48 protein-coding genes (2 of these 48 only partly in view) are annotated in these 57,671 nt (G+C 42.7%); 22 read left to right on the forward strand and 26 right to left on the reverse strand.

All coding sequences use genetic code 11. The annotated features are described in order from the left end of the window. On the reverse strand, positions 1-1,564 hold the 5' portion of the coding sequence (locus tag FM038_RS18220; protein ID WP_142874721.1) for a M61 family metallopeptidase. Its footprint begins 242 nt before the window's first position; 1,564 of the gene's 1,806 nt are visible here — the first part of the coding sequence; the start codon lies at positions 1,562-1,564; its stop codon lies off the left edge, out of view. Positions 1,565-1,760: 196 nt separating this feature from the next. Between FM038_RS18220 and FM038_RS18225 the strand changes: the two genes are divergently transcribed. From FM038_RS18225 to FM038_RS18245, 5 genes are all read left to right on the forward strand, one after another. Next, positions 1,761-3,914: a tetratricopeptide repeat protein gene (locus FM038_RS18225; RefSeq protein WP_142874722.1), complete on the forward strand. Its 2,154-nt coding sequence runs from the start codon at positions 1,761-1,763 to the stop codon at positions 3,912-3,914. Between the two features lie 144 nt (positions 3,915-4,058). Then, on the forward strand, positions 4,059-5,615 hold the full coding sequence (locus FM038_RS18230; RefSeq protein WP_142874723.1) for a sensor domain-containing diguanylate cyclase: 1,557 nt from the start codon (positions 4,059-4,061) through the stop codon (positions 5,613-5,615). Positions 5,616-5,716: 101 nt separating this feature from the next. After that, positions 5,717-7,069: a nucleotide 5'-monophosphate nucleosidase PpnN gene (ppnN, locus tag FM038_RS18235; protein ID WP_142874724.1), complete on the forward strand. Its 1,353-nt coding sequence runs from the start codon at positions 5,717-5,719 to the stop codon at positions 7,067-7,069. A gap of 108 nt (positions 7,070-7,177) precedes the next feature. Next, positions 7,178-7,936 (forward strand): flap endonuclease Xni, encoded by a 759-nt coding sequence (gene xni / locus FM038_RS18240; protein WP_142874725.1) that lies wholly within the window; start codon positions 7,178-7,180, stop codon positions 7,934-7,936. Between the two features lie 179 nt (positions 7,937-8,115). After that, a complete protein-coding gene (locus FM038_RS18245) occupies positions 8,116-8,502 on the forward strand; it encodes a DUF3192 domain-containing protein (protein WP_142874726.1) in 387 nt (128 codons plus the stop codon). A gap of 36 nt (positions 8,503-8,538) precedes the next feature. On the opposite strand, the gene rimJ is transcribed toward FM038_RS18245, so the two are convergent. From rimJ to FM038_RS18270, 5 genes are all read right to left on the reverse strand, one after another. Then, the gene (gene rimJ / locus FM038_RS18250; protein WP_223292897.1) at positions 8,539-9,135 is read right to left on the reverse strand and encodes a ribosomal protein S5-alanine N-acetyltransferase; all 597 of its coding nucleotides are present in this window, start codon (positions 9,133-9,135) and stop codon (positions 8,539-8,541) included. Next, complete coding sequence (locus tag FM038_RS18255; protein WP_142874727.1) at positions 9,135-9,881, reverse strand: SDR family oxidoreductase; 747 nt, start codon at positions 9,879-9,881, stop codon at positions 9,135-9,137. Before FM038_RS18255 ends, rimJ begins: the two co-directional genes overlap by 1 nt. Positions 9,882-9,967: 86 nt before the next feature. Further along, positions 9,968-10,432: a methyltransferase family protein gene (locus FM038_RS18260; RefSeq protein ID WP_142874728.1), complete on the reverse strand. Its 465-nt coding sequence runs from the start codon at positions 10,430-10,432 to the stop codon at positions 9,968-9,970. Between the two features lie 34 nt (positions 10,433-10,466). Then, entirely contained in the window at positions 10,467-11,129 is a 663-nt protein-coding gene (locus FM038_RS18265; RefSeq protein ID WP_142874729.1) for a MarC family protein, read from the reverse strand. Positions 11,130-11,346: 217 nt separating this feature from the next. Next, on the reverse strand, positions 11,347-14,148 hold the full coding sequence (locus tag FM038_RS18270) for a prolyl oligopeptidase family serine peptidase (protein ID WP_185965862.1): 2,802 nt from the start codon (positions 14,146-14,148) through the stop codon (positions 11,347-11,349). Positions 14,149-14,461: 313 nt separating this feature from the next. Here FM038_RS18270 and FM038_RS18275 point away from each other — a divergent pair, with 313 nt between their 5' ends. Further along, complete coding sequence (locus FM038_RS18275; protein ID WP_142874731.1) at positions 14,462-15,469, forward strand: isocitrate dehydrogenase; 1,008 nt, start codon at positions 14,462-14,464, stop codon at positions 15,467-15,469. A 60-nt stretch (positions 15,470-15,529) separates the two neighbouring features. Here the strand turns inward: FM038_RS18275 and rlmM are convergent, their stop codons facing one another. The 4 genes from rlmM to FM038_RS18295 form a co-directional block, all read right to left on the reverse strand. Then, positions 15,530-16,612: a 23S rRNA (cytidine(2498)-2'-O)-methyltransferase RlmM gene (gene rlmM, locus FM038_RS18280; protein ID WP_142874732.1), complete on the reverse strand. Its 1,083-nt coding sequence runs from the start codon at positions 16,610-16,612 to the stop codon at positions 15,530-15,532. A gap of 166 nt (positions 16,613-16,778) precedes the next feature. After that, positions 16,779-17,168, reverse strand: a complete 390-nt coding sequence (locus FM038_RS18285; RefSeq protein ID WP_142874733.1) for a DUF423 domain-containing protein — start codon at positions 17,166-17,168, stop codon at positions 16,779-16,781. Next, complete coding sequence (locus FM038_RS18290) at positions 17,161-17,898, reverse strand: alpha/beta family hydrolase (RefSeq protein ID WP_142874734.1); 738 nt, start codon at positions 17,896-17,898, stop codon at positions 17,161-17,163. The genes FM038_RS18285 and FM038_RS18290 overlap by 8 nt, the downstream gene beginning before the upstream one ends. Then, positions 17,879-18,790 (reverse strand): transcriptional regulator GcvA, encoded by a 912-nt coding sequence (locus tag FM038_RS18295; protein WP_142874735.1) that lies wholly within the window; start codon positions 18,788-18,790, stop codon positions 17,879-17,881. Before FM038_RS18295 ends, FM038_RS18290 begins: the two co-directional genes overlap by 20 nt. 181 nt (positions 18,791-18,971) lie before the next feature. Here FM038_RS18295 and FM038_RS18300 point away from each other — a divergent pair, with 181 nt between their 5' ends. Next, a complete protein-coding gene (locus FM038_RS18300) occupies positions 18,972-19,199 on the forward strand; it encodes a hypothetical protein (protein ID WP_142874736.1) in 228 nt (75 codons plus the stop codon). A gap of 375 nt (positions 19,200-19,574) precedes the next feature. Here the strand turns inward: FM038_RS18300 and thiI are convergent, their stop codons facing one another. From thiI to pomA, 3 genes are all read right to left on the reverse strand, one after another. Next, positions 19,575-21,029, reverse strand: coding sequence for a tRNA uracil 4-sulfurtransferase ThiI (gene thiI / locus FM038_RS18305; protein WP_142874737.1), 1,455 nt, complete (start codon positions 21,027-21,029; stop codon positions 19,575-19,577). A gap of 242 nt (positions 21,030-21,271) precedes the next feature. Further along, a complete protein-coding gene (locus FM038_RS18310) occupies positions 21,272-22,249 on the reverse strand; it encodes a flagellar motor protein MotB (protein ID WP_142874738.1) in 978 nt (325 codons plus the stop codon). Positions 22,250-22,253: 4 nt separating this feature from the next. Continuing rightward, positions 22,254-23,021, reverse strand: a complete 768-nt coding sequence (pomA, locus tag FM038_RS18315) for a flagellar motor protein PomA (RefSeq protein ID WP_142874739.1) — start codon at positions 23,019-23,021, stop codon at positions 22,254-22,256. A 436-nt stretch (positions 23,022-23,457) separates the two neighbouring features. On the opposite strand from pomA, the gene xseB reads away from it, so the two are divergent. The 3 genes from xseB to dxs are packed head-to-tail and all read left to right on the forward strand — an operon-like array spanning position 23,458 to position 26,467. Then, positions 23,458-23,697 (forward strand): exodeoxyribonuclease VII small subunit, encoded by a 240-nt coding sequence (gene xseB / locus FM038_RS18320; RefSeq protein ID WP_142874740.1) that lies wholly within the window; start codon positions 23,458-23,460, stop codon positions 23,695-23,697. Next, positions 23,698-24,579: a (2E,6E)-farnesyl diphosphate synthase gene (ispA, locus tag FM038_RS18325; protein WP_142874741.1), complete on the forward strand. Its 882-nt coding sequence runs from the start codon at positions 23,698-23,700 to the stop codon at positions 24,577-24,579. It abuts the gene before it with no gap. Between the two features lie 22 nt (positions 24,580-24,601). After that, positions 24,602-26,467 (forward strand): 1-deoxy-D-xylulose-5-phosphate synthase, encoded by a 1,866-nt coding sequence (gene dxs / locus FM038_RS18330; protein WP_142874742.1) that lies wholly within the window; start codon positions 24,602-24,604, stop codon positions 26,465-26,467. Positions 26,468-26,655: 188 nt separating this feature from the next. Here the strand turns inward: dxs and grpE are convergent, their stop codons facing one another. Further along, the gene (gene grpE, locus FM038_RS18335) at positions 26,656-27,285 is read right to left on the reverse strand and encodes a nucleotide exchange factor GrpE (RefSeq protein WP_142874743.1); all 630 of its coding nucleotides are present in this window, start codon (positions 27,283-27,285) and stop codon (positions 26,656-26,658) included. 142 nt (positions 27,286-27,427) lie between these two features. Between grpE and nadK the strand changes: the two genes are divergently transcribed. Beyond that, entirely contained in the window at positions 27,428-28,306 is an 879-nt protein-coding gene (nadK, locus tag FM038_RS18340) for an NAD(+) kinase (protein ID WP_142874744.1), read from the forward strand. 50 nt (positions 28,307-28,356) lie between these two features. On the opposite strand, the gene FM038_RS18345 is transcribed toward nadK, so the two are convergent. Together FM038_RS18345 and FM038_RS18350 are read right to left on the reverse strand one after the other, a co-directional pair. Next, complete coding sequence (locus FM038_RS18345) at positions 28,357-29,547, reverse strand: energy transducer TonB (RefSeq protein ID WP_223292898.1); 1,191 nt, start codon at positions 29,545-29,547, stop codon at positions 28,357-28,359. A gap of 157 nt (positions 29,548-29,704) precedes the next feature. Further along, complete coding sequence (locus FM038_RS18350; protein WP_142874745.1) at positions 29,705-30,814, reverse strand: CobW family GTP-binding protein; 1,110 nt, start codon at positions 30,812-30,814, stop codon at positions 29,705-29,707. A gap of 303 nt (positions 30,815-31,117) precedes the next feature. On the opposite strand from FM038_RS18350, the gene FM038_RS18355 reads away from it, so the two are divergent. Beyond that, positions 31,118-32,509: an endonuclease/exonuclease/phosphatase family protein gene (locus tag FM038_RS18355; protein ID WP_142874746.1), complete on the forward strand. Its 1,392-nt coding sequence runs from the start codon at positions 31,118-31,120 to the stop codon at positions 32,507-32,509. 83 nt (positions 32,510-32,592) lie between these two features. Here FM038_RS18355 and FM038_RS18360 read toward each other — a convergent pair whose 3' ends face one another. Both FM038_RS18360 and FM038_RS18365 read right to left on the reverse strand, forming a co-directional pair. Then, on the reverse strand, positions 32,593-33,885 hold the full coding sequence (locus tag FM038_RS18360; protein WP_142874747.1) for a DEAD/DEAH box helicase: 1,293 nt from the start codon (positions 33,883-33,885) through the stop codon (positions 32,593-32,595). 59 nt (positions 33,886-33,944) lie between these two features. Further along, a complete protein-coding gene (locus FM038_RS18365) occupies positions 33,945-37,001 on the reverse strand; it encodes an EAL domain-containing protein (RefSeq protein ID WP_142874748.1) in 3,057 nt (1,018 codons plus the stop codon). A gap of 354 nt (positions 37,002-37,355) precedes the next feature. Between FM038_RS18365 and FM038_RS18370 the strand changes: the two genes are divergently transcribed. Together FM038_RS18370 and FM038_RS18375 are read left to right on the forward strand one after the other, a co-directional pair. Further along, positions 37,356-38,054, forward strand: a complete 699-nt coding sequence (locus tag FM038_RS18370) for a substrate-binding periplasmic protein (protein WP_223292899.1) — start codon at positions 37,356-37,358, stop codon at positions 38,052-38,054. A gap of 61 nt (positions 38,055-38,115) precedes the next feature. Next, positions 38,116-38,574, forward strand: a complete 459-nt coding sequence (locus FM038_RS18375) for a thioesterase family protein (RefSeq protein ID WP_142874750.1) — start codon at positions 38,116-38,118, stop codon at positions 38,572-38,574. Between the two features lie 66 nt (positions 38,575-38,640). Here FM038_RS18375 and FM038_RS18380 read toward each other — a convergent pair whose 3' ends face one another. Continuing rightward, positions 38,641-40,191, reverse strand: a complete 1,551-nt coding sequence (locus FM038_RS18380; RefSeq protein ID WP_142874751.1) for a putative bifunctional diguanylate cyclase/phosphodiesterase — start codon at positions 40,189-40,191, stop codon at positions 38,641-38,643. 67 nt (positions 40,192-40,258) lie between these two features. Next, positions 40,259-41,101, reverse strand: a complete 843-nt coding sequence (locus FM038_RS18385) for an HDOD domain-containing protein (RefSeq protein ID WP_142874752.1) — start codon at positions 41,099-41,101, stop codon at positions 40,259-40,261. 311 nt (positions 41,102-41,412) lie between these two features. Between FM038_RS18385 and trhP the strand changes: the two genes are divergently transcribed. After that, positions 41,413-42,792 carry a prephenate-dependent tRNA uridine(34) hydroxylase TrhP gene (gene trhP, locus FM038_RS18390; RefSeq protein ID WP_142874753.1) on the forward strand — a complete coding sequence of 460 codons (1,380 nt, stop codon included), beginning with the start codon at positions 41,413-41,415 and terminating at the stop codon, positions 42,790-42,792. Positions 42,793-42,927: 135 nt separating this feature from the next. After that, positions 42,928-43,185: a YfhL family 4Fe-4S dicluster ferredoxin gene (locus FM038_RS18395; protein ID WP_142874754.1), complete on the forward strand. Its 258-nt coding sequence runs from the start codon at positions 42,928-42,930 to the stop codon at positions 43,183-43,185. 75 nt (positions 43,186-43,260) lie between these two features. On the opposite strand, the gene FM038_RS18400 is transcribed toward FM038_RS18395, so the two are convergent. Both FM038_RS18400 and ubiT read right to left on the reverse strand, forming a co-directional pair. Beyond that, positions 43,261-45,063 carry an acyl-CoA dehydrogenase family protein gene (locus FM038_RS18400; RefSeq protein WP_223292900.1) on the reverse strand — a complete coding sequence of 601 codons (1,803 nt, stop codon included), beginning with the start codon at positions 45,061-45,063 and terminating at the stop codon, positions 43,261-43,263. A gap of 269 nt (positions 45,064-45,332) precedes the next feature. Next, positions 45,333-45,845: a ubiquinone anaerobic biosynthesis accessory factor UbiT gene (gene ubiT / locus FM038_RS18405; RefSeq protein WP_142874755.1), complete on the reverse strand. Its 513-nt coding sequence runs from the start codon at positions 45,843-45,845 to the stop codon at positions 45,333-45,335. A gap of 177 nt (positions 45,846-46,022) precedes the next feature. Between ubiT and ubiU the strand changes: the two genes are divergently transcribed. Beyond that, positions 46,023-47,024 carry a ubiquinone anaerobic biosynthesis protein UbiU gene (ubiU, locus tag FM038_RS18410; protein WP_142874756.1) on the forward strand — a complete coding sequence of 334 codons (1,002 nt, stop codon included), beginning with the start codon at positions 46,023-46,025 and terminating at the stop codon, positions 47,022-47,024. A gap of 83 nt (positions 47,025-47,107) precedes the next feature. Next, positions 47,108-47,962: a U32 family peptidase gene (locus FM038_RS18415; protein ID WP_142874757.1), complete on the forward strand. Its 855-nt coding sequence runs from the start codon at positions 47,108-47,110 to the stop codon at positions 47,960-47,962. Positions 47,963-48,050: 88 nt separating this feature from the next. Here the strand turns inward: FM038_RS18415 and FM038_RS18420 are convergent, their stop codons facing one another. Next, complete coding sequence (locus FM038_RS18420; RefSeq protein WP_142874758.1) at positions 48,051-48,725, reverse strand: DUF998 domain-containing protein; 675 nt, start codon at positions 48,723-48,725, stop codon at positions 48,051-48,053. A gap of 357 nt (positions 48,726-49,082) precedes the next feature. Here FM038_RS18420 and FM038_RS18425 point away from each other — a divergent pair, with 357 nt between their 5' ends. Then, a complete protein-coding gene (locus tag FM038_RS18425) occupies positions 49,083-49,430 on the forward strand; it encodes a PAS domain-containing protein (RefSeq protein WP_142874759.1) in 348 nt (115 codons plus the stop codon). 97 nt (positions 49,431-49,527) lie between these two features. Here the strand turns inward: FM038_RS18425 and FM038_RS18430 are convergent, their stop codons facing one another. Further along, on the reverse strand, positions 49,528-50,346 hold the full coding sequence (locus FM038_RS18430; RefSeq protein WP_142874760.1) for a substrate-binding periplasmic protein: 819 nt from the start codon (positions 50,344-50,346) through the stop codon (positions 49,528-49,530). 195 nt (positions 50,347-50,541) lie between these two features. After that, positions 50,542-51,210, reverse strand: coding sequence for a Dph6-related ATP pyrophosphatase (locus tag FM038_RS18435; RefSeq protein ID WP_142874761.1), 669 nt, complete (start codon positions 51,208-51,210; stop codon positions 50,542-50,544). Between the two features lie 519 nt (positions 51,211-51,729). Here FM038_RS18435 and FM038_RS18440 point away from each other — a divergent pair. The 3 genes from FM038_RS18440 (at position 51,730) to FM038_RS18450 (ending at position 57,444) form a co-directional block, all read left to right on the forward strand. Further along, entirely contained in the window at positions 51,730-53,085 is a 1,356-nt protein-coding gene (locus tag FM038_RS18440) for a YjiH family protein (protein WP_142874762.1), read from the forward strand. 238 nt (positions 53,086-53,323) lie between these two features. After that, positions 53,324-56,923 carry a sensor histidine kinase gene (locus tag FM038_RS18445; RefSeq protein WP_223292901.1) on the forward strand — a complete coding sequence of 1,200 codons (3,600 nt, stop codon included), beginning with the start codon at positions 53,324-53,326 and terminating at the stop codon, positions 56,921-56,923. A gap of 101 nt (positions 56,924-57,024) precedes the next feature. Beyond that, positions 57,025-57,444: a CBS domain-containing protein gene (locus FM038_RS18450; protein ID WP_142874764.1), complete on the forward strand. Its 420-nt coding sequence runs from the start codon at positions 57,025-57,027 to the stop codon at positions 57,442-57,444. A gap of 41 nt (positions 57,445-57,485) precedes the next feature. On the opposite strand, the gene FM038_RS18455 is transcribed toward FM038_RS18450, so the two are convergent. Further along, positions 57,486-57,671, reverse strand: partial view of an NCS2 family permease gene (locus FM038_RS18455; protein ID WP_142874765.1) — the end only. The gene runs 1,185 nt beyond the window's last position; only the last 186 of its 1,371 coding nucleotides appear in the window; its start codon lies beyond the right edge, outside the window; it ends in the stop codon at positions 57,486-57,488.

Below are 57,671 nucleotides of genomic sequence, written 5' to 3' on the forward strand. Positions count from 1 at the left end.
CCTTCAGTCCATTAATGGCGACGATTTCATCACCCAGCACGATACCGGCATTCCAGGCGGGTCCATTTCGTAATACTTCGCCTAGCTTTAACGAACGACCACTTAAGGTAACACCAGAATATGCCTGCGCTTTGGAATCATCTCCATAGCTAAGCCTTAATCCAGCATTATCTAATAAATCAGAGAAATCCAAACTCATTGGTGTATCTACATGCGCTTGCCACCATGGCTGATAATCTTCGCCTGACAGATCCTTTAAAATCTGTTTTACATCCGAAACTGAATAACCAGCAGGAATTTGATACTGAGCATAAAGCGCCTGATGAACGTCTCGATAGGAGTGTTCTAAATCTGTATCGTTAAGCAGAGAAAAATCTAATGCCAGCGACGTTAGGTAGCCTTCGGAGTAGATATTTGCACTATGATTGATAGCATAATCTCCCCCCGTACTTGACCATTTACTACTACTCGCTTCTCTCACCGACTGCACTTCACGTCCTGGCGTATTTTTACTCTGTACAATCCGTTTAGCTAAGTCCTCAAAAAATTCTTTTGCCGTGATCACCCCGGCTCTAAGTAATAGCTGGCTCTGAAAATAGCTGGTCGATCCTTCAGCAATCCAAAGTAGATCAGAGATATTCTCTTTTTGATAATCATAAGGCACTAAGCCTGCTGGACGATAAGCTTTCACGTTCCAGGTATGGATAAACTCATGTGAAGCAGTCTTAATAAAGCCCAAATAATCTTTTCGCTCGCGATAACTAAAACGAGGACGCTGAATAACAGTAGAGTTAAGATGCTCAGTCGCCCCGCTTGCTCCACTGGTTGCATGAACCATATACACATATCGCTCGAACGGGTAACCGTCCCAAATCGTGCTTGCCTGCCCACTGAGTTTGGTAAGATCGGTGACCATCTGCTCTATGTCATAATTCCCCTCACCCCAAACAACAAGCTCATAATCACGTCTATCGGCAGAAAAGCTTCTGTGGTGGCTGATCCCCGTCTCTATAGGAGAGTCCACCAGTACATCATAATTGTTTGCCGTAAATGAATTTGGCAGCTCTCCAGCATCCATGCCTGAGTAACTCTTCCAGCTATCAGGTACTGCTAATGCGACGCTTATCGGCTGCTGTTTAAACTCAGGGCTATAGACAAAAGTACCACTTGCATCTAAAAAAGCATGAGTCGCATCAATATGCCCCACCCTTTGACCTAATTGATTGGCATATAACTGATAAGTCACACTGACTGATGTTGGCTTCTCAAGTTCAATGGTCCACTCGCCACTGGCTGTGTGCTTAAAAGGTAAGGCGTTACCCGTTTCATCTTCAGCACTGAAATAACGAATACCATCGGCAAGGGGCAATACTTGATATTTGCCAGTGCGCCAGACAGGAAGATTAATTTTAAGATGTTGATTTGCAGATTGAGGAAAATCAACCACAACTTTGGCTAAGTGATGCTGGGAGTCGGTAAGGTCAATGCGGTAACTCACCTCGGCAAAGCTTACCGACGAAAATAATGCGCTAAAAGTTAAAATCAATGGGACTACTGGTTTCACTCTTACTTCCTTCTGTTATGATTGTTATTTATTTTTAGAATAATATCGAGAGTATATCTCTATTGGGATATCACAACATCAAATAAACCTTAGTAAGTCCTAATCTTGACTAACACTGACTATCTCAATGAAATATTTAAAATAATTATAATTATTTGACCGAACGTCCCTTTAAGAGGGCAGGTACCGACTTCTTATGCGCATTTTTTCTATATCGATTGTATTTTTGCTCCTTATCGCAACGCCTTCAACTTATGCTCAAGATTACACATCCCTTGAAATTAAGATTAAAGAAGCTCCCCTACAACTTCTTCAAGAGCTGAAGAATTCCATTACTCTGCCTATTTCAGCCCAGAATATTACAGACTTTGATAACATTGCTAAAGAGCAAGGTTATCTCGCTGATGAGCTAAAACATAAACTCCAAACGCTCACCCGACTGTACCTTAATCCAAGCGTCAAGGAAGCTGAGAAATACCGCAAAACAGAAGCGCTACTTGCACTTTTAGGCGTGATTGGTACAACGACTTATGATGAGAGCTATCTGCAAATGTTAACAGGTCGGTTTATTGCGAGAAGTCAACACGATTACAAGCAAGCCTTGCCGTACTATAATCAGTCACTCAGCCTGATTGAAAATGAACAAGATTTACCGTCACAGCTACTGAAGCAACTGAGTCATTTTCATCTCGGCAGTTTACATCGCATCCTGCGCCAGGATAAGCCAGCTCTACTGCATCTAAAAATGTATCGCGACACAGCCTATCAGATCAGAGATGATTACCTCATCGCTCATGCAGAATCCGCATTAGGCAGCTTTTATAATAAACGAGGCCAGTTATCTTTAGCCTTGCAGCACTACAGCGAAGCCCTTCGACTCTCAAACCGTCAAGCCCAACCTTACTTAAAGGCTGATTTGCAGTTGCAACTGGCTCGGCTATATCGTGATTTAGAGTCTTGGACTGAAGCCTTACAATATGCCCATAATGCTGAGAAAGGCTTTAAAGCACTCAAAATGGACAGACTAAGATCACACTGTATGACGGTCATGGCGATGGTGCATGCTAACCAAGGGTTATGGAATCAAGCCATTGATTATTATCTAAATGCGCAGCAACTCGATTACAAAGATCAAAATTTAATGGCACAAGCCTTAAATTACCATAACTTAGGAGAGGCTTATTTAAATAATGGCAATATTCCAACCGCATTAGAATTTTTGTTTAAATCAAACGCTATCTTTGTCGCGAGAAAAAGTGACCATTACCTAGTCTATAATCATTTATTAATTGCAGAAGTCTCGCTTGCAGATAAAGATTGGCAGCAGGCTGAAAATCATAGTCAATTAGCACTAGAGCTTGCAGAGAAACTCAGTCTTACGGATGAAAAAATTGAGGCGCTGCAATATAAATCTCATGCCTTAAGAGGCATGAGAAAATATGATGAAGCATTTGAAACCTTAGATAAACTCATTGTATTAAGCCAATCTGCTGCAAAGGTAGAACGTGATGTGCCTAACTACTCCTCGTCAATATTGGCGGAGCAGAAACTCAAACTTGAAGTCAATAAACTTCAAAATGAGCAAAGCACACTCAGCAGTCAGCTAGACCGCTCTAGGGTATTGCTAATCACATCGATCATTTTTATCTTGTTGGTTTCATTGATAGCAGTAAACCAATGGCGAAGAAAAAAATCACTTATACTCAATCTTCTGCATGAGAAAGAGCATTCTATTCTAGAGCCAGTAAGTGGGTTACCAGGATATCAGGGGTTTATCCAAGAACTACAAACTAAACCAAGAGATCTGCCCCACTCTATTGCACTACTCTCACTCACTGGCCAACTAAACGCCGACTTAAGCCAAGGCTTTCAATGTAATAACAGCATGAACAAGCTTCAACTTGAGGCATTAGCCCAACGCTTTAGTGGTCAAGTTTACCTAATTAGACCTGGGCTATTTATGCTTACCATTAGAGAAAGCCTAACACCCAATGAAATTATGCTGCGGTGCCGAGAAGCCATAGATGAAGATTATGGAGACACCTGCTTACATCTAGGTTTGCTGCCACTACCATTATTGATGGACCCAGATATCAAACTATCAACTGAAATCCATTACGGGGCTGCACAAATGAGCCTAGCAGCAGCTCAAAGCTTAGGCACGGATAAAGATTATTACGTTGCAATTAAAGCGCTCAACTTCGCGCCATCGGCAGTTTTTTCAGCCCCACTATACTTACACCTTGAAAAAGGCCTAGTGCGAGGTCTGCTAAGAGTCGATACCAATGGAGAGAAGACAGATATAATTTGGCCAAGATGGAAAAGCCATAAGAATATTGATTTAGCATAATTCACTAATCAAAATCATTATTATATGCTCTTATATCAAAATTGAGATTTGCACTCTAAAGAGATTGCTATAACATTAGAAGAACTAATCGCATTTGAAATATTATGTTTCATTTTTTTGCCTTGAAGAAGTAGGACTCGGTTAATGAAGGATTCGATGGCAAACACCTCTCAGCTCAGTTTATTAAAGCAAAAGCTTCATTCAGCCCGAGTCGCTCTCGATAGCATGAACGAAGATAAAAATGATAAATTGCAGACACTTCTGCATTTTATCGGTCATCTTAGTCTTGCCTGTAAGGGGCAAAATCTTGAGCTGGATAATAAACTGGCTAAGCTAAGACATAATTTTTCAAACTTTGATAGCTTCGAAGAAACCTTGCCTGAGCTCGTCGATGTCGAACAGCTTCTAAAGCAGCAATATAATCATGTTATGGTACAGCTCGAAGACAGTCGAGCTAGCTTGTCTCGAGTGATTAGACAGATCCAAAGAGTTGAATCAGTTCCAGATAAAGTGAAAAAGGAGGTCAATTACTTTAAAAAAGATCTCTCAAAACCTTTTCATACCTTCTGGGATTACATTCCTAAAGTCGAAAAACTTGTTGGCTTCTATGAAAGCATTTTAGAAGAGCAACTTGCTCAAGGCGATAAGCTTGTTGTGCTTCCGAAACATCGCCAACTTGCCCACGAGCTAGCACAGATGATCTCTGAAATTGAATTCAGAAAAGATCAACGTGATAGAATCCTTATTATCAAGGAAGAACTTTCTAATGATATAGAGATCGATAGCCTTATCGATGCCTATCAGACCGTGCTTTCATTATTATTGGATAATATCGCTAGAGAGAAATCGGCCTCCCAAGAGTTTCTTTTTGCCTTAAACGATGCATTATCGGCTGTTAGAGAAGTCGTTAGCGATTCCTACAATAATACTCAGCGCAGTTTCCAACTAAAGAAACAGCTCAATCGTGAAATCAATACACGGGTAGATAATGTCGGTGAAGCCATTATCGATATCAATGATATTCATAGCCTTAAGTCTAAAGTCACAGAGCAGTTAGTCTCAATACGCGCAGCGCTTGGCCGTAAAGAAGCCTTAGAGGAGCGTGAGCAAGCCTTACTACGTAAGTCTATGGAAACCATGCGTAAAGAGCTTAATGATTTAAGTAAAGAAGCAGATACTTATAAAGAGCGTTTATTTGAACAACAAAAGCTGAACTTACTCGATACGCTCACCCAATTGCCTAATAGAGCAGCATTAGAAGAACGAATGGAGCAGGAATACCGTAACTTCCAACGCCATAAACAGCCTCTTTGGGTCGCTGTAGCCGATATCGATCACTTCAAAAATATTAATGATAGTTTTGGCCATAGTACAGGTGATAAAACCTTACAAGTGATTGCAATGGCATTAAAAAATTCTCTTAGGGATACTGAGTTCGTCGCTCGTTATGGCGGTGAAGAGTTTGTACTTATCGTTCCTGATGTGAACTCGACAGATATAGAACACCTTTTAAACAGAGTAAGGGAAAAAGTAAAAAGTATTCCCTTTAAGTTTAAAAATCAGAGAATTACAGTTACAGTATCTATAGGTGCTGCACAAATTATCAATAACGAGCTCATCAACGAGACATTTGATCGAGCCGATGCAGCCCTTTATCGAGCTAAACATGAAAGCAGAGACAGAGTTATCATTGATGTATAGCCTATACCTGTAGGATTCTTAGAAGTTTTGATAGGCTGGCACCTTTCCTCAAGGTTGCCAATATACACAACATGAACTCCAGTCACAGCTAAGGAGTCTCTATGATTGTAAAAGTCAGCCCAAAAGGAAGCATGGATCAGCTTTCCCAATTGGAAGTCGATCGCCTCAAACAAAGCGCTAAAAGCGAACTGTATCAACTCTACCGCAGCTGTTCACTTGCCGTGCTTGCTTCAGGGCTTCAGAGTGACAATGCCGAAAGCCTGTTTGAACAATTCAATGATTTCAACATTAATGTCCTGCGTCGAGAGCGCGGAATTAAAATTGAATTAACCAACCCACCAGAAGCAGCCTTTGTCGATGGTAAAATAATCAGAGGCCTTCAGGAACATCTATTTGCCGTACTGAGAGATATTGTCTACGTCAGTAACAAATACGATAACCTTAAGCATATCAACCTGACCAACTCGAGCCATATCACTAATGTCGTGTTCGATATATTAAGAAATGGACAGGTTATCCCCCTCGAAGAGCCAAGTATTGTGGTGTGCTGGGGCGGCCATAGTATCAATACCATTGAGTATCAATACACCAGAGAAGTCGGTTATGAACTGGGACTAAGGGAGATGAATATCTGTACCGGTTGTGGACCCGGTGCGATGGAAGGCCCTATGAAAGGCGCAACGATTGGTCACGCAAAACAACGTATCACTCAAGCTCGATATATAGGCCTGACAGAGCCGAGTATTATCGCAGCTGAGCCACCAAACCAGATAGTGAATGAACTCGTCATTCTCCCAGATATTGAAAAACGTCTAGAGGCATTTGTCCGCCTTGGACATGGCATAGTGATCTTTCCTGGCGGAGCGGGTACAGCCGAAGAGCTACTCTATTTACTGGGCATTTTACTCAACAAAGAAAATCAACATATTCCATTTCCATTAGTGCTCACAGGGCCTAAAGAAAGTGCCGATTACTTTATTAAAATTGATGAATTTATCGGTGCAACATTAGGCGAAGAAGCTCAAAGTAAATATGAAATTGTCATCGATGATCCTGTTCGAGTAGCTAGGATAATGAGTCATGGGATGGATGTGATTAAAGATCAGAGGAAAACCTCAGGTGATTCTTACCAATACAACTGGTCATTAAAGATAGAGCCAGAATTTCAGCTGCCTTTTGACCCCACCCATGAGATGATGAGCAATCTAAATCTGTTTTTTCAAGACAATAAAGCCGAACTAGCCGCTAATCTACGTAAAGCCTTCTCCGGTATTGTTGCCGGTAATGTAAAGATGGAAACCATAAGAAGCGTTAAAAAACATGGTCCATTTGAAATAAAGGGGGATCCAACACTGATGGCGATGATGGATACTCTGCTCAATGCTTTTGTAAAGCAACAGCGAATGAAGTTACCAGGCAGCGCCTATGTTCCCTGTTACAAGATAGATAATTAATCTGTCTCGGGTTTATACAAGCTTAAGCAATGGCAAGGCAGGCGACTAGCAATCAAGCTAAACGCTTGCTTTATCTTATACACATAACCACTTTTGATAAAAATAATAATGAATACATTTTTAATTATTGATGGCTTAAACTTAGTTCGTCGCATTCATGCAGCACAGCCAAATGAAAATGATACCAACGGACTAGATACTCGAGTCACTTCAGCCTGTAAAAAACTGATCAAATTTCACCAACCTAGCCATGTAGCGATTGTCTGGGACGGTAACGGGATCTCTTGGCGTAAGCAGCTGTTTGAAGATTATAAGAAAGGCCGTAAACCAATGCCTGAGGCATTAGCTCAGTTTCTGCCTGAGCTTAAAACTCACCTTGCCGAAAATCATGTGAACTCTTTAGATGCCGAAACAGAGGCTGACGATGTCATCGCTACATTAGCGTGCAAGCTAGTATCCAGTGGTGGAGAGGCAATTATTGTCTCCACTGATAAAGGGTTTACCCAACTCAATCACCCTAAAATAAAGCGATGGGATCACTTTAATCAAGCCTACTTAACCGTGGAAGAAAGAGAACAAAAGCTCGGCGTACAGCACTCGCAGTTTATTGACTATTTGGCACTTGCTGGTGATAGCGGCAATAAAATCCCAGGCGTTCCCGGTATTGGCCCAAAGTCAGCAATAGAGCTACTAAAGACATTTCGTTCACTGGCCAACATCTACACATCTATTGATAACGTGGGCGCAAAGCAGGCCAAAAAGCTCGAAGCAGGCAAGCAGATGGCAAGGATGAGTTATAAGCTGGTTCAACTTCAAACAGACATGCCGCTACAAGCCAATCTCAGCCAATTTCGATTACCACAGTAAGGGTGAATGTTAAGTGCATGCCAAATTGAAATAGCATAGAGATAGGTAAAACTTGTAAACATTAAGTTACTATCTTGTGGTTTACCTTGTAGAATGAAGTGCGTATTCTATATGACTTCACAGGTACAATGTATCTGTGCTACTCAGTTTTCTGTATGTATCAAGGATCCAGCTCGCAGATGAAATCTAAAGTCCCCTTCATTGTCGGCACTATTTTTGCCGTATATACCGCTTTTGTTGCGGTCGTAGTTGTTATTTATGAGCCCACTCCAGACGAAATGCATTGGGAAGATAGACAGGCATATAACAATGCCAAGCTAGCCGATATCACCATAGGTCAGAGCATATCTGAAATTAAATTGCTCATGGGGAAGGCTGATTTTTCAGAGGCTAAAACAACAGGGAAAGACGCTCTACAAGTCTTGTTTTATCGAACCCATCATGCTGAATCTGATGGTGAAACCACCAGAGACGAATGTACTCCGTTACTATTTAAAAATCAAAAACTGATCGCATGGGGAGCCGACACTTATAGTCAATATTTGTCAGCTTCAATTAATGGTTGATCTACAATAGAACATAGTGGCTCAAAGATGATGTTTCTAGGGGATAATCAAGGGGTTAAGTTTAGATGTTAAAATATGATCTTGCCAACGCCCCGCTATGCTTAGGTAATCTTTAGCTAGTCCCTCTTTTTCAAAACCCAGTGAGCTTAACAATTTACCGCTACGCCTATTTTCAGGTATGTAATTAGCCATGATCCTATGTAGCTCCCTCTGCTCGAACATATAATCTATCGCGGCTTCAAGAATTTCACGCATCAAGCCCTGTCCTTGGTAGCGTTCAGCAATTGAATAACCTAAATGACACGCCTGGAAAGGGCCTCGAACGATATTGGTAAAATTACATACACCGATAATTTGCGAACTTTCGGCTGTCTCATTTATCGAGAAAGCGACAAAATGTACCGCTCCACCATGTACAAATAAGTCGTTACTTGCTTGCAAACGTTTCCTCATGGAAAACTCAGTAAAGTACTCACTATCTCTTTGCGGCTCCCAGGGGGAGAGGTGTGCTCTGTTTTGTTGATAGTAATCCAGCAACAGCTGATAATCATAATGCTGTAACAGGGTAAGCAAGCATCTTTTGGTTGTTATTTTTGGCAAACATAAATTTGATGTACCTAGACCCATATCCATCACTTACCACCTGCTAAATCGATAAAGCTCCCCGTCACGTATGAAGCTTCATCAGACAGTAACCAAGCTATAGCTGCTGCCACCTCTTCAGGCTCACCACCTCTGCCCATTGGGATCATTGGTGCTAAACGTTCTACCCTGTCAGGCTCTCCACCATCAGCATGCATCGAAGTCTTAATGAAACCGGGCCTAACGCAATTAACCCGAATGCTCTCATTAGCAACTTCGATCGATAAACCTGTAGTTAAAGTATCGACCGCACCTTTCGAAGCAGCGTAATCAACATACTCGCCAGCAGCTCCAATTCTTGACGCCACCGATGAAACATTGACTATGGCACCACCAAATCCACCAGCAGTAAGAGACATGCGCTTAACAGCCTCTCGGCAACACAAAAAATAGCTAGTCACATTAGTACTTAAAACTTGATTAATTCGCTCTGCAGTCATTTCAACCACTTTCATTTGTGGCTTTAATATTCCCGCGTTATTAACCAAAGCAGTGATCCGCCCAAGCGCTTTATCTAAAGTCTTAAATAGATTGATGACCTGCTGCTCATTAGACATGTCGCCTTGAAGAGCGATAGCTTCAAAGCCCGAGTCTTGCAGCTCTTTGACTAACTGCTCAGCAGCAATCTGATTCTGTTTATAATTAACTGCTACAGCATAACCATGGTTAGCTAGATATCTCGCTGTTGCAGCACCAATGCCACGACTTCCACCGGTGATCAAGGCTACTTTTTTCATATTCACTCCTTTCGATTTTACAGCTCAAACTCAATGACTTGGGTTTAACGCCTTGACTCAAAAAATTCAATGAATGTACTTTAGATTCATAACCAACGTCGAACCCGCTTTTTATAGCTAAGGTACTCATCACCAAATTTATCAGCTAAATATGCTTCCTCCGGCTTAATCGCAATATAATAAATCGACAGGCAAGATGGCAACACACTCAGCAATAACCAAAGTTGACTAAAAAATAATCCTAAGCCAATGGTGATGGTGCAAAAAATGAGATATATAGGATTACGAGAGTAAGCATAAAAGCCACCAGTCATGATCGTCGACGTTGGCTTCCACGGTTCAATGTGGGTATTAGCGCGTTTAAATTGCTTCGCCAAATACAGTAGAGTCACTATGCCCAGCACAGTTAATCCAATACCTAAAAAACTGACTAGCTTGGGCACAGTGATATTCAGCGGCAATACCAGATCAAGCCCTACTCCTATCAACATAAAGAAGATATAAACAACTGGTGGAGGTATGCGTACCCCAGCACCTTTTTCATCGACCATCTCACATATCCTTATCTTTAATGAGTCATCAGTTCTACAGGCTAAAAGCCCCTTTTATACCTTCTATCGCCATTTGAGTGCCTATAACAGCTAAAATCAGCCCCATCATACGGGTAATGGCACCTAAAGCGGCACTGCCTAAAAAGCCAACTAATTTGCCACCTGAAATAAAGAAGCCATAAGTAATGACACAAAGTAGTCCAAATGCACTAATGGTGATTAGCATCTCCTCTATCCCTCCTGCGGCAGAAAAACTCATGGCTGTAGCAATGGTACCTGGCCCTGCAAGAATCGGCAGCGCCAAGGGAGAAACCGCAATACTCAAGGCCGCCTCTCGAGCCTGAGCTTTCTCACTGGCATTTTGTTTACTCTCAGCTAATTGCGCATGATCAGGATGATGAACACTGGAGTTGTTTCCTTGAAGCATATGAAAACCAATCAAGAAAACTAGCAGACCGCCGGTGATTCTGAAAGCAGACAGTGAGATGCCAAACAGAGTAAAGATATATTGACCCGCTAACGAGAATAGCGTGATGATAATAAAAGCCAGCAGTAGGGCTCGAAAAGCGATAGCTTTGGTCGTTTGTTCATCCTCTTCAGAGGTTAACCCTAAAAATATTGGCACATTCGCAATAGGGTTCATAATGGCAAAGAACCCCATAAATACCGTTCCCATGTGCAACCAGAGTCCATCCATATTGTTTGTTCCTTAAAGCAGAGATAAATGAGTATATTCTTGGAGTGGATTATATTTAATCAGTCCATATTGATAACATCAGCAGAAAATAATCACAAACACTAAAAATCTTAAATCTGTAAACACATTCCAGGACAAGACAGACAAAACAAAAAGCCGAGTCTACACTCGGCTTTCTTTTATTACCTCAACATAAGGCTAAGCCTAAATCGAGGGGCTAATCCGCTTTCTTGTACTCGGTATAAGCTTCACCTTGAGTCAACCACGTCGGGGCTGGTTTGCCCTTAAGGTAATGATCGAAGTACTCCATCATACGAATACTGTAATCCAGTTTATTGGGGTATTTCTTCAAGTGATGAGGCTCGTCCTCATATTGCAGAAACACCACATCTTTACCTGCACGGCGCATCGCCAAATACAATTCAATACCTTGCTCCCACGGCACAGCATCATCTTTATCACCAAACATGATCATCATGGGTGTCTTAATTCGATCGGCATAAAAAATTGGCGAGTTCTCAATATACTTCCGTGGCGCGCTAAATAAGCTCTCACCAATACGGCTTTGACCTGTCTCATACTGGAATTGACGAGCTAAACCACTGCCATGACGTATACCGCTATAGGCACTGGTCATGTTAGACACAGGGGCACCTGTGACAGCAGCTTTAAAAATATGGGTCTGAGTCACAGCAAACGCCGTTTGATAGCCCCCCCAAGAATGTCCTTGAATGCCAACAGCATCTGGATCGGCAACGCCCATCTCGATAAGTTTCTGTACACCAGAAGTTAATGCCTGAACAGATGTGGCTCCAGGGTAACCAACTTCAAAGCGAATATCAGGCAGGAAGATGGCATAACCATTATCCGCAAACCAAGCAAAGTTCGGTCTATGGTTAATCTTCATCTGTGGGAAGGCGTGCAATCTGTCGCTCATAAAGCGATAAAAGTACACCAGCACAGGATAACGCTGACCCTCGACATAATTAGTGGGTTTAATTAATACGCCGTCAAGCGGCTGACCGTCACCATTAGTCCAATGCACAAGTTCAGATTGTCCCCAATTAAATTGACGCTTCTGAGCATCTAGATCGGTCTGCTTGTTTGCTTCTTGCGGTGCTAAATATTCTGCTGTATACAGATCCGGGAACAAGTCATAACGCTCTTTGGAGAAAGCGATCACCTTGGCATCTTTGCTACGCGCCAACGTCTTTAGCTTGTAATCACCTTCCATCAGAGTTTGAACGCCTGAGACACCGATTGTAGAACGGTAATAACCATCCCCTTTGGTTCTCTCGTTATAACCATGAAGTAGTACTTGTTGATCTAACTTAAGCACATCAGGATGGTTTTTATCCTCAACCAAACCGCTTATCCGATACTGGATACCTTGCTTGCGACCTTTACCCGCCGTAAGCTTAAATGCTTGGTGAGACTCAGTGTTTATCTGCCAAATATCATATTTATCATAGACAAGGAATCCCGCGTCCTCTTTAAGCCAAGGACCGAAACCATAACCTGGCGCATTAGACGGGTAATCATGATCTTCATCTGCAAATGACACTTTCAAATTTTGAGTTAAGTTTGTGCGTCTGTCTTCCGAAATTTGATACAGGTAAACATTGCCTTGTTGGAAATAGGTAACAAAGCGCTCATTGGGTGAAAGGATAGGATCTTCACTGCTAGGCTGCTGAGTCAATATCAAGATTTTTCGGCCGGTATTGATATCAATCAGATAATAATCTCGGTAGAAGCCGGCCCAAGTGATCATCTTACGATAGGGGATATCTGAACTTGCCAACACAAAACGAGTCTGCTGCTGCAGTTCTACATCCGGTACAGCTTCATCGGCGAGCTGAACCAGGTTATTGCCTTTAAGATGCAACACGGCAAGATAGGTGCGCTTCAGCTCTTTCTCATATTGCTTTATTTCATTGGGCTTAATTCGAGCATCGTCGCCATGCCAAATACGCAGCTTACGTTGGCCCGTGACAATTGATTCATCAAATAAGTCTTGTTGCTTCTCAATTTTGGCAAGCTCGACCTGTTGGCTAACTTGTGGAACACGACCGAAAAATAGGCGCTGACTATCATCTGAGAATTTAAGTGTCGTATAACGGTTCAGCTGCCACTCTTTAGATGTCGGCGTGGCGTTAACCTCAGAGGTTTCAATATTGAACAATGAAAGTTGGTAAGTTCGACCGTATGGCGCAATGCCTGCATCGCCATGGGTAAAGGCAATATATTTACCGTCATCACTGAGTGAGACATCGCCTATTTGTTGATCATTGTATTGGCGTACAATCTTTTTGGTGTTGTTACTGAGCGTAAACAGCACCAGCTGGTGAACTTTCACCTTTGTATTGTTACTTGCAACAACCAGATGCTTACCACTCTTATCGAAATAAAAGTCCGTGACGTTAGCGACTTTTTGAGTGGTACCATTTTTAAGCACTACCAGTTCAAAGGCAGCGCCCTTGTCGAACTTATCGACGTTAATCTCTTCGCTCTTATCCGCTTCAGCTGATTTATCTTTCTTATCATATGTTGTTTCAGCTGTTTCATACCAAATAGCCAAATGACTACTTGAATCATTAAAAGCAAACTTCTTCACTCGATCGAACCGTGTCTCTTTACCCGTCTGAGTGTCGAGCAACACCATGCCAGATTTCAGCTTTTTCTTCTCTTTCTTAGAGGCTTGTTCAAGCTCAAGTAGAGGAGTCTTAACGCTAAAGGCCACAAAGCGGCCATCAGCACTCACTTTGGGCTTAGCCCCACCATCAACATTAAATTGCTTAGATGAACCCAATAGCTTAACTAAACCATGGCTATCGCCTCTATCCGGAGAAACTTCAACGGCTAAAGTGGTACCTGAATCTGAAACCACGGGCTTCTTTAGTGATTCAAAGTGCATGATGTCATTGGTGGTTATCTGTTCGGCAGCCGTAGCAGCATAAGCTCCCGCGGTAAGTAAACTCGTCGATAGGAGGAGTAGAGATACAATAGGTAGTGACTTCAAGGTCGTCCTCATTTTTATTATTGTGTTAGCTGTTTTATAGGTTTTATTAGTTTTTTACTATATTTTTTATTAGAGATACTAGACTAAAGTCGTCTTTTTTAACCTTTAACGATCAATCATCGTCATATGCCCTGTTTATTGCAAGTAACACTACCGAAAAAAATGTGAGATTGCTCACTATTTCCTGTGAAAAATGTATAAAATTGTTTAAAATAAAGATGTGAACAATAAGAAATAATTTCAAGTCGTAGTGTCCCCTTTTTCTGAGGGAACCAGACAGTAGCAGTAACGACCAACCGTGGAAGGATTCTCCATGTCAAAAAGAATGATAACCGTGATCCCTGGTGATGGGATTGGACCAAGTATTATCGATGCCGCAATCAAGATCCTTGATAAAGCAGGTTGTGACTTCGAGTACGAATTTACCGATGCGGGTTTAACTGCTCTAGAAAAGCACGGGGAACTTTTACCTCAGCAAACTCTCGATATGATAGAGAAAAATGGTATCACCCTGAAAGGTCCTCTAACTACGCCAGTTGGAGAAGGTTTTACCTCAATAAATGTCACACTGCGTAAAAAGTTCAGCCTTTATGCCAATATCCGCCCTGTCGTATCTTTCAAAGGTACACAGTCGCGTTATGAAGATATCGATATCATCACTGTACGTGAAAATACCGAAGGTATGTATTCTGGCCTAGGTCAGACGGTTTCAGAAGATGGTACAACAGCTGAAGCGACCAGCATCATCACTCGTCAGGGTGCTGAGCAGATCACGACATTTGCTTACGAACTTGCTCGTAAAGAAAACCGTAAGAAAGTGACTATCGTACACAAGGCTAACATCATGAAATCAACTTCAGGTCTTTTCCTGAAAGTGGCTCGTGAAGTCAGTAAGCGTTACCCAGACATCACAACAGATGAGATGATTGTCGACGCTACATGTATGAAGCTGGTTATGAACCCTGAGATCTTCGACGTTATCGTTACGACGAACCTATTCGGTGACATTCTGTCTGATCTATGTGCTGGTTTAGTCGGCGGCCTAGGCATGGCGCCTGGTGCTAACATAGGTAAAGATGCGGCAATTTTTGAAGCGGTTCACGGTAGTGCACCTGATATTGCGGGTAAAAACTTAGCCAATCCAACCTCGGTTATCTTAGCTTCTATCCAGATGCTTGAGTACCTAGGTATGGCTGATAAAGCTGAAAGCATTCGTGCAGCAGTTACTGCTGTCATTGCTGAAGGCGATCGCACAACACGTGATCTAGGTGGTACTCATGGTACAACTGATTTCACTCAAGCTGTGATTGACCGTCTGTAAAAAGACTCGAGTTCCTAGGCTTTACACCTAGGAACTTATTTTCCTAATCCCTTCTTTGCTTTACCAACCTTTCGTCGGATTCAACCATAAATGCACTGTCACCTCATCTCGATCATGATATAGATGCTTACAGGACAGCTCAAAGTCCTTGATATCATTTTCTTTCAAAATCTCAGTCATAGTCGCCAGAATTATCGATACATCTTTATAACGACTCTTCATCGGTAATTTAAGATTGAATATTGCTTCTTTAAACCAACCATTAATCGCCCAAGCCTCAATGAGCTCAGCCACTCGTGATGGCTTTTCAATCATGTCACACACCAGCCAATATATATTCTTTCTAGGAGGCTCAAATCGAAAGCCATCGGCCTGATAATGCTTAACTTGCCCGGTATCCATAAGGCTTTGTGCCATTAAGCCATTATCTACCGCCGCCACGAACATGCCTCGGCGAACGAGCTGATATGTCCATCCACCAGGACAAGCACCAAGATCGACAGAGTGCATGCCGCTACTCAAACGTTTTTCATGCTCTTCTTTAGGGATGAAATGAATAAAGGCTTCATCCAGTTTAAGCGTAGAGCGACTCGGTGCATCCGATGCCATCTTCAGCCTTGGGATCCCACGTAAATAGGGTGAGCTGTTATTACTGAGTGAAAAACCCACATAGGCCGTTCCAGGAGCGACGAAACACACATGTATAATTGGACGTCTTGGATTTTCTTTCTCAAGCAAGGTGCCTGTTTTTTTCAACTTCTGCCTGAGCGGTACGGTAAATTTTTTGCAAAAGTTAGACAGCTCTTTAGCTTCATTAGTATCAGGCGTCTCAACTCTTAGCTCACCGGCTTTATTGACTTCAGATAAGGCCTCAATAATCGGTGAAATTCTGTCTTGTTCTGGAAGATTTTTTAGTAAGGCTTTAGCCGCGAACATCTGCCTGGTGAAAATCAACGAATCCAGTTCAATTTTTTGTGCCAGTACGCTCGCATCACCAGGTTGGAAGCACTGAAAAATCACGTAAGCATCATTGTTTTTGGTTTTAACAAAACCGCCAATATCAAGCTCTGCAGCGCGATGTTGGATCTCTGCTGCACAATCTTTCTCGTAGCCTGCACGGCAAAATAAAAATAGGTTAATCATCGAAATTCCTGGAGCTAGCCAATATTGAAGTGATTCAATACTGGGAATTGAAACTAATATCCGTCTAAGAAGGCAAAAATGGCGACCATCTTAATAATGGCCGCCATTCTACACTGTCTAGGGTATTCGGCCAACACTGCGAGTGTGGTGAGCCTCTATAATCAGGCTAATCGTCTAGCTCTACCACTCGATCACGCCAAACAGCTAACGCAATCAATAACCAACCGATTAAAAAGCAAAACCCGCCTATAGGTGTAATAGGGCCAGTCCATTTGGTACCTAATATCGAATACAGGTATAAAGATCCCGAAAACAAAACGATACCAACAATAAACAGGTAACCCGCCCAATCGAGTAATCTTGATGTAAACCAATGTCCCGCAAACGCCACAACGATCAAAGCAAAGGTGTGGTAAAACTGATATTCAACACCTAGATTAAAAATAGCAATCATCTCAGGAGAAGCTATCTGTTTTAATCCGTGTGCACCGAAAGCACCCAATGCCACCGACATAAAACCACTTAACGCTGCGAGTAACAAAAAACCTTTACGCATCTAAACTCCTAATGAAATTGATACTATGAGAAATAGCTTGGTTTAGATTAGCTTCCTGCGTTGTACCTGACGACTTTCTTGGTTTAAAACTATGATCGCCGTCTACTAACCAATGTAAGCGTGTTTTGTTCATCACTGGCCACAGCTCTACTTGCCCCTTACAACCAAATTTATCTCTTTCTCCCTGAATGACACAAATAGGTGCCAGGCTCTCTTCAATAGGCGCTAACCTCGGCTCTCCTCCCTTTAATGGGATAAAGGGATAACCTAGGCAAATAACACCGTCTACTAAGGTTTCTGCCGCGACAATCGCTGACATACGTCCTCCCATGGATTTGCCCATCAAAATGATTTTTCTAGGGGAGTATTGCCGCTTAATAGCGGTAATATGTATATTAAAGTCTTTCAATATTTTAGGTGCGCGATCCGGAGGCCGACGTTTACCATCAAGCACATTTGCCCTCATATAAGGGAAATTAAACCTAAGCACACCAATGCCATGCTCAGCACCTCTGTTAACCAGCCCTGCGGCTAAATCTTGCATAAACTCACTGCGCATATTCGCACCTGCACCATGAGTCAAAATAACTAACGTATCGCTTGGAGCGCCATCGAGTATACATTCACTCTCTAATAGCTCTTCAACCTCTAAAGGTTCTTTAACTAGAAAACATCTACTCTCGATGAGAGCTTCATCATCAATCGCTTTATTAACCAGGGAGCAACTCACTGCGAGACTCCTCTTCAAACATATCTAACATCCACTCTCTAAACGCCGCAATCTTACCAATCTCAGCATGATTTTGCTGACAGACCAAGAAATAAGCATTCTTACTCATTAATACTTCCGGAAATGGACAAACCAAGCGCCCCGCCTTTATATCGGGGCGAGCCAACACGCTATAACCTAACGCTACACCTTGACCGTGAGCAGCAGCTTGCAATACTAGCGAAGAATGGCTGAAAATTGGGCCTTGGTTCACATTAATATCATTAATCCCGCATTGTCTAAACCAAGCTTGCCAATCATAACGATTGGTATCATGCAATAAAGTATGGTGCCGAAGATCGCTCGGCTTCTCTAATGGCTTAGGACCATTTAATAGCAGTGGAGAACAAACCGGGATTAACGCTTCATTTTTGAGTTTATCCGCACGCAACCCTGACCAGTTTCCTTGGCCATAAAAAATAGCCACATCAACATCATCAGCCAGTGCTTCATTATCGTCATCAACCGCTTTAATTCGAACATCAATGTCCGGATTTTTTTCGCTAAACTTGGCTAACCTAGGCACTAACCATTGAATAGCAAAACTCGGTGACATGCTGACTGTGAGTGAACCAATCGCACTTCTGGCTAACAATCTATCCGTAGAGTCTGCGAGTTGAACAAAAATGTCTTTTATATCTAAAAAGTAACCCTGACCTTCTTCAGTCAATAATAAAGAACGGTTCTTTCGACGAAATAACTTTAGGCTTAAAAACTCTTCGAGAGCTTTAATCTGATGGCTCACAGCGGCTTGGGTTACAAACAATTCTTCAGCTGCACGAGTAAAACTCAGATGCCTTGCTGCGGCCTCAAAAGCTTTCACCGCATTAAGTGGAGGTAAGCGTCTTGACATAGTGATCAGGATCTCGTTTTATGATTAGTTTTTCTAATCTGTATTGTTACATTTTATCGTTTGTAAAGGGAAGCGTTTTTGGTTAAATTTCGCACCAACGAAATGACACTAGTTAGACAGCCTCTACGACGTAATTGGGGAGTGTCTGACAAGCAGAAATACCCGCCCGGAGGCGTCAAACATGCTAAATTTTAAAACTGTTTTTGTACTCGCTTTTCTCACTACAGCTACTAATGTGAGTGCAGATGAAGTCCTCATCGATACCACAGACCTGCACGCAACAATCACAGCACAACTTGCTGAAGGTATGGAGCAGATGCAGAAAAACTTAACTGAAGACTTAAATACAGTGCTCATTGCCGAAGAGACGACATCAGAGACTGATGTAAAAGTCACTCTTGCAGATTAATCTATTCAGCACTGAATAAAGCGAGTGGTAAGTTATCTAACCTAGCTTACTACTCTTACATTAAAACCGTATGAAGCTCGTTACATAGTAACTGGTCGTGCGGTTTTTTTATATCTTCTCAATCTCAGCAGCTTCCTGTCATCCCTCCAAAGTAGAAGCAAAACATCCACCATCAATATCGATGCCTTCCCTTACAGGGCAGTTATACCGATTGGTATTAATCCACCGTACAGTTCCATTGAAGCGACTTACACACCAAGAATGTAGCATGAGGAGACTTCAAAACCACTCGGACAAAAAACAGGTTTAACAAACATAAAAAAACCGCACTCTAAGATGCGGTCTCTAACTAAACTCTTTCTTTACAAATTGTGCTTAAGGACGGTAGACCTTCACGTTTTCATAGCCCTGCTCTTGCAGGTAAAGTGCTTGAAGCTTACTCATCACACCACGGTCACAATAGAGGAGGTAAGTCTTGTCTTTGGCAAGTTCGGTAAATTGAGTCGCCAATCTAAAGAAAGGAATGGCTTTAACTTCAACGCCCTCAACAACGAGCGGATCACGCTCCTCTTCCTCAGGCGATCTCACATCAATAATGACTTCATTATGATCGATAACATTGACAGTTTCAGTCGATGCTATTTGTTTATCTACACTCTTGGCTATTTCACGAATATCGATCACTACAGCGGCTTCTACAATACTGTCAATCAGCCCTTCAGAAAACTTCTCCTCTTCAGACTCGACTTTAGAGAGTACCGCTTTTACCGTTGGCTTTTGCGAAATAACGCCACAATATTCAGGAATCGACTTGGCAAAATCTTCCGTGCCAATCTTGCGACTGATATTAATGATATCTTGTTTATCCATAGCAATTAATGGACGAAGTATAAGTTGATCAGTACAGCGGTCAATGACATTAAGGTTAGTCAACGTCTGGCTAGACACCTGTCCCATCGCCTCACCAGTCACGAGCGCTTGAATACCCATTTTTCTAGCAATTTTTGCTGCGGCTCTCATCATCATACGCTTGAGAATAACGCCCATTTGGCCGTTATCAATTCTTTCCAAAATTTCGGTTACCACAGGATCGAACGGCACTGAGATAAACTTCACCTTGTGCGACTCACCATATTTCTGCCATAGATGATAAGCAACCTGCTTAACGCCTATCTCATGTTGATCGCCACCTAGGTTAAAGAAACAGTAATGAGTACGCGAACCACGCTTGATAAACTGATAGCTAGAGACACCAGAGTCAAAACCACCAGAGATAAGTGAAAGTACATCTTCCTGAGTCGCCATAGGGAAGCCACCTAGTCCTGGAATACGGTTAACCACGAGATACAGGTTTTCTCTATCTATCTCTAAGTTAATGGTCAGATCTGGATTTTTAAGCTTTACGCCTTTAGCCTCAGTAAATTGATTTAATCCACCACCAACATAACGCTCAACTTCAATGGACTTAAATTCATGCTGTCCCGATCTTTTAACACGCACACAGAAGGTCTTTCCAGCAAGTTGATCTTTATATTGTACTAACGTCTGCTGATAAATATCGTCAACTGATTCAAAGGTGCTTTCGTTAACTTGCAATATGTGGGCGATCCCAGGTATACACGCTAACCGCTCACCAAAGGCTTCAACCAGATCGGGTCTATCGCTTGGCACCATCACCATGATCTTATCCCAATCTCGCTTAACCTTAGCACTTTCATCGACTTTCTTAAGTACGTTGCGAATATTGGTTTCAAGCATTTTGGTAAAACGCATTCTTACCGGTTTACTTTTCATCATGATTTCAGGGAACAGTTTTACGATAAATTTCATCAGGGTCTTCCGGGGGGATCAAGCCATTAAATAATATTGGGCGGCATTATACCAAGAAGCGACAAAGATTGCCTATCTTGAATTCATGGCACGCTAATACCGTGAAAGAAATAAAACCAGATTTAAAAGGAAGCAGTAAAAAGGGGGCAGAAAAACAAAGCGTAAAGGAAGCACATAGGTACTTCCTTTACAGATGTCGATGGTTACATTTCAAAAATCAATAACCACAAGAGAAATTGTGTTTATTGCCCGACGAGGATCTCATCAGATATTTTTGCTTTGCCTTGCTCAATCGCTATTTCAACACGGCGGTTTCTGGTTCGATTGCCAGCAGAATCGTTATCAACCAATGGAGCCGAGCTTGCCATTCCCACCACTTTCATTCTTTGCTGATCAAACCCTCTAACACGGATTAGTTCATGAGCCACGGCAACGGCGCGTTTACTCGACAAGTCCCAGTTAGAGCTATAGAGCTCGTTATTAATATTCATATCATCGGTATGGCCCGAAACCGTCACTATTCCAGGTACATCTTTAAGCAACTCTCCGACACGGCGGATCACTGGCTTAAACCTTGGTTGTAAGAAACCTGAACCTGAAGAAAATGCACCTTTTTCACGTATACGGATGATAATCTGCTGCCCAAGGGACTCAATCTCAATCGCACCATCGATGATCTCTTTATTGAGCTCTTGAGCCATTTTCTTAACTTGATCGTTAATATTCTCTTGTGCGGCGGCCTGAGCCTCAGATTCTTCCTTAGCTTTTGCTACAGCCTCTGATTCTGATGTTGACTCAGATTTAGCATCATCTTGCTGCTGCGCGGTAGAGGAAGCCTCACCACCACGCTGTTCACCCTGCTGCTGTTGAACCCCACCGGCACTATCATCATCACCGGCCTGATACTCGATGGTTTGTTCCGTCATCTCATTAGTTTGCTGGTTAATGATTTCGATAGGAGTGGGTTCAGGACGCCCAGGTCTAAATTCTAAGGCAATCACAGATGTTCCCTTAGGAATGTCTTTCACTTCAACCTTATTTTGCACACCGAAAGCATATTTCATCGAGCCAGCGATCTGTTTAAATTTCATTACATCCATTTCAGAGAATGAAAGCAATAGCACGAAGAAACACATGAGTAGTGACATCAAATCGGCAAAGGTTGCCAACCACAAGGGTGCGCCTGCTGGCGGACATTCACACTTTTGCTTCTTTGCCATGGGATCACTCCCCGTCCGTCGTATCTATCTGACGTTGCTTTTCAGAAAGGTAATTCTTTAAGAAACCTTCAATGACTCTGGGGTTTTGTCCATCCTGAATAGCAAGAACGGCATCCATGATCAGGCTACGGTTCATCATTTCCTCACCCATGCGCAATCCCAGTTTCCCAGCAATAGGTATCGCAACCATGTTCGCTATCATCGCACCATAGAGGGTAGTTAGCAGCGCAATTGCCATCGCAGGACCAATTGACTTAGGATCGTCCATATTCGACAACATCCCCACTAGCCCTACCAAGGTGCCAATCATTCCCATAGCGGGGGCAACATCACCGATGGCCGTAAAAATACTAATACCCATCTTATGACGCTCCTCAGTGAGTGCTATATCTTTCTCTAGCGCATCTCTCACCACATCGCCGTCGTGACCGTCAACCAACATATCGACAGCCTTCTGCATAAAGCTATTAGTAATTTCAGCTTCTTCCAATGCCAAAAATCCGCCTTTACGAGCGGCGTCGGCCATAGTGACTGACTGCTCAATTAACTCCTCGGGCTTATCGATTTTAAACATAAACGCTTTGGCAGCTATTTTCACTGACCCCAAAAACTGCTTAAGGTTATATTTCATCATCACGACAAAAAATGAACCACATATCACAATCAAAATTGAAGCAGTATCGATAAAAATGCCAATACCACCACTACTGGCCATAGCCCCAAGGATAAATCCAAATGCACCGATAAGCCCTATCAGGGTAGCTAAATCCACAACTGCTCCTCAATTGAAACTGATTCCAGAAAGGTTTCTGATCAGCATAAAATCTAATAAAAATGACTCAAGGTGCGTCCATGCGTATTTAGTACGCTATTTAAGATTGGAAACTTGCACAATGAAATAAATTTTAACGACTTACACTTAAGCCGTCACGGTAAAATGAGCATAAGTATATTGAATATGTGTTAAACAATAATAATTAGCACTCAAGATGGAGTCTGCCAAGCTAAAGCCGCTCATTAAACATCCAAAGAAAAAATACCTTACCTTCAATTATCGGACAGCTTACACGCAAGTTTAGCTTCAAATTCAATTTTTTATAAAAAAACCTCAGGAAAGCGTGCTATTGGCCAAATTTACCGCAGCCAAATTTGACCACTGACGCCGCCTGCGATACCTTGTCTCACGCTTATTTCTAGGAATCCTTGTCGTGGCTAAAAAACCTGAAAACCTCACTTTTGAAGAATCGCTAAGTGAACTTGAACGCATTGTTTCTGATCTTGAACAAGGTGATGTCTCACTTGATGATGCCCTTAAACAATTTGAAAGAGGCATAAAACTCGTTCGTAATAGCCAAGGCAAGCTGGAACAAGCCCAGCAGAAGGTGGCTATACTGATGCAAGAGGATGAAAACGCCTCGCTGACCAGCTTCGCCCCCGAGGAAAAATAAGTGTTAGCCGATACCATCACTCGATACCAGCAGCGTGTCGATAACCAATTAGCACAGATAATTGATGCTCAAAGCATTACCGATCCAACACTCATCACAGCAATGAAGCATGGAGCCTTAATTGGCGGTAAACGCATTCGACCTTTTCTGGTTTATGCTATAGGCGATATGCTCAATATCCCCTTAGAAAAGCTCGATTCCTGTGCCGCGGCAATAGAGTGTATTCATGCTTACTCGCTCATTCATGACGACTTGCCAGCCATGGATGATGATGCACTTCGTCGTGGGCAACCGACTGTTCATATCGCCTTCGATGAAGCTACCGCAATTCTCGCCGGTGACGCACTACAGGCCTTGGCTTTTGAAATTATTTGCCAGCCTATCGAAGGTATCGCACCAAGCCAAAATTTAGCCATGGTAAGCGCACTAGCTAAAGCCTCTGGTTATTCCGGCATGTGCGGTGGCCAAGCCATGGATCTTAATGCCACCAATAAACAGATTGGTCTAGCGACGTTGACACAATTGCACAAGCTTAAAACGGGCGCATTAATCCGTTGTGCAGTTCAATTACCTATGATTGCCGCCCAAATATCAAATGAACAACAGGCGTTGTTGATGGAATTTGCTGACGCCATAGGCTTGGCCTTTCAAGTACAAGACGATGTACTGGATATTACCTCCAGTACTGAAGAGCTTGGAAAACCTCAAGGTTCTGATTGCGATTCTAACAAGAGCACCTACCCGCAACTACTCGGTTTATCTGGCGCGCAACAAACAGCCAAGAGATTGATCGACGATGCTCTATCAGCGCTGACCAAATTACCATACAATAGTCAGTTAATTGCCGAATTCGCCCGTTATATCATAGAGCGAAGAGTTTAATATAAAGAGACAATGTATCTCGATGAGTTTGGATATTTCTCAATACCCTGTGCTTGCACAGGCCAATACCCCAGATGAGCTAAGACAGCTTCCTCAAGCCTTGTTACCAAAATTGGCAGACGAGCTAAGAAACTTCTTGCTTAAATCAGTGGGTAAATCTAGTGGTCACTTCGCTTCCGGACTCGGTACGGTAGAGCTTACTGTGGCCATTCATTATGTCTACAACACACCATTTGATCGTCTTATCTGGGATGTGGGTCATCAGGCCTATCCCCATAAGATATTGACTGGCCGACGTGACAAGATGCATACCATACGCCAAAAAGGCGGAATTCATCCCTTCCCTTGGCGTGAAGAAAGCGAATACGACACGTTCAGTGTAGGACACTCGGGAACTTCGGTCAGCGCGGCCTTAGCGATGGCTGTCGCTGCAGAGAAAGAGCAAGCAGGACGCAAAGTCGTCTCTGTGATTGGTGATGGTGCCATGACTGGTGGAATGGTTTTTGAAGCCATGAATCACGCCGGTGATCTTCATAATGATATGTTAGTTATCCTCAATGACAATGAGATGTCTATCTCTGAAAATGTTGGTGCACTGAATAACCACTTAGCTCAGCTCATGTCTGGTCGCTTCTATACAACGATCAGAGAAGGCAGTAAAAAAGTGCTAGAAGGTATGCCCGTCATTAAAGAGATGGCTAAGCGTACCGAAGAGCACTTAAAAGGCATGGTCGTCCCTGGCACCATGTTTGAAGAGCTTGGCTTTAATTATATCGGCCCAATTGATGGCCATGATGTCGATGCTTTGGTCGAAACGATGCGTAACATGCGCAATCTTTCTGGACCACAAATTTTGCATATCATGACTAAGAAAGGCCGTGGTTATGAACCCGCAGAGAAAGATCCGATTGGCTGGCATGCCGTGCCAAAATTTGACCCATCGACTTTCGAAAAGCCAGCGACTAAGCCTAGTAATCCAACCTTCTCTCAGGTTTTTGGTAAGTGGCTTTGTGATATATCAGCAAAGGATGACAAGGTCTTAGGGATCACACCAGCGATGCGTGAAGGCTCTGGCATGGTTGAGTTCTCTCAACGTTTTCCTAAGCAATATTTTGATACTGCGATTGCCGAACAGCACGCAGTAACTTTAGCCGCTGGATTTGCTTGTGAAGGGTTAAAGCCCGTTGTTGCTATTTACTCGACCTTCCTTCAACGGGGTTACGATCAACTGATCCACGATGTAGCACTGCAGAAACTGCCTGTGCTATTTGCTATCGACCGTGGTGGTATCGTGGGCGCCGATGGCCCGACGCATCAAGGTGCCTTCGATTTAAGCTTTATGCGCACAGTGCCTAATATGATTATCATGGCACCTTCGGATGAAAACGAATGTCGCCAGATGCTCTACACCGGCTACTGCTACCGTGATGGTCCGACCGCGGTGCGTTACCCCCGTGGAAGCGCAACCGGCGAGCCTCAGATAGAAGAGATGACCGCTTTACCAATAGGTAAAGGCTTAATCAAGCGTCAAGGTAAGAAGATAGCCATACTCAACTTCGGCACCTTATTGGCGAGTGCGATGACAGCAGCTGAATCTCTCGATGCAACCGTTGCCGATATGCGTTTCGTCAAGCCTTTGGATATCAATCTCATTGAGCAACTTGCAGCTGAGCACGAACTCATTGTCACTATTGAAGAAAATGCCATCATGGGTGGTGCAGGCTCTGGTGTATTGGAAGAGCTGCAAAGGCTTAAACGTCCTATGCCAGTGTTACAAATAGGTCTACCCGATGAATTTATCAAACATGGTGATTCAAAAGAGATCTTAGCCGAGCTTAAACTTGATAGTGCAGGTATTCTTGAACAGATAGAAGCGTATCTAAAATAAGGTTTGAGCTATCGGGACGACTCTGATTGCCATAAAGGTACAGAGTGGTTACAGGTACAAATCCCCTCTTAAGCCTTCCATGGCCTCCGGGGATAAGTACATCCATGTACAAAAAAGGACTGCAATTGCAGTCCTTTTTGTATCTAGTCTTTATAGTAACGAGAACCTAGGTTCTAGTTACTCATAAATTAAGCTTTAGTATCTACCGAACCGCCACCTTGAGAAACCATTACCATTGCAGGGCGCAATAAGCGGTCATTCAAGATGTAGCCTTTTTGCATAACCATCATTACCGTATTCGCCGGAAACTCAGGGCTAGGCTGCATGCCAATAGCCTGGTGATGCTCTGGATTGAATGCTTCACCTTGTGGGTCAACAACCTTCAAACCAAACTTCTCCACTGAGGTGACAAAACTCTTAAGCGTCAATTCAACACCTTCATAGATAGCTTTAGTTGCTTCATTTTCAGCATCGGTGCCATGAAGCGCTCGCTCCATATTATCGATCACTGGCAATAGTTCATTAGCAAACTTTTCAAGCGCAAATTTATGTGCCTTCTCTACATCTTGTGCGGCGCGGCGACGAATGTTCGCTTCTGACGCAGCAGCACGAGTGACAGAGTCTTTTTGCTCTTCTACTTTAGCCTGGGATTGTGCTAATGCCTGCTCTAACTCTTCAATGCGGAAGTTTGCCTGAGTAAGCTCATCCATTAGACCAGCTTCATCTGCATTAGCCTTACCTTCAGTACTGGTAAGGATCTCCCCCTCAACTGCTGCATCTACTTGTTCGTGTTCTGCTTTACTTGACTCGTTGCTCATTCTGACTCCAGCTAAAGTGCTTTGTTTCTGCATGCTCTGGGCATATACTCAATAAACTTGAAAATGCTCGATCCCGCATACACAAGTTGTTTCAACATATTATGGGGATCAAATTACCGGATTCAAGCCCTAGCAGATAAATATGCCTAAAACATTCCAAACTATCGGCCTGATTGGGAAACCTAATCATCACGGCACTAACTTAACCTTAAAGCGCTTACATCACTGGTTGTCGATGCAAGGCTTCGATATCTTAGTAGAAGAAAGAGTAGCCCACGAAATCGGTCCACACAGCAAATCGGTGGATCTACTCGAATTGGGTGAAAAGTGCGACTTGGCTATCGTCGTTGGTGGCGACGGTAATATGCTTGGCGCTGCACGGGTGCTTGCCAGATTCGATATCGGCGTGATTGGTGTCAACCGCGGCAACCTAGGCTTCTTAACCGACCTACCTCCAGATTCTTTTGAAACAGCCTTAGCCGAAGTGCTTGAAGGCAGCTTCGAAACAGAGTTTCGCTTCCTACTCGAAGCCGAAGTGCATCGTCATGGAAGTATGAAGTCCAGTAACACTGCGGTTAATGAAGCCGTTTTACACCCGGGTAAAGTGGCCCACATGATTGAGTTTGAGGTCTACATCGATGATGTCTTCATGTACAGTCAACGCGCTGATGGCATGATAGTCTCAACGCCGACAGGTTCAACGGCTTATTCGTTATCAGCCGGTGGTGCGATTCTTACACCAAACCTTGAAGCATTGATTTTGGTGCCCATGTTCCCTCACACCCTTTCTTGCAGACCCATAGTCGTCGATGCCTGTAGTAAGATAAAACTGGTGGTATCCCCTGAAAATGGTGACAACTTGGAAGTCAGCTGTGATGGCCATGTTGTTTTGCCTGTTCTACCTGGTGATGAGATTTTAATCAAGCGCAGCCATGAGAGACTTAGGCTTATTCATCCCAAGGGGCACAACTACTTTCATGTATTAAGGAACAAGCTCGGCTGGGGAAGCAAACTTTTCTAGCATCGACTTTGTTAATGTGATGGCCTGAAAAGTTCAGGGCCATCACGTTTCTAGTTTCTAGTTTTACTTAGGGTAAAGTCCATTTGCACTTCGCTTTCTGCAGCGACTGCTTTCCCATCGATAAATTTAGGGGCGTAACGCCAATTTTTCAAACTTTTTAATGATGACTTTTCAAAACCAGAGCCGCCTTTTGAATCAAGGACCCTCGGTTCCGTAACAAAACCATATTCATCAACAATAAACGCTAATTGCACCCACCCTTCCTTGCCCTTCCTTGCAGCAGACATGGGGTATTTGGGTGCCAAACGATATAAAGGCGTCTGCTCTTGTGTCTCTTTCCACGGTTCCATACTGCCTATAGCAAGACAATGCTGAGTAGACTTATCACTCTGACCTTCAGTTTCATATAACTGCACCAGCCTTGCATGAGAGGCTAATTCGTAGGGATGACTGTAATCAAGTTTCGAAAACTGTGTGATCACCTCCTCAAACAGTGGGATCGCCTTACTTTCATTTTTTTCAGCAAACCAAATCAAGCCAGCGATATAAGTCGACTCCACCCGAACTAAAGCATCTTGAGGCAGTTTTTCTTGATATATTTCAAATGCATCAAGCGCATAATTACGCGTTTCACGGTCATAATAACGGGTATTCTTTAGCCCGTTAAAGGCGCTCATCTGCACACTCGCTAGCAACATAGGCCGCTCGCTATCTTCGGCAATCTCTACCGCTAGATGAAATTGTGATTTGGCTTTCTTAATATCTGAATGGGTTTGTGCCGCGCCAAGCAGAGGATCGATACTCTCAACGGACTCCTCGCCATATTCAAGCTCATAAACCGCTAAAGCATCTATATAAAGTTGATGGGCTTGAGCTTGACGCTCTCGAGCACGCTCTTTAGCTAACGACTTATCTTCTTGTATTAGCGCTGAGGCATAATTTAAGCCTAGATTTGCTGAATCAATATCTCTATCGCCAAACTTCAGCTTACCCAGCTCATAAGCTTGAGCGGAATACCTGAGTATATCGGCATCATTACCATCAGCAACGGCTTGTTGATATGCCTTATAGCTATCACTGAAGCTTGCTAAGGCATGAGAAGAGGAGTGAGGTACTGAGTTTGCTTCAACGTTAGGTATTGCCGTAGATTCAGCGGCAAAAGGCTGAAAGCTCGACGTCGCGACTAACAAAGCAAAACCATAACGTTTGGCATTAGAAAAGGAGGCTGAGGGTGTCATCATAAATATCCATATTTATACACAGTGAAAAACAAAATAATTCAGTTAAACCATCCTAACTAAAATAACACCACAACTCCACCGACCACAATCCAAATGTTACAATTACGATCAATCGATAACGGAGCGTTAACACCTATTGGTATATGCTGTACAACCTCTAAAACTGCAGTCGGCTAGACAGACTCAGCAGCTTAGCTTCAATTCCCTCGGCAGGAATACTGTTAAGGCTAATAAGCTCAAGCCTTGAATCCATCACATCATCCAACTCTGTGACTGTCATCTCTCCTTCGATAAAATTGATCCCAGCGATACCCTCATCAGTGATAATCACAGCCTTAAGACGTAATACATCTAAGCTTTTCACCCAGGCAATCATTTCATCAAAGTTAAACTCGTAACTTGGATCGAATATCCAGCCACAGCTGAAGGCTCCCTCTCCGCTATTGGTTTTAGACAATATGCCTCGGGCATCGAATTCAATCACATCGACTTGAAAATCTAACTCAAACACACTGGATTTTGGCGTTAATACTGATTGTTTTTTCTGTATTTGTGTTGGCCTGAACATGGTAGGTTCATTGAGACATGCCAAGATGTTATTGGGTAAGGGTTCACTTGCATTCAGGCTAATGCAGAGCAATTGGCCTTTGTTTTCGACGGGCTCACCACTATGTTTCTCGACTGAATGTTTCTCGACTGAATGTTTCTCGCCTAAATGTTTCTCGATTAAATGCTTCTCGACTAAATACTCAGTTAATTCAGGTAAACTGCTATCAGAATAGAGATCTGACTTGGTAGCTAATATGATATCTGCCACTTCAAGCTGTTGATTGAATATGTCGTGATCTCGATAACATGGATCGGCCACCTTTCTGGCATCCACCAAACACAGCGTCGATTTGAGCTTAATAACATTTTGATAATGAGGCTGACTCAGTACCTTAAGCACTTCTCTTGGGTGGCCAAGACCAGTAGGCTCAATCAGTAATCTGTCGGGCTTAGCCTTTAATATGAGCTGATTGATTGCCACTTGCATAGGCACCCCAGCTGCACAGCACATGCAGCCACCTGCGACCTCACGGATCTCAACGCCCTCTTCACCTCCTCCGAGCAAGGCTGAATCAATCCCTATTTCGCCGAATTCATTGACCAATACAGCCCACTTTTCCTCCGCTGGCTTATCGGCGAGTAGACGCTTAATTAATGTTGTCTTGCCTACACCGAGAAAACCGGTGATCACATTGGTACTAATTGGTTTAATGATCATGCTTATCCAAGAATAATTTGAAATATAGAATCAAGATTGAGTGTAATAACTAATCTTTCAAGTCTCAATATCTACGTAAGGCATCTCTAGACTTAAAAATCCCCCCCCACATAAACCCACACAGTAAATACACACAACAAATCTACTCAAGCGATACACACGGGCAACATCAGTTCAAAAATGATGCGGACGGACACATTATTGACTTTGTTTGATACCCAATGATTGGACACCTGTATAGAATCATTTCGAAGCTCAAATAAATGAGCTCGTATAATAATTAATAAAGATGGGTCAATAATTATGAATTTTTTAAAAACTGCAGCAGCAGCTGCGATCTCGATTGCGTTATTATCAGGATGTAATGACGAAACTACCAACATTTATCCACCAGAGCCAACTGAGCCAACGACGGTTCGCTTCGCAACATACAACCTCTCTTTCGATCGTAGTAGCTTCGAAGAGCTTGTCACTGAAATGCAGATCCCTGCTCTAGAGCAAGAAGCGTTAATGACCAAGTGGTTTGACGATGATTTGACCGACGATGAGCGTAAAGTCGTTGAAAAAATTATTCAAATCCGTAACGTTGCCGCTATTATCCAGACAGAGCGTCCAGCCGTTATCATGATGGGCGAATTTAACAACGACGGTGTTGGTGAAAACCAAGACGGCATCAAAGGCTTCCGTTTAAACTATCTTGCAGTGCCACAAAATGGCCTAGGTACGACCTCTGAAGACAAGCAGATGCTAGAGCCTATCCAATTTGCTTATGCAGAAAGCTTCTCAACCAATACAGGTCTATTGAGCGAGTTCGATCTAGACCGTAACGGTACTGTCGCTCTACCAGGCGATGCTTGGGGCTTCGGTTTCTACCACGGTCAATATGCCTTTGGTTTACTTTCACAGTACCCAATTGATACTGCTAACATCCGTACTTTCCAAAACTTTAAATGGAAAGATTTACCTGGCGAAACGAACCCGACTATCACGAACTGTGAAGACGAATACAACCCTATCCCAGAAGGCATGAAGTGTGGCGATGAGTGGTACACAGCCGAAGCATGGGCAGAAAAGCCACTATCTTCTAAAAACCATGTCGACGCACCCATTCTTATCCCAACTGCAGATGGCGAGAAAGTGGTTCACTTACTACTCTCTCACCCAACGCCTCCAGTTTTCGACACCGTCACAGAAAACAACAAGCTGTTAAATAGTGCAGAGATCAAGTTCTGGAGTGAATATGTATCAGATGCAGACTACATCTATGATGATGCTGGTGTTAAAGGTGGTTTAGGTTTAGATGCCTCTTTCGTGGTTATGGGCGATCTTAATGCCGATCCAGAGAATGGCGATGGCTTCCTAGAATCCATTCAAGACCTTATGCATCACCAGCGTGTAAATGTGCTCGCTACCGATGGTGTATACGCACCTAACAGCTTAGGGTCAACTGAATGTGTGGCTCTTGGAGACTGTGGTGACAGCACTTACCCAGACCGTATCACTAGCACATTTGGCCTGCGTGTTGATCATGCAATCCCATCTAACGATCTAAACATCATAGATTCTGGTGTTTTCTGGCCTGCAACGTTCGAAGAAGGTCGCCTATTGATGAATGATGAGCGAGTTGGAAAATACGGTAACGGTAAAGATATCTCTTCTGATCACCGTCTAGTATGGATTGAAGCAGAGCTTTAATTCCAACGTAACTCATGACTAGTAACAAAAAACCGCCTTATTGGCGGTTTTTTTATAACTGGTTCAATATCTTACACCAAGCGTTAACGTTTATTCTGAGCTCGTCGATTCGCATAGTCAGACTTGCCATTGTCAGCTGTACGTTTTGATTTGCCTTTATACTTACCCGTTGGTTTACCTTTGCGTCTTTCAACTTTTGGTTTAGTCTTAGTCACATCTTGGTTTTCACGATAACGAGCCGGCAGCGGTGCCCCGAGCTCATAGCCAGGCATCACACTTCTCGGTAACTCAAGCTCGATTAAGGTCTCAATCTCATTGAGTATAGTCTCATCGGAAGGACAGACAAAAGAGATAGCTCGTCCAGTTAAACCTGCGCGTCCCGTACGACCGACACGGTGGATATAGTCTTCAGCGGCATAAGGCAGCTCAAGGTTGATCACTAAAGGAAGCGCCTGGATATCGATGCCTCTTGCCGCGACATCTGTGGCGACCATGACTCTGATCTTTCCAGATTTAAACTCTTCTAGGGTACGGTTTCGAGTGCCTTGTGTTTTATCACCATGAAAAACACCACACTTAATTCCATCGAGTTTTAACTCACCATTTAGATGGTCAGCGCTTTCCTTAGTGCTGGCAAAGACCAATACTTGCTGCCAGTTATTACGGCCAATGAGTTCAGATAACAGTTCGGCCTTACGGCGTTTATCAACCAGATAGACTTCTTGCTCGACACTGCTAGCCGAGCGACTTTGAGCCACGTTGATCCACTCTGGTTCAATTAACATTTTCTCAGCTAATAGCTTTACTTCATCACTATATGTGGCAGAGAAAAAATGCGTTAAATGTGTTGTCGCGACGAGCGCTTTGACCTTTTCAATATCACGGACAAATCCCATGTCCAACATTCTGTCCGCTTCATCGATGACTAAGCTAGTGACATCAGACAGGTCAAGGCCATGTTGGCCGATAAAATCGAACAGTCTACCCGGTGTCGCCACTAAGATATCGACACCCGCGTTCAATGCCTTACGCTGCGGATTCATGTTGGAACCGCCATAAACAGCTAAGGTCTTGAGGGAAGTAAACTGACTATAACGGGTAATATTTTCAGCCACTTGAATTGCCAGTTCTCGGGTCGGAGTAAGAATAAGCCCTCGTAGCTTAGGTGTCTCACGCCCCTCATCAAGCAAACGTTGTAATAGTGGCAAGGCAAACGATGCTGTTTTACCTGTGCCAGTTTCGGCACACGCCAATAAATCACCGCCAAGTAAGGCAACTGGAATGACAGCGGCCTGAACCATTGTGAGCTGCTGATATCCGCATTGTTCAATGGCATCTATCAGTAGTGGATTCAGTTCTAAAGCGTCAAATTTCATGAAAAACTCACGTGGGATAATTATTGAGCGCGGAGTCTACCAAAATCCACCAGCACTGGCTATGACGTTGCCTTATCATGTTGACGTTGCTCGCTCGTCTTCAGGTATTTAGCTTCAAACTCCGCATAGGGGACGGGTTTTGAAAATAGATACCCTTGGCCATAATTACATCCGGCGGCAGACAGAATTTGTTGCTGTTCTTTAGTCTCTACACCTTCGGCGATGACTTTCATTCCCAATTTATGCGCCATGACAATAATGGCTTCACATAGGGTGGCATCGTTGGGGTCAGACTCAAGATTGCGGGTAAAAGATTGATCTATTTTAAGATAATCGATATCAAACTTTTTAAGATAGGCGAGAGAAGAGTAGCCAGTGCCAAAATCATCCAACGAAACTTGGATTCCAGCATCTCGATATGCCAGCAATTTTTCAGAGACTCCCATACTCGCATCGAGTAATAATCCTTCAGTGATCTCGACACAGATCCCATTGCTTGCCAGATTTAGCTCTTGCAGTTTAATGATCCAATTCTCAAAGCTATCCCCTTCATCTCTGAATTGAATAGGTGATTTATTGATACTAATTTGAATCTCTACACCAAACTTTTCACGCCATGCCGCACTTTGCATAGCCGCTTGTTCAAATACCCAATTACCGATATCAATGATTAAGCCAGTATCCTCTGCTATTGGAATAAACTCAGCTGGAGAAACCAAGCCTCGCTCCGGATGATGCCAACGAATTAACGCCTCGGCTTTATACACTTGCTCATTCGTCAGGTCGATGATTGGTTGATAGTAGACTTCAAATTCTTGTTGCTTCACCGCCTTGCGCAAGTCCCGGATCAAGACCATCCGATATCTCGCTTCTTCCTGCATCGAAGGTGTAAAGTAATGGAATCGATTTCTGCCCTGATCTTTTGCTGCATACATGGCCTGATCAGCATGCTTGAGTAAGTTCTCTATGGTAGATGCATCATCAGGGTATAAGGTGATCCCAATACTTGCTGTGATATAAGCTGTATCATTACCTAAGTTATATGGCTCAGCCAGGCGTAGTAAAATATTCTGGGCAACCCGCTCAACGCCTTTATTATCCTCAATCGCAGAAAGTACGATAGTAAACTCATCACCGCCTAGCCTTGCAACAACATCAGACTCCCTGATACAAGCTTTTAAACGTTTCGCCGCTTCCACTAATAACAGGTCGCCAACATCATGACCTAAGGTATCATTGATCTCTTTAAAGTAATCCAAATCGAGAAACATCAAGGCAAAATGCTGATGATTACGATCTGATTTAAGCAGCTCAGTGCCTAGATATTCCAGCAGCATTCTTCTATTGGGCAATCCTGTCAATGGATCATAATTAGCCTGCTTCCAAATGATATGTTCAGCTTGTTTCTTTTCGGTGATATCAGAAAACAGTGCGACACGACGATAGACTTCGCCGGAGCGATCGTAAATGGTGTTAATCGTTAACCAAACAATAAACTCAGTAGCATTCTTATGCTTAAGCCAGATCTCTCCTTGCCATTTACCCGTCTCTGCAATTTGCATAATCATCTGTTTAAACTGAGTCTTATTGGTCCGCTCGCATTTCAGCATGTCGATATGCTGATTAATCACTTCACTTTCACAATAGCCAGTGATCTCGGTGAATGCAGAGTTGGTTGTGATGATGCTTCCTTTACTGTCTTGCACACTCATCGCTTCGCTCGAGTTATTATAAACTGATGCAGCCAATTTCAGTGATTCTTCAACCCGCTTCCTATCTGTGATGTCGGTATGAATACCACACATTCTAAGTGGAGTTCCATGTGAGTCACGGCTAACCACTTTTCCTGAGTCTAAAATCCAACGTATTTCACCTGAGTTTGATACTAGCCGGTATTCAATACTGTGCTGTAAGCTTTCTCCTTTAAGATGCACATCGATAGAGTGTAAAACTGCCACTCGGTCTTGAGGGTGAATACCATTTATCCACAATCTTTCATTATGTTTAAGTTCATCGACACTGCAGCCCAATAAATCGGCGCAGCGTTCATTTCGATCCACTTTATTGGTTTTAATATCCCAATCCCATAAACCTAAGTCACTACTGGTAAGCACTAAAGCAAGCTGCTCCTGACTCGAACGCATGGCAGATTCGGCTTGTTTCTGCGAAGTAATATCGAGTAAGCCAGAGATCACTAACTGCACTTTATCGTTCACTCTCTGACAGGCTACTGTCAGATGCGTATACACAATACTGCCATCTTTAGCGACAAAGCGTTTATCCATCTCATACTCATCAATTTCACCACTGAGCATGCGCTTAAATTGAGATAAGTCAGCTTGCAGATCGTCATAATGAGTCATCTCTACCCAAGTCTTAGCTAACAATTCTGCCTCTGAATATTTCAACATCTGGCACACTCTAGGATTAACTTTGAGCCAGTGTTGATCGACACTTGAGATCCCTATACCAATATTTCCGATGTTGAATTGAGAGCGAAACATAAAGTCATCTTGTAGCTGTATCTTGGCATCACGCTCTATCTCAAGCCTTCTAGATAGCAATAAACCAAGAAACGCCGTCGCAAGTGGGAAGATAAGTAAAACAGGTAGGCTCAACTGCATCAGGATAGCTATCGCGATATCCATTGGCAGAATAAACATCAAAGATAATGTTAATAGGTGAAGTATAAAGCCAAACAGATACAGCTCTTTATACTTAAGTTCAGCAATGACAGGTTTACGTTTAGCACGCCAAATGCTGCCAAATAAACCCGATGATATAATAACCGCAACGCCGGCCCAAACAGCAGAACCCCCTTCCATAATCCGGTAAGCCGATGCGATAGCAATCGCTATAAATGTCGGTAACCCACCAAAAAACAACCCTGAGATCCCAAGGATTACCGAGCGAGTATCAAAAAATATTCCAGACTGATACTCCCATGGTGTCAGCATTGTGGTGACCGTAATTCCACCAATGATGGCACCTACCGATAATCGCCAAAGAAGAAAGTATTCACTCTGCTTTTTCCTAGGAACGGCATCATAAACAAATACCATGGCTAATAATAACGCGGCATTTTGTACTAGGGAGTAAATTACGTCTGAATCCATAGTCGCAGTTCATCTCTCAGCAAAAGTCTAATTTAGAGCTTTGAGTGTAGCAGATGAAGTGTACAAATGAGACAACAACAAATAGGGGCAAAATGGTGAACAAACATCAACTTGAACAACTAAAGTCGTACAACATTTTCTCAAATACGCCTCATCTAACAAAAATAACAATATCATCTAAATAAAAGTCATCTTTAATTAGAAATGCATTAAGATGGCCATGTGACTATATGGATATTCAGGGTAAACGGACTAATGCCAGGACTAAACACAGCTTTTTTAAAGGTGATCATCTTTGCCTGTACTTTCTTGCTAGGCTTTTGCGGCTTGGCATATGGAAAGGATACGCAAATAATGAGTAAACAAACGATCAAGCTTGCAGCTGAAGATAACTGGGCTCCCTTTGCTAGAGCTACAGGCACAGGTATCTCTCATTCCCTAATCAATTCCGCCTTTTCTCGTGTCGGGATCGATGTAAACAGCATAGTTGTCCCTTATTCTCGTGGACTCGTGATGGCCCAGAAAGGCCTAGTCGATGGCGTCTTCAACTTAGTCAAAGAAAAAAGCACCCAAGACCATTTCATCTTTGGCAATGAGCCACTCTTTTCAGCAACCGCATCTTTTTACCACAATACCAACAATCCTATTCAAGCCAACGACAAGTGGCAACTCCCTCCTAATACTAAAGTTGGCATCATAGATGGTTACGAATATGGTGATCAACTCCTGCTACTTCCCAATATTCATATATTAAAACTGTCAAACCACAACCAGTTAATCAACTTGCTTCTTTTAGATAGAATCGATCTCGCTATTATGTACGATTTAGTGGCGGAACAATATATTGAACAGATGGGGGTTTCAGCTGATATAAAACAGACCTTCCCCAATCATACTGGCCAAGTTTATTTAGCTTTCTCTAAGAAAAATCCAGAGGCTGAATCATTGGCAAAGTTACTCGACAGCGGGCTAAACGCATTGAAACAAGATGGAAGTTACCAGAAAATAATGGCTTCCATTGAACCCATTAAGGACAGAGATTACTCAAGGTAAACCCTTACCTCTGTGCTAGACTAGCGCCAATTTCCAGTGGTATTGGCGTGTGCAGAAGATTATGCAAAAAACAGCTCAAAATAATAAAGCGTTGAATTACAGTCCAACATTTAATTTTCCCGTGCAAATCTATTACGAAGATACCGATTTTTCAGGAGTGGTTTACCACCCTAACTTTCTTAAATACTTCGAAAGAGCCAGAGAACATGTCATTGGAGCTGATACCTTAGCTTCTCTATGGAATAAACAAGGCTTGGGATTTGCAGTCTACCGTAGTGATATGCTTTGTCATGATGGTGTTGAATTTGCTGATATTATTGATGTGCGCACCCGCTTCTATTTCGAGAGTAAATACAGAACGGTATGGCAGCAAGAGATATGGCGCCCCAACGCAAAAAAAGCGGCTGTCACAGCCAATATAGAGATGGTCTGCATGAATAAAGACAGACAGCTGGCTCCCATGTCGGCTGATTTATTGGCTCATTTAAGTCAGTCATTTACCAGCAACATTCACATTTAGTCACTTTTTATCTTAAAAATCAGTGCTGTTTATCGGCTTATATAATCAATGCTTGAATAAGCCGATTCACTTTTTACTAAGGTTTTTCGTTTCAATTTCCGTAGCAGTCATAGCTTTATAGTAATAATCCCCTTGGATTTTATCGACTCCCATCTCAATCAAAGCACGACTAATCACCTCTGTCTCGACACCCTCTACCGTCACACTAAAGCCTAGACCTTTAGCCAGTGCAATACTGCTTTGCATAATGTGTGAAGCCCGTTTATCGTTCAGTAAATCATCGAGAAAGGCCTTGTCGATTTTAACTTCATCGACAGGAAATCGTTTCAGATAGGCTAAAGAGGAGTGACCAGTACCAAAATCATCGATGGCCACATCGACACCTATTTGTTTTAATTTATTAATCGCAGTTACCGCTAACTCCATATCATCCATAATATGACTTTCGGTGATCTCAATAGACAAGGCTGTAGCAGGGACATGATAACGCTCCAGCAGGACTTGGATGTCATCACATAAGGTCTCACTGACCATATCCTGAGTTGATAAGTTCACAGCAACCTGCAGCCTGATCCCTGCCTTTGTCCATTTAGCCTGTTGGGAAATAACCTGTTCCAATGCCCATTGGCTAACGAGATCTATCATTCCAGCATGCTCTATCAACGGAATGAATTCAGCAGGTGATATATTTCCAAGCTCGAAATGCTGCCACCGCATTAATGCTTCAACCTGACGATACTCTCCTAATGCTACCGTAAACTTAGGCTGGTACACCATATAGAGCTCACCTTGCGCTAATGCCTTAGGAAGGTGATGAATGATACCAAGCGCTCTCTTTTGTGTGGAGTCATCTCCTTTAGCATAATGAGCAATAAAGGGCTTGCTAGCCTTGGCTTTTATGACGCTAAGGTCGAGACGTCTTAATAGGGTACTTACATCTGCATTGAACAGCCTCAGATCGACAACTCCCACCTGTACCTGTATCGCTATTATGCTTCCTTCTGCATCATAGGGGGCCTGTAAGTGCTCACGTAACGCGAGTAACTCACAGTCTGTTTGCGGCGTATCTAAATGCAGTAAAAACTCATCTTGATTCATTCTAGCTAGATATAAAACATGTGGCTTTAATGCCATCAGCCTCGCTGAAACGCGTTTTAGTAGTGAATCACCAACCGTGAAACCGAATAAATCATTCACAAACCTAAAACGATAGATATCGATTAAGACAAGAGAACCCAGCTCTAAAGGTGACAAGCCGGCCAAATACGATTTAACACCCAAGCGATTAGGCAAACCAGTTAACTTATCTTTATTATTTTGCTTAGACTGGCCTAAAAATAACTGTTCAAGTTGATCATATAGAGGAGCAAATTTTTTCGGGATTCTTTGAAGTGGAAGATTCTTGGAAGCGCTCGTTTTACTCGTTGCTGCAGATGAGACCTTAAGCATGGCATCTTGCTGTTGACTCAAGGAAGGAGAATCTTGAGCTTGTTGCTCTTGAATCAGTCTTATGAGCGCTTTTAAAAAATGGGTTTCACGCTTACTATGCCGGTACCAGATGACGATACCAGCGAAACAGAACACGCCAAGTCCACAAATAACCCACTCATTTACCAAACGACTATCTCAACTCCTTTATTGAACCTCATTATATTAAACAGGTACTCTAGCTCAATATGAAGAACTATTCGTAGCTAAGCTTAATTGAGTGATACTTATCGAGAAACTCATCACTTGCTAGCTCTTCTGGAGAGACAGGTAAACCACGCTTGGCAAACACATCTAACCGCTCATTAATATCCGCCCCCGCCCTTAACTCGCCGGTGTAAAAAGCCGCTGCACGAACAAAATCAAGATAGCTCACATTGTCAGGAAGATAAGATAAATCAGACCAACGCTCAACCACTTCCATCACTTCCGGAGCAAACTCCCAGCTCTTCAATACCGCCCGCCCTATTGGACCCTGCATCTTTCTTACCAATGCCCTAAGCTGATCGGTACTAGTAAACAGTTCTGGTTGAGCCTCAGCTTCAGTCAACACAGGTAAAGCACCGATATTATGTACCAGGCCAGCCAAGGTCAACGTATCAAAGCTCAAGCCGCAGCCTTTGTGAGTCTTAATATAGATCTGCAACATGGCACAAGCAGCTGAAGTGACTTCGATAGATGCTCCCCATACTTCATCCATCACCTCCCACACCATCTCATTCGTCGAGATAAACAGCTGCTCCATAGCGACAGAAGTTGCAATAGACTTAATTTGAGTTAAACCAATGCGAGTAACGGCACTATTGACGTTCTCAGCTTTTACGCCACGACTGTATAAAGCACTGTTAGCCACTTTGATCATTCTGGCAGATATCGCAACATCTTGACCTATGATCCCGGCAACTTCCTTGGGACTAGAGTCCGGCCTAGCGACGACCTCCTGAACTTTCATTGCAATTTCTGGCAATGTTGGCAAAACTAGGGCGTCAGCCTTTAACTTCTTTAAAAGCCTGACCAATAGTTCATGTTCAGTAGACATTGTTGCTCCCATTATCTTTACTCTCCTCTGCTTAAACAGGGATATGATTCGATGTTTTCAGAGAGTATATCAGCGGATACGTTAATCAGACGTGTAAAAAGCACTCAGACAGTTAATATCTTGTTTAGATTCTAGCTAACTTTAAGATTGTTAGGGAGAAAAATTACTGATTAGTTAAATAAAAAGTTGTGAACATATAAAGAAGAATTACTGAATAAAAAGATATTTTGCACTAAATTTGATAACGGCAGTGGCATTGAGTAAAATGCCCGCCCGCTTATTGCGACTTTAATCACCAATTGAGAGTTATTATGTTTAAACCTGAGCTACTGTCTCCCGCTGGGACTCTAAAAAATATGCGTTATGCATTTGCCTATGGTGCAGATGCTGTCTATGCAGGCCAGCCTAGATACAGCCTTAGGGTTAGAAATAATGACTTCAAGCTGGAAAATCTGGCTACTGGTATCCAGGAAGCCCACGATTTAGGAAAAAAACTGTACGTTGTGAGCAACATTGCACCTCATAACACTAAGTTAAAAACCTATATCAAGGATATGGAGCCCGTTATAGGCATGAAGCCTGATGCGATAATCATGTCAGATCCTGGTCTGATCATGATGGTTCGCGAAGCTTTTCCTGATCAGGTGGTTCACCTTTCAGTGCAGGCCAATGCCATCAACTGGGCTTCAGTAAAATTCTGGCAGCAACAAGGGATTAAGCGTGTCATTCTTTCCCGTGAGCTATCTCTCGAAGAGATCGAAGAGATCCGTCAACGTTGCCCAGATATCGAATTAGAAGTCTTCGTCCATGGCGCGCTCTGTATGGCCTACTCTGGCCGTTGTTTATTGTCAGGTTACATAAACAAACGTGATCCTAACCAAGGAACTTGCACTAACTCATGTCGCTGGAAATATGATGCCCATGAAGCGAAAGAGACAATGGAAGGCGACATAGTTGCAGTAAATCCTCAAGGCCTTGTGGATCAAAACGGTGTCCAAATTGAAAAGCCAACATTAGGTGAAGGTCAGCCAAGCGATCAAATCGTCTTGCTGCAAGAAGCGGGTCGTCCTGGTGAATATATGCCTGCATTTGAAGACGAGCATGGCACTTACATCATGAACTCGAAAGATTTGCGTGCTATCCAGCATGTTGATCGCCTGACAAAGATGGGCATCGACTCTTTGAAAATTGAAGGGCGTACTAAGTCTTTTTATTATGTAGCTCGTACTGCCCAGCTTTATCGTCAAGCCATCGAGGATGCCGCATCAGGTAAAGACTTCGATCGCACTTTAATGCGTAACCTAGAAGGCTTAGCTCATCGCGGCTACACCGAAGGCTTCCTTCGTCGTCACGTTCATGATGAATACCAGAACTACGATTACGGCTATTCAATTAGCGATACCCAACAGTTTGTCGGCGAATTCACCGGTAAACGTAATGATGCAGGTATGGCCGAGATTGATGTTAAGAATAAATTCTCAGTTGGCGATAGTGTCGAGGTGATGACTCCTCAAGGAAATATTACCCTGACTATCGATCAACTAATCAACCGTAAAGGTGAAAATGTTGAAGCCGGTTTAGGTTCAGGACACTTTGTGTTTCTAACGCTTCCTGCACAGATCGATGTGGATAAAGCGGTTATTTTACGTAACTTGCCCCAAGGCCAAGACACACGTAACCCACACGCTTAATAGTCGTAGCGGTTATAAAGGAATAAACTAAAATATCGTGATGTTTATCGTTACGATATTTTATACCGATTGGCATTAGTCCAATTGTGGCGAAAACGCGTCATAGTTAAAGTTGTAAACTAGGTAAATTGAAGCATGGCATTATTGATCGACGATAGCTGTATCAACTGCGATATGTGTGAGCCTGAATGTCCAAACCAGGCCATCACTATGGGCGAGGAGATCTATGAGATAGACGCAGATCTTTGTACCGAATGTGTTGGCCATTATGATAAACCGACCTGTATTTCAGTATGTCCAATCGATTGCATCGATCCAGACCCAGCTCATCAAGAGTCTGATGATGAACTGTTAGTTAAGTATCACCTCATAACCGGTAAACCTGTCATATAAGTAACACCTGTGGAGGCGAGCCCCCGCAGGTATGATATTATTTTCATCTGCAACAGCTCGGCAACAGGAAGCTGTTTACGGGTTCATCTCATATTGATCTTTCATGGGATAAACATAGTTGTCCCACACTCGAGTATTACGCGCCTCATCAACGGCCGGGCGCTTAATCATTCGATTACATATCATCTGTTGCACCCGAGTCGCACTGCCTTTTTGACTCAGTTGCAGCGCAAATTTTGAAAAGTCACGCACCATAAAATCAAAGATCTGCTCAATCAAATCATCCTCTATCTTTTTTATCTTGGCATTTTCTAAGATAAGCTGACCATATACCACCAGAGTGAAAAGCTCACCCAAGATCAATAAAAAATCGAAATCTTTGCTCTGCTCTTTACTCGGTTTAGCTGCCATAAGCAGTATTTTTAATAGCTTGATTTGCTTTTTAAAGATATTAACATTAGGTAGATCAACACCATTATAAACCATACGGTAATCATGGAACCGAGTCTTACTCAGCCCTTTAGTCGCTCCCTGATTAAACAAAAATGTATCATTAACTGGCTTATCCATGGTCGGTGTCTCTGGATACACCGCAGGCTTAAAGAAGTAATTTGCCATAAATTTCAATATAAGTGCCATATTGACATGAACGGTTCCTTCAAGCTTGGGCAGTGCTCGAATATCCCTTACCGCCATCTCAAAATACATGTTCTTCTCAAAGCCTTTAGCGGCCATGACATCCCAAAGCTGGTTAATCACCTCCTCCCCTTGAGTGGTGACTTTCATCTTAACCATAGGGGTGAATAGCAGATAACGGCGATCATCAGGATTAGCACAGCGCATATAATCCACGCCCCGCAAAGCAAACAACTTCATCGCACTTAGGCGAGCGTAGGAGTCGATAAACAGCTGCTTAATATGGACAAAATCGGTAACATAATGATCGAACAATCGTCGATGGGATGCATGATTTATCGCTTCGAAATAAGCATGCGAACAGATACCTATTGATGCCCAGCCCAGATTAAACTTGCCCACATTGACAGTGTTAAGGGCCATATCCCATGCATCACGACCAGTAGCTAAGATATCCGCACTCGCAATAGGATAATTATTAAGACGGTATTCGGCGACATAGTTTTGAGAGTTAACCACGTTTTGTACTAATTCGTAGTTTGGATGCTGAGAGTCTACGACAAAGAAAACATACTCATCTGTATCGGTTAGCTTACCAAAAGTCGACACCAGTGCCGCCTTATTGCCGTTACCGATATAATATTTACTGCCGTTGGCCAGATAAGAGCCATCTTCTTGCCGAGTAAGGCACATATCAGTAGAGTAGATATCGGCGCCGTGTTCCTTTTCTGACAGGCCAAAAGCAAAGATCCCGCCCTCAGCTAACAGTTTCGCAGCACCTTGCTTCACCTCTTCATTATCACTTATCCAGATAGGCCCTAAACCCAGTATCGACACCTGCCAGGTATACCAATGCGCCAAGCCGTAGAAGCCTAATACTTCATTGAGCGCACAGTTACGAAAAGTGTCCCAACGAGCTCCTTCGCCTCCATACTTTTCAGGGGTCAAAAATGTAGCAAACAGCTGCTCTTTCCTCTCGAATTCGAGAAAATCGGCATACCAGGTTCGTTCATGATCATCGATTTTTAACTTTGCCTTTCCCCGGGTCTCAAAAAACGCAATGGTCTTTTTAATCAAAGATTTTGAATGAGAGTCCAAGTAGTCATAGCGTTCAAGCTTTGGATTCAAAATCAGGGTTCGTCTCTCTTCATTTCCGCTTGAAGCTGGAGCCGGATTTGCTGAAGAGGAGTTAGGATCTGTCTTGCTTATTTGAATCTTGTTGATGGGTCCAGCCTGTTTCATATAGCGTGCTCTCAGTTGCTTTTATCTGCTTGATAAACAGACAGGAAATCACTCATGTCACCAGTGGATAGTATTGACTCCCGCAAGAGGGGGAATAAGGCTCATTATTCCCACCTGAAAGTGCAACAAGAAAAACTATAACCTCAACATGGCCTTAATAACACATCGTACCACCTAGCCTCTTTCAGCCAAGCGAGCGTGCACGGAACTGTGAAACATATTGCCTTAAACCTGTTTTAAGATAATCGCAATCGATAGCTAAGACTGACTTAAACCATTTCAGGGTTAGCCTTGAGCTGTAACTGTTGAATAAGCTGTGCCAATTTCTCTATACTCTGTCTAATTGGCCCAGGCATAGTGTCAAATTCAATACTCAACAATAGATTCTTTACCTCTAATCCCAGTTCAGTGTCACCTTCGATTGAAAGCCTACGTTGAAAAAATAGCGTATCAGGATCTTCTTTGCCCGCAGCCACTAAGAGGAGCTCTTTCGAGTTACCAGCAAACAGCACTTCAGCATCACCTCTTGGGCGGACCTGCCAGCCATCATTAAAACTTACTTCAAACGCTAGCCCCATATCCTCAACATCTATCGCTACCCAACGACCTGATAAAAAATCTAATTCTTCATCTATGGCTTGCTGCTTGAGCACTAGCGCTAAGATCCGCGTGAGGATGTCGGCTTTCACCTTAAACGGCACCAATGATAGTGGTGGACGAACCAGCTTTGGACCCATTGTTAATAGCTGCTTGGCAAAAGTACCAGAAATAGGCATCTGCATAGTAATTTTAAATCCTTTATGACAGGGAGTGAACTCTCCACCTACAACAGGAGAGCACAAAATAAAATGATTTTACCCAGATTTTATGATCACAAACCTGTTTTACATCAAGAATTGGATATTCATTCCCTTTTACACTCACTTTTCAAATTTTTGGGAGTTATTCGGAGTATACATATGGAGCTGCTGTGTCCAGCAGGTAATTTGGCATCACTAAAGACTGCACTCAATGCAGGTGCCGACGCCGTCTATTTAGGCTTAAAAAATGATACTAATGCAAGATCTTTTGCAGGACTAAACTTCACCCCAAAAAAGCTTCAAGAAGCCGCTGAATACACTAAGAAGCAGGGTAAAAAAATATTTCTGACGATCAACACCTTCCCACAAGCGGGTGAGGAGAAGCGTTGGTATGAGGCGGTTGATATCGCCGCAAACACAGGCGTTGATGCGCTAATTGTGGCCGATCTTTCAATGCTCGATTATGCCCATACTCACTACCCTCACCTGCCACTGCACCTTTCAGTACAGGCTAGTGCGACAAACTTAGGCGCCCTTAAACTCTATAAAGAGGAGTTTAATATTGAGCGCGCGGTACTGCCTAGGGTATTGTCGATGAAACAGGTCAGAGATCTTGCTAAGGTCACGCCGGTCGATCTTGAGGTCTTTGCTTTCGGTAGTTTATGCATCATGGCTGAAGGGCGCTGTCACCTCTCTTCCTATGTCACAGGTCAATCCCCCAATACAGGCGGGTCTTGCTCTCCTGCAAAGCATGTTCGCTGGCAGGAGCAAGGCAGTGACCGCCTTACCAGACTCAATGAAGTCTTGATTGATAAGTCCGGCATCAATGAGCAAATGGGCTATCCCGTTGTCTGTAAGGGACGATACACCACTCAAGATAGCAAGGATCCGACTCACCTACTCGAATCTCCAACCAGCCTCAATACCCTGAGCCTTTTGCCTGAATTAGCTAAGGCAAATGTTGTTTCGTTAAAAATCGAAGGCAGACAACGCAGCCCAGCCTATGTAGAACAGGTCACGAAAGTATGGCGTAATGCCATTGATACCTATCTCAGAGACCCACAAAACTACCAAACTCAGGCAGAGTGGGATAGAGCACTATCAAAAGTCTCTGAAGGGCAAACGACAACACTTGGGGCCTACGAACGCACCTGGCAATAAACCTGAGTGATCACCAAGATATATATTGTCCGCCAGCCAGTAAAAGTGTGGCTGTGAGTACCAAAAGAACATTAGGAAAGAACATGAAAGTATCGCTTGGGCCCTTGCTGTATTGCTGGCCAAAAGAGAAAGTGAGTGAATTTTATCAAGCGGTTGCCCAAAGCCAGATCCCACTGGTGTATTTAGGTGAAACTATTTGTAGCCGTAGAAGAGAGCTTAAGTTTTCTGACTATATGGACTTAGCCCATATGCTCAAGGCTTCTGGCAAAGAGGTGGTTATCTCTACTCTTGCGCTTTTAGAAGCCCCCTCTGAATATACAGAGCTAAAGAAACAGGTAGAAAATGGCGAGTTTATTATCGAAGCTAACGACATGGGGGCAGTGCAGGCAGCAAAAGAGCTAAAACTGCCATTTGTGTGCGGACCAACAGTCAATAACTACAACTTAGCCAGCTTAAAGAAGCTACACAGCTGGGGAATGCAGCGCTTTGTAATGCCTGTAGAGCTATCAAAAAACTGGCTCACCCAGGTACTCTCTGAAGAGAAAACCGCTTTTGAGATTGAAGTATTTGGTCATGGTTTTCTACCCTTGGCACTTTCAGCTCGCTGTTTCACTGCAAGACATAAAGGCCTTAGCAAAGATAAGTGTCAAACCATCTGCATTCAAAACCCACAAGGATTGCTTGCAAGCACACAGGAATCACAACCTCTATTACGATTAAATGGTATTCAAACTCAGTCTGCAGCGTGTATCGACCTATCACCTGAAATCGATGATATGAGAAAAATGGGAGTGGATTATTTCAGAGTGTCGCCATCGAGTTTCGATAGCATTGCGCTTGCAAATAACCTTCTCGAGCAAAGAACTAATTTGATCTTATCTGATGCCGCAAGCTGTAACGGTTACTGGCATCAGGAGGCGGGATTCAATAAGGTTTAAACCCGCTTTCACTTGCTAATGCCTGTAGACTTAAATAATTCATTCGTCATTTAAGTCTACAGTGTGAGCCTACCCAATCAAAATAGTGTTAAGTCTTCATGCTGCGTACTAAACCTATGGTCCAGAGCATAAATATACCGATACTAAGCCACTCTAAGGTCGCTGGCCACCATATTTCCGGCCTCGGTAGGGTCATCACCATCTCTTGATAAAAAGGCCTATCCCCTGGGGTTAAACCAAACGACTTATGCGACAGCAGTAAAAAACTTATGAAGCTGATTAAGGTCATTAATGCCATCAAGATATTCCACCTTGAATAAAGCAGCTGACCTTTCATGAAAATATTAATCAGATACAAAAAAGCGCTGATAGCACCAGAGTAAAAAAAGTACTTTAACGCAGCAGTATGTAGATGGTACACATTAACCGGAAACAACCCAGCTGCAGCTAAGGTAATAAAAGTGAACGTTAAAGACAGTAAAAGTGGATAAAGAAGCTTATTATCGGCCAACTGAATAGCAAACAAACAAAATAGAATAAGACTCAAGCTGCCAAAAAATAGCCCACCATTTACCACGACGGCAAATGTGGAGTGACCATAATGCCCCAACTCACTGAATGTGTGATTTAGAAAATTAAAGCCATGCCCTTCGACATCTTCAAACCCCATAACGGATAACATAATACCGATAATCAGTCCTAGGCTACCTAACGCGCCAAATTTAAACGCCAAATCAGATAGCTTTTTACTCTTCTCTATCATGTGTCCCTTAACTCATTCATCACTAACTCCATTAACATACATGGAAGCAGAAAATATTAACGAGGTCTAGCACAGATTTTTACAATTCTAAATAATGAAAACATATTTTAGAAAAAATGAACATATTATTGTCACCTATATCAAAATTTAGAAATGAAAACCTTGCCAGTAACATCCACTCAGCTTTCCTACAAACACAGAACTATATTGATGAACAGATAAAAATTACAGTTTTATCAACCAAAACCCAAAAACAGCAAAACCCTCACAAAACAAATATATGAGTGGTGCAATTTACAGATAAAAATATTCGACAAAAAATCTGATATGGATTTTGCAGTTTGAACGGGAAATAGCATGACAACTCATCGCACTAAGTCTACTCAGCGTGAGATCAAACTCGCAGCGGGTGACGAACTGATCTCTAATACCGATAAACGTGGCGTTATGACCTACGTCAATCAAACCTTTATCGATATCTCAGGCTATAGCGAACTAGAACTCATTGGTCATAGCCACAATATCGTCAGACATCGAGACATGCCGACAGCCTCCTTTAAAGAACTCTGGAACAAACTCAATGCCGGTCAATCTTGGCAAGTCACCAACGAAAACCTGCAGGCCGTGCACACAGTAGACTCCTCTGTGCTTGAGCTTAAAGTCAACGCCAATAAAGCTAAGTCTATGAGAGATACCTTCGGGTAGCCTCCTCGACTAATGGATTAAAAACGGTAATCCGCAGACTCTACACTCACGCCTCTCACTTGCAAAAACTGAGAGGCGTGTCTGTAACTGCAACAAATTAATGGCTGGCAGTGTTTTTTGACAATGAATGAGGCTGATAAGATTCAATTATCCGATGTAAGCTGCCATCCTGTTTCATTGACTTCATCGCCTCATCAAACTGGACACGAATATAGTTAAGTTGATTTTGTTTAGAGAATGCCAAGTAAGCCAGTCTTGCATCAATAGCAGGAGTTAGCGCTATTATTTGTTTGCAACGCTCCAGCTGCGGGTAGGTTTGCTTGCTTAGCTGATTAAACACGTACTCAGTATTACGCCTCTCCCCCACCACAATATCAGTGACCCCAGTGCATAGCTTCACCAATAGCTGAGGAATGCCGACATCTACGTTGAGCTTAGTGAGTTTCTTCTGGGCAACTAAATCATCAAAATAAGGTCCGTAGCTGAAATCTTTTTTTACACCAAAACTAAGGTGACTAAGCAAAGTTAAGTCTTCACTGTATTTAATATCTGCACCTTCAGTGACGAACAGGTGTATCTGCGCCTTTGACAATGGCATATTACTGTAATCAATATACACCTCTCGTTCAGCCGTCCTAAATACACCAACCATTACATCGATTTGCCCCGTCTTTAGCCAGTTCAGCGCCCGGCTCCAAGGGATCGCTTTGAACTCAATAGGCGTATCTATTCGTCTAAAAGCCTCCTCGATGATGCGAATCGATATCCCTTCGACATTTTCGTCTTGGGTAAAATGATAGGGAGGGTACTCAACAAAAGCGATCGATAGCGGGGGCTCTGCACTAGAAAGATATGTAGGTATAAGCAGAAGAGTCAGCAAAGTAATAAGCACTAATAACCTAGATTTGAATTTCATCTTCGACTCACTTAACAAAGAACAGCAGTTGCTACCTTTTATCTATAAAGTTTAGCTAGCACTGCCAATAATGCATTAATGCTCACAGGCTTGAAGCTGTCATTGGACAGCTTCAAGCATTGAATAGGAAGGAGGAAGAAGGGAGAAGGGAGTAGAAAGAGGCTCACTCAGCTCAACCTATTTTTAGCAATTGTATTAGACTGGCAAAGCCAGATAACGCAGGTGGCTGAATCGTTCACCAGTTTCTATACTTTGCCGTTTAATCTTAATAGGCGCATTAAAATACTGGCTGTTGATCACTAAAGTATGAAACTCACCATTCTCTCCGCAGGGGTCGACATGATCCGCTAAAGAATCAATCAGAGAACTGGTGTAGGTTTGTCCACATAACTCTTCTGATAATTGTACATCCCTATCAATAGTGACAATCACAGTCTCGATGCCTCGACTGATTATTTCTTGTGCTAGCACAAGACTATCTTCCCCCAAGAGTGGAAAAACGGCTTCATATCCTGCTGGCTCCACATAGCTCTTGCGATAATCCACTATGCCATTACAAAACATGTCGCCAAAGGCGATGCCATCTATTGCCAACCCAGATGATTTAATACCTTCAATGACTAAAGATTGGTAAACATCATTTGCGGGAAAAATCTCAGGTAGCTCAATGGTCACCAATGGCAAGCCAAGCCTTTGGGCCTGCATCTTTACCACCTCTATCGGCGTCACCTGAAAAGGAACTTCGCCATTAACATGCGTGGTGTATAAGCCAACTACACGATAATCCTCGGACTCCATCAAGCGCTCTAACGTCAATGTGGAGTCCTTACCTGATGACCAGCTGATAATGATATTTTTTTTCATCGCACTCAAATGTATTACTCCAATAGGTAAACCGATTAATGATGGGTAGCGCAGCGAAACTAATCAAGCAAGCATTATACAAAATCATCCAAGCTAAACGTGAATAATCAATCACATTTCGATTAGACCAAACAAATCAATCCACGACATATTCAATCTAGATAATACTGCGAGAAGGCTTAATTAATAGAGACAGCTATTAATCACTTTCAGACAGTTAACAATATCGAACGCAACACCATAGCAACGCTAGTAACCACCTGAGTTAACAGGTCTCCTACACAAAAGTACATGATGCAATCTGTCGCTGTTCAGTTACAATATAAATACTCAAAAAGTCGTAATAACTATTCTGTTTACGTGATTAATATCATCGAGCAATAGAATCGTTTTACTTACTGGATTTAAGGGGGTAATCTTGCCCACCTTAAAGTGAATGGATATTCATACTTAATTTCAAATTGGATGAAATGTTAACTTATTGCAATTGGGCAACGAACGGTAATTTAGGTAAAAAAAGTGGCTGAAAAACAAACCCATAACATAAAAACGATACTTACGTTTATTATTCCGTCTTTAATTGGCTTACTGCTGTTTATGACGCCTATCAGTTATCAAGACGCTATTACTATCCCAATAGCGATTGTCTCTAAGGGGCTACAGGCTCTGCTTGGCGACACGATCACAGCCATAGTGACGGCAATTATCGTGATAACAACAACGGCAAGTGTGATCACTAAGCTGTTTAAGCCCGCGATAATCATTAACCATGAATTTTTCAACACACTGTTAAATGTCACCCCAGCTTGGTTAGTTGTACGCATATTGGGTGCCATATTCGTGGTAATGACCTTCTTCGGAGTCGGTCCAGAAGCCATCACCTCAGGTGACACTGGTGCCCTAATTTTAAATGACTTATTACCCTCTCTATTTAGCGTATTTATTTTCGCAGGCATGTTACTGCCCTTATTGATGAACTTCGGGCTACTCGAATTTATTGGCACCCTTTTAACCAAGATCATGCGTCCTGTATTTAATTTGCCGGGTAGAAGTGCTGTTGACTGTATGGCCTCTTGGCTAGGTGATGGCAGTGTGGCTATCTTGATGACCAGCAAACAATATGAGAAACGCCTTTATACCCAAAGAGAAGCCGCTGTTATCGGCACGACCTTTTCAGCGGTATCAATCACTTTCTCGTTAGTCGTTATCACTCAGGTCAAACTTGAGCATATGTTTGTTCCTTTCTACCTCACCGTATGTCTAGCAGGTTTTCTGGCCGCGATTATCGTGCCAAAGCTGCCACCACTATGTTGGAAGAAAGATGATTATATCGACAATACACCAAGACATCCTGATGATGAAATGATCCCACAGGGTCATGGTATCTTCTCTTGGGGACTTCATCAGGCACTGGCCAAAGCAGGCCAAAGCAACGGTATTAAACAAACATTTAAAGATGGCATCAAGAATGTCATCGACATGGTATTTGGTGTTATTCCTGTGGTGATGGGTATCGGTACTATCGCCCTGATCATTGCAGAATATACGCCTGTATTTGAATATTTAGGCATGCCATTTATTCCTCTGCTTGATCTCTTGCAAGTACCTGAAGCCGCTGCGGCTTCACAAACCATTGTGGTTGGTTTTGCTGATATGTTCCTGCCATCGATTCTTGCAAGCTCTATAGAATCTGATATGACACGGTTTATCATTGCAGCACTCTCTGTCACTCAGCTTATCTACATGAGCGAAGTCGGTGCACTGTTGATGGGCAGTAAGATCCCAGTCAATATCTTCGAGCTTTTTGTGGTGTTTATTCTGCGAACTCTTGTCACTCTGCCTATTATTGCAGGTGCTGCACATTTGATTTTCTAAGAATATCTCAGACTAAAGAGTGGCTTTGCCACTCTTTAGTCTCCCAAAATTTCTTCTCCCCCATATTCGCACTTTTACTGTTAGCTTCTAAACTTAAAGCCAAAACCACTCAAATAAGCTTCTATTCACTCTGATGAAAAGTGCTGTTTTATTACTCTCCTTACTCGTAAGTCATTGGGCTATAGCTATAGCTAGCCCTATTCATTTCGACTTTTATGCAGAAGAGCAAGGTTTATCGATGAACACAGTCACTGATATAGAAACTGATGATGAAGGTTATCTATGGGTAGCGACCCAAAACGGTTTAAACCGCTTTGACGGTAAAGACTTTAAATTGTATCCAGTGACGGGTGATCATTTAGGTCCGTCACAGAAACACGTCAACAAGCTCTTCTATGGTAGAAAAAAACAACTTTGGTTACTGACCAATAATGAAGGATTCGACCTTTATAATCCTGGTACAGACACATTTACAAGTTTCAATGCCACTAACTCCCCTCTGCCTTCAGCCACTTATACCGATATCGCCCAAGATAGCCAAGGCACCCTATGGATAGCTACAGACTCAATGGGGCTAATCCATTACTCCCCAACAAAGAACAAGATAATTAAGCATTACCGCAAGGCCAAGGACCATTTAAAAAGTGATCATATCAGCCAGCTCTATATAGATAGATTTGATAGGCTGTGGATTATAGCCAATGATGGACTTTCCCAGATAAATAATAAACACGAAATCACCCATTACCCTGAAATCACTAGCCAGATCAAAGATAATATCACTAGTATTGAGTCCGGACACAGTAATACACTTTGGATTGGGACCAAGAATAGCGGGTTGTTTATATTCGATATTTACACAAACGCTATAAAACATATTACTTCGGCAATTGGATTGTCAGGAAAAAAAATTAACCATTTAAAACTGGGAAGGTTCGGCAAGCTGTGGCTCGGAGTAGAAGCTGTAGGCCTTGCAAGGTACTCGCCAAAAAATGAAACCATTCAGTTTTTCACCAGTGATCCCAGCAATTTATCTAGCCTTAACAGCCCTAACGTCACTGCGCTAAGTTTAGATAATGAAAACCAGTTATGGATAGGCACTCAAGGCGGTGGATTAAACAAAACCTATCTTGAAGCCGAGATTTTTGGCCACGTTCATCCTTTTAGCTTCGACGATAACAATTTACAAAATAGTAATATCAGGAGTATTTACCGAGATAAAAGCAAGCAGTTATGGGTTGGAACCTCCTTGGGACTGTATCGTGCTATGGAAAATGTACATCATGACATTATGGGGTTTAAACCATTTGAAGTGCCCGGTTCTAAGCTTTCTCAGAGCTTTATCAGTTTCATTCAGGAAGATAAACAGCAAAGGCTTTGGGTGGGTACTCGCGGTGAGGGGTTGTTTATCTTCACACCGGATAAAAGAAGTTATATTCAATATAAGCATGACCCTAGTAATCTCAATGGCCTACCCAGCGATCTGCTGTTAAGTGTCTACTTCGATCACCAAGATAATGCCTGGCTGGCAACAAGAAATGCCGGTGTCGCTAAATACATAGATGAAGAGCATGGCTTCATTCAATTTAAGCATGACAGAGAAAATCCAAACTCCTTAGCCAGCAACGAAATAACCTCCGTGATTCAAGACAAAGATAACAATTATTGGTTCGCGTCATACAGTAATGGGCTGACGCAATTATCTCCTAATGGACAGTTTACTCGTTACAGTACAGATACCGAAATATCCATCCCCCAGAAGCACTTGACTTCACTCTTTCAAGGCGAAGAAGATCTACTATGGGTAAGCTCCAGCGAAGGTGTATTTTCTTTCGATCGGGTAACTCATGAAACTAAAGTGTTTAACACTGATAATGGCCTTATCGGTAATATGGCCTATTTAAGCATGCTAGATAACCAGCACAGGCTCTGGGTCGGTACATCTTCCGGACTTAGCCTACTGAACACACGAACTGCTAATATAAAAAACTTCACCAACATAGATGGTTTACAAGATAATGAGTTTAACTACGGCGCAGGCTTTATCGATAGCGACAACAGGATATATCTAGGCGGTATTAACGGCTTTAATTACTTCTTTGCTTCTCAACTCCCTAAATTATCGGCTCCAAGAATGCCTGTTATCCATGGCTTAAGTGTGAGAAATACGACAAAAAATGCTCAATTACAGCGTTCATCGATTCAGCACATCAGTCAACTGACCTTAAGCTATCTAGAAGACACTTTTTCTTTCCATTACCATACACCAGAACTGCATCGAGCAAGCCGTTTGAGCTACCAATACAAAATGGTTGGCCTACATGATCAATGGTTACCGGCCAATATAGACCAATCAGTCCATTTCACCGGTTTAGCTGCAGGAGCCTATATATTTCTAATAAAATCTGAAGATATCAATGGTCATTACAGTCCGGTTAAACACATTAATATTACAATACTACCGGCCCCTTGGCGCTCTTGGTGGGCATACTCCATCTATCTTGTGTCAATATTACTATTACTTTTATTAGTGTTTTATAGCAGATGGAAAAAATTCCAACTACAAGCACGTCTATTACAAGACAAGCAAGAAAGTGAACAGCGTTTACAGCTATCTTTATGGGGCAGCGGTGATGAATTTTGGGACTGGAACATAGAGAAGAAATGCATCATAAGATCCAATACCTTTTTGATGTACCCGGAAGTTGAAAAGCATTTAACAGAGACGATAAAGAGCTGCGTACATCCAGACGACCAGCCTTTGATAAAATCTAAAATGGATGATTGTCTTAAGGACAACCAAGATAAATTCGAGCTAACGTATCGCTCAAAAATGCTTGATAACACTTGGCTATGGGTGTTGAATCGAGGTCAAGTGATAGAGCGAGATAGCTCAGGTCTTGCATTGAGGATCGCTGGAACGATTAAAAATATCCAATGCCAAAAGGAAGCTGAAGCTAAGTTAATAGCGCTAAACCAACACCTAGAAAATCGTGTGCTCGATAGAACATTACAGTTTCAGCAAAGTAATGATGAGCTCAAGCAGGCATTAGAGCAGCTGGAATATACTCAAAGCGAATTAGTTAACAAAGAAAAAATGGCCACCTTAGGGGGGTTAGTCGCTAGCGTAACCCATGAGATCAACACCCCCATCGGCATCAGTGTTACAGCAGCTTCTCACCTACAGGAAAGCGTAAAGGTGTTTAATAAGAAATATTCACAAGGCGATATATCCCACGAAGACTTTGAGCAATATCAAGGTGAAGTTCATGATGCTTCCACTCTGATCCTGTCCAATTTAGCTCGCGCTTCGAAGTTGATTAAGAGCTTTAAACAAGTCTCTGTAGATCAATCCCACGAAGAGGAACATGAATTCAATTTAAAGCTCTACTTAGATGAAATATTCTTAGCACTCAATCCTTTACTCTCCAGAACTAAGCACCAGTACTCATATCAATGCCCAGATAATATTATTATTTTTAGTAGCCCTGGCATTTTTTACCAAATAATCAGTAATCTATTTAACAACTCTGTAGTGCATGCCTATCCGGATGGAGGTGCCGGAAAACTCACCCTCAATGTAGTAAGATCAACCACCGGATTAGACATCATCTACCAAGATAATGGCTGTGGTATGCCAAAAGAGGTTCAGGCTCAAGTCTTCGACCCTTTCTTTACCACAAAAAGAGGCAAAGGCGGCAGTGGGCTAGGCATGAATATCGTGTTTAATTTGGTGACTCAAGAACTTAGTGGTGACATCAGGCTAGATTCTGAGATAGGAGAAGGAACTCGGTTTACAATTTCACTTCCTGAAAGCCTGTTAGTGAATTCAGACTAACTGATAGATAAGATTCACTTCCCTCTGCCTTATCTAACTGTTATAAATATGTAAATGGTTAGAAGTATTCATAATCAGTGTTTGTCTAGTTAGGAGGCCCTATGGATGTGAAATCAGCGAATATCAAAATATCACAAATCATGAGCACTCGTATCGTGACTATTGAAATGGACGATAGGCTCACCATAGTCAAAGAGATTTTTGATAATGCTCCGTTCCATCACCTCCTGGTTATCGAACACGATGAACTACAGGGTATCTTGTCGGAACGTGACTATTTACGGGCCTTGAGCCCCAATATAGGCAACATCAGCGAAACCGAACGCGACAGTGAAACCCTGCAGAGAAGAGCTCATCAGGTGATGAGTAGGAACCCAATCACCATAGAACCATATCAAACCATCAAGCGGGCAAGTGAGCTATTGCTCGAGTATGGAATAGGATCATTACCCGTTTTAGACAATGGCAAGCTAGTAGGAATTGTTACCTGGAAAGATCTATTAAAAGCCTTTGCGAGCTAAAAATCAGGTCCTAGTAACTAGGACCTAGGACCTAAATTCCGTTATATCGCCCAGCCACCCATATAGAAGATGACCAAACCTAAGGTAATGGCTATCACACCTGGCTTTAGTGCTCGTATCTCACCCGAGCAAATACGCCCTATCACTAAAGTCACAAAACCTAGCATAATCCCAGTGACAATATTGGAGCTTAAGATGATAAATATGGCACAAGTCAGACCAGCCAT

The sequence above is a fragment of the Shewanella eurypsychrophilus genome, from assembly GCF_007004545.3.
Taxonomy (GTDB): domain Bacteria; phylum Pseudomonadota; class Gammaproteobacteria; order Enterobacterales; family Shewanellaceae; genus Shewanella; species Shewanella eurypsychrophilus.

Bases quoted from the DNA above. Each gene is read 5' to 3' on its own strand.
- FM038_RS18225 (WP_142874722.1), top strand. From the start codon at position 1,761: ATGCGCATTTTTTCTATATCGATTGTATTTTTGCTCCTTATCGCAACG.
- FM038_RS18230 (WP_142874723.1), top strand. From the start codon at position 4,059: ATGAAGGATTCGATGGCAAACACCTCTCAGCTCAGTTTATTAAAGCAA.
- ppnN (WP_142874724.1), top strand. From the start codon at position 5,717: ATGATTGTAAAAGTCAGCCCAAAAGGAAGCATGGATCAGCTTTCCCAA.
- xni (WP_142874725.1), top strand. From the start codon at position 7,178: ATGAATACATTTTTAATTATTGATGGCTTAAACTTAGTTCGTCGCATT.
- FM038_RS18245 (WP_142874726.1), top strand. From the start codon at position 8,116: ATGAAATCTAAAGTCCCCTTCATTGTCGGCACTATTTTTGCCGTATAT.
- rimJ (WP_223292897.1), bottom strand. From the start codon at position 9,135: ATGGATATGGGTCTAGGTACATCAAATTTATGTTTGCCAAAAATAACA.
- FM038_RS18255 (WP_142874727.1), bottom strand. From the start codon at position 9,881: ATGAAAAAAGTAGCCTTGATCACCGGTGGAAGTCGTGGCATTGGTGCT.
- FM038_RS18260 (WP_142874728.1), bottom strand. From the start codon at position 10,432: ATGGTCGATGAAAAAGGTGCTGGGGTACGCATACCTCCACCAGTTGTT.
- FM038_RS18265 (WP_142874729.1), bottom strand. From the start codon at position 11,129: ATGGATGGACTCTGGTTGCACATGGGAACGGTATTTATGGGGTTCTTT.
- FM038_RS18275 (WP_142874731.1), top strand. From the start codon at position 14,462: ATGTCAAAAAGAATGATAACCGTGATCCCTGGTGATGGGATTGGACCA.
- rlmM (WP_142874732.1), bottom strand. From the start codon at position 16,612: ATGATTAACCTATTTTTATTTTGCCGTGCAGGCTACGAGAAAGATTGT.
- FM038_RS18285 (WP_142874733.1), bottom strand. From the start codon at position 17,168: ATGCGTAAAGGTTTTTTGTTACTCGCAGCGTTAAGTGGTTTTATGTCG.
- FM038_RS18295 (WP_142874735.1), bottom strand. From the start codon at position 18,790: ATGTCAAGACGCTTACCTCCACTTAATGCGGTGAAAGCTTTTGAGGCC.
- FM038_RS18300 (WP_142874736.1), top strand. From the start codon at position 18,972: ATGCTAAATTTTAAAACTGTTTTTGTACTCGCTTTTCTCACTACAGCT.
- thiI (WP_142874737.1), bottom strand. From the start codon at position 21,029: ATGAAATTTATCGTAAAACTGTTCCCTGAAATCATGATGAAAAGTAAA.
- FM038_RS18310 (WP_142874738.1), bottom strand. From the start codon at position 22,249: ATGGCAAAGAAGCAAAAGTGTGAATGTCCGCCAGCAGGCGCACCCTTG.
- dxs (WP_142874742.1), top strand. From the start codon at position 24,602: ATGAGTTTGGATATTTCTCAATACCCTGTGCTTGCACAGGCCAATACC.
- grpE (WP_142874743.1), bottom strand. From the start codon at position 27,285: ATGAGCAACGAGTCAAGTAAAGCAGAACACGAACAAGTAGATGCAGCA.
- nadK (WP_142874744.1), top strand. From the start codon at position 27,428: ATGCCTAAAACATTCCAAACTATCGGCCTGATTGGGAAACCTAATCAT.
- FM038_RS18345 (WP_223292898.1), bottom strand. From the start codon at position 29,547: ATGATGACACCCTCAGCCTCCTTTTCTAATGCCAAACGTTATGGTTTT.
- FM038_RS18350 (WP_142874745.1), bottom strand. From the start codon at position 30,814: ATGATCATTAAACCAATTAGTACCAATGTGATCACCGGTTTTCTCGGT.
- FM038_RS18355 (WP_142874746.1), top strand. From the start codon at position 31,118: ATGAATTTTTTAAAAACTGCAGCAGCAGCTGCGATCTCGATTGCGTTA.
- FM038_RS18360 (WP_142874747.1), bottom strand. From the start codon at position 33,885: ATGAAATTTGACGCTTTAGAACTGAATCCACTACTGATAGATGCCATT.
- FM038_RS18365 (WP_142874748.1), bottom strand. From the start codon at position 37,001: ATGGATTCAGACGTAATTTACTCCCTAGTACAAAATGCCGCGTTATTA.
- FM038_RS18370 (WP_223292899.1), top strand. From the start codon at position 37,356: ATGAGTAAACAAACGATCAAGCTTGCAGCTGAAGATAACTGGGCTCCC.
- FM038_RS18375 (WP_142874750.1), top strand. From the start codon at position 38,116: ATGCAAAAAACAGCTCAAAATAATAAAGCGTTGAATTACAGTCCAACA.
- FM038_RS18385 (WP_142874752.1), bottom strand. From the start codon at position 41,101: ATGTCTACTGAACATGAACTATTGGTCAGGCTTTTAAAGAAGTTAAAG.
- trhP (WP_142874753.1), top strand. From the start codon at position 41,413: ATGTTTAAACCTGAGCTACTGTCTCCCGCTGGGACTCTAAAAAATATG.
- FM038_RS18395 (WP_142874754.1), top strand. From the start codon at position 42,928: ATGGCATTATTGATCGACGATAGCTGTATCAACTGCGATATGTGTGAG.
- FM038_RS18400 (WP_223292900.1), bottom strand. From the start codon at position 45,063: ATGAAACAGGCTGGACCCATCAACAAGATTCAAATAAGCAAGACAGAT.
- ubiT (WP_142874755.1), bottom strand. From the start codon at position 45,845: ATGCAGATGCCTATTTCTGGTACTTTTGCCAAGCAGCTATTAACAATG.
- ubiU (WP_142874756.1), top strand. From the start codon at position 46,023: ATGGAGCTGCTGTGTCCAGCAGGTAATTTGGCATCACTAAAGACTGCA.
- FM038_RS18415 (WP_142874757.1), top strand. From the start codon at position 47,108: ATGAAAGTATCGCTTGGGCCCTTGCTGTATTGCTGGCCAAAAGAGAAA.
- FM038_RS18420 (WP_142874758.1), bottom strand. From the start codon at position 48,725: ATGATAGAGAAGAGTAAAAAGCTATCTGATTTGGCGTTTAAATTTGGC.
- FM038_RS18425 (WP_142874759.1), top strand. From the start codon at position 49,083: ATGACAACTCATCGCACTAAGTCTACTCAGCGTGAGATCAAACTCGCA.
- FM038_RS18430 (WP_142874760.1), bottom strand. From the start codon at position 50,346: ATGAAATTCAAATCTAGGTTATTAGTGCTTATTACTTTGCTGACTCTT.
- FM038_RS18435 (WP_142874761.1), bottom strand. From the start codon at position 51,210: ATGAAAAAAAATATCATTATCAGCTGGTCATCAGGTAAGGACTCCACA.
- FM038_RS18445 (WP_223292901.1), top strand. From the start codon at position 53,324: ATGAACACAGTCACTGATATAGAAACTGATGATGAAGGTTATCTATGG.
- FM038_RS18450 (WP_142874764.1), top strand. From the start codon at position 57,025: ATGGATGTGAAATCAGCGAATATCAAAATATCACAAATCATGAGCACT.